The sequence below is a fragment of the Paenisporosarcina sp. P4_D4 genome (genome assembly GCF_056401835.1).
Genome location: NZ_JBFUIO010000013.1, coordinates 1 through 49,242 on the forward strand (window position 1 = coordinate 1; position 49,242 = coordinate 49,242).

Consider the following 49,242-nt stretch of genomic DNA (forward strand, 5'->3'; position numbering starts at 1 on the left):
GAAATACGTAGTGGAAGAAATACGGGGCAATCGTGATGTGATTGTCTCAACGGGATTAAAGAATATCCCTGCTGCTACTCTTTATGAAAAGTTGGGGTTCCAGCAAGAATGTTTACTGGATATTGCTCCTAATTTGCAGATTGTAAAAATGCGATACCGTACATTTAAATAGGAGAATATCTTTTCTGAAAGAAACCGGTTCATGTACGTTCACTATTGAAAAATACCCATTATGAATCCCTTTCTTATGATGGACAATTATTCCAAATTTTTCAGTTTGTTGTTAGCAATAACGTAACTAAAAAGAGTARCCTAAWTWAWTTAGGYTACTCTTTTTCCTTCTATTAAGTACCAATTATTTAATAATTATCTGACTAAATTCACTATCAATTGAGTTCATTACGCAATATAAACTTTAAAATTAGCATTCATTGCAGGTTCACCCTTCAGGAGCACTATTTACAATTTCGTCTATTGCTTTACTAAAAATATCCACGAAATATTCATGTTCTTCTCCGGGCGAAAGATCAACTAGCCTGATTTGATGTTCATTTAATTCTCTCTTATTTTTTTTTCCTCGTCCTGGGTAAACTGGCCATACTTCAAATACTGGTCTAATTTGCCTTAATTGTCTTTCATTCATTCTTCCCTTATATAGCCAACTACTCCTGCACATTGAACTATAATTATTTAATTGTTTCATAACATCTGAAGGATTACTTTTACTCATAAGCGAGTCTTTCCATATATTATGTAAAGGTCTATATTTGAAGTCTAAAATCATACTCCCAATATGTCCATTAGCATCATATACATCAATTCTACAATCAGGACGGTTATGATTTGAGCTAGTATATAGAGGCTTTCTTAAAGATGTTTTGTCTGAAGAAGAAGGTAATACTTCATCATAAGTTATTATGATTTCTATTTCTTCTTTTTTAAATATTACATATGAGCCTTGTGATAATTCTGGTACTTCCACATTTGTACTACTAGAATTAATTTTTAATAGCCATCCTTCAACAGCTTTATATCCCATTTTTTCTGATAACAATGTTTCAATCACTTTAATAAATCCCCATATTTCGTATAGCTTATCAGTTCTCTTCCAATGAAATTTAAAAGATTCATCAAGTGAAATTGAATATTTTTGTTCCATCATTTCTCTATATATTTGATTAATAAAATTATATCTATTGTCAAACAACATCGCTAATGGTACTTGATCTTGATTACTCTCTTCTAATTCCTTAATCCATTTAATTAAAAGAAATTTATTCCAAGATTTTTCTATTTTTTGAATGTCATTTTTCATTTTTTGTAAATCATTTATAATTTTATTCTGCAATCTTAAATTAGATTTGTTTGATTCACCCCAATAAGAACTCTCTTTAATTTCTATAATTACTTTTTGTTCCGAATTAAGAAGAAATTCCTTTAAATTTTTGGTGATCACATTCAATTTCATTACAATGTGTTTTAACATAATATTTTCTTTTAATTTATAATAATAAACAGGCTTAGGCTCTTTTAATAAATTTTTTAGGTTAGGGTGTTCAGCTTTAAACTTAATAGTATGTTCATCAATCCTTCGAACCCGAGAATCTTGTACAAGATGATATTCTTTTTTTAATTCATATCGAGGATTAGATATTATATCTTCAATTGTCGAAATTAAACGGCTCTTATTTTCATTTAATATAATGAATTGTCTCATCAAAGAAAATGGTATTGGATAAGTATTATCAATATTAATATTCGTGTTTTTCCTCATCAAATCTTGTGCAAGGCCATTAAGTTTCATCTCAACTTCGTCTCTCATTATTTCCCACTGTTCAATTTCCATTTCCTTTGTTTCAACTTTTATTAAAGAATAATATTTAATTTCATTAGAGACAATCATTACCCGATAATAACCAGGAATTAATGGATAGTATTCATTACCATATTTAAATATGATTTGCTCTTCTGAATGAGGAGATAAATAAACTTCCCCTTTCTCATCGATACTTACTTGTGATTCCGGTAGAGTTTCTAATCCATCCATATATAATTTACTATTTCCCGAATTAATAAATATAATTGACAGATCTATATTTTCAGTTACTTTAACAATATCATTTTCACTTAAATCTTTAATCTCTTCTTGCGTTGTAGTAAATTTTTGGATTCTTTTTTTTGTATATCCATTAATAATGTATAATTCAAATGGTAAATCCATTACGGTTAATCTCCTTAGACTTTTGTATAATTTCAAGTCTAGTTTTAGTGAAATCAGATAATGTATTATACCTATCAAATATCTCAAATAAGATACTATTAGTTACCGTGTCTTGCTGCTCAATATAATCACCTATAAGAGGTTTTAAAACATCTTCAGATCCTCTAATTTTTGTCATTATCCGCTGAACAATTTGTACATCCAAAGCTTCTTGTCTACTAAATGGACAATCACTAGGAATGTTTTTTAAATATTTGTCAATTTGCTTAATGACTCTTAAACCGATTCCTAATTTTTCGCTAGTATTTTTTAATGCATTATGAATATCCCACAATAAATTCAATTCTTCATATTCTAAACTGATTTTTTTATCTTTATTTCTATAACTTGAATATTCTTTTGCTGTAACCACTCGTTCTCGCGGTTTACTTTTTTTCACTTCTATATCTAAAAGATTTGCGTAGTTTAATACTTCGAGTTTAATAACATTTGCTCTATCAAGAACTTTATCACTAAAATTATGTGTCGTTTCATCTATATTAACTGTACCCACAAACATAACATTATCTTTTATTACAAGACTTGATCTATATTGTTCACCATTGTAAAAACGATATTGCAAATCTTCATTATATAATTTTAATATTCTTGTGTCAGTTTCAAGAACTGATAGAAATTGAGCAAAGTAATGCTCAACTCGGGCTAAATTCATTTCATCAAAACATACAATATAAAGATTTTCTGATTCTTCATCTGCTTCCGCCTTTATTAATGTATTTACTAACCCGGAATCGCCTGGTCTATATACATTATTTAGTGTATCTGGATATCCAATTAAATCTGAGTCATCTGTCCAAGAAGGTCTAACAGATATAAAATTCAGATGTGATTGGGCAAGCCCTAATGCCTTGGAATACGCTGAAACTAATTGAGATTTACCTGTCCCGCTCATCCCAGACAATATAACCAAGGACTGTGTTTTCATTGCAATATGAAAATTATATAAATCAACATCAGAATATACTAAACCTAATTCCTTTGTTTTTTCTTTAAAATATGTCATAAATTCTATTTCAGAATTTTTCTCTTCCTCTTCTTTATTTTCTTTATCAGGATTTTCTGTTTCTGGCGGAATATTTGAGATAACATCACCTTGTTTTAACCTATTATAAATTTCTTGATGTAAACTATAGGGAATGAAAAATAACTTATCCTCATAAGTATGTATTTCTTGAATAAGTTCTTGATCAAGTTCTATTCTTTTTAATTCTTGTTCCGACAGATATAAGAATCCTCCATGTGCATATCTATGACTGTCAAACTCTCCATAAGTTATAAAGCCCTTATCTTCATCTTTCCAAACAACAAAACTTGGCGTATCTTCATCTTCTTTTGAGACTGAATTGTTATGTCCAACATATTTGTTTGTTAAAAGTCTCTTTTCGAATTCATCCTTGTCAACTTCTTCAGAAGAAGTGAAAATTGGAATTGGGATAAATGTCATATTTGTACTATAAGAATCTTTCTTGGGTGTTATTGTAATATTTGTTGCTATAAAATATTCTCTAAAGTCTGAAATTCTTTTTTCAACTTGAAAAATCAATAATGAATCTCTTAGGAATTCTTTTATTCTCTCAATTCTCTCGTATTCACTAAGTGTAGAATCGTCATCAAAACCCCACTGGCTGATTGAATCAGAATAACAAGTAACAATTTTCACATCTATCGGAAAATCACTTGGCGATTCGGAAATTATTTTTATGTAAAATTGTAATGTATTATTAGTATTTACAAATACGGTTTGATTATCTATTTCACTATTTCCAACTAATCTTCCTAATAGTCTTGCATCCCATCTCTTTGCTTTCATTTTTACACAACCCTTTTATATTTTAATAATTCTTTTTTCAAATCCAAAAAGTTCTCTACTTTTTTTATTTTATGATTACTTTTACTTAGTTTTAAATAGAATGTTTCATCTACTCTGTAAGAAAGAAAGATTATTTCTTCATAAATATTTAAGTTGGTACTTTCTATTTCAAATTTCTCTATAAAATCAACTTCTATTTCTATGTCTTGGAAAATTTTTTCATTAAATGGATTTCCAATTAACAATATTTTTTTAGATGAATCTTCTGGAACCTCTTTTAAATTGTTTCCATTATGCCTATTAGAAAGCTTCACATTTTTCAATTGTTCTTCAAGTTCTTCCACATTACCCTTTAAAAAATTATTCTCATTCTTCAATTCTTCCACTTTTTTACTACTTTCCTTGAAAATATTAATCTTCTCTTTTTCATGTAATATTAGTTCTTCATCTTTTTTTTCTTTTTCTTTTTGTAGAACTATTAATTGTTGATTCAATTTATGATTTTCTATAGACAATAATTTTATTTGTTCCTTGGTTTTTAATTTATATGTAGAAAGTTCTTCTTGTAACTTATTATATAACTTACTAGTTTTATTTAGTTTCAACTCCATTTTCAACATTTTTTTTTCATCTTTTTTTTCTTCATTATTTATTTTTTCATTACTTCTTTTTTCCAATTCATTCATAAAATTGTTAATATAATTGTTAATTCTCTTTTGCTCTAATACTTCTAGTTCATCATCAGTATTTCTCTTTCTCATAATTTCAAATAATTCTTCTGCCTCAGGCTTTTTGTCATTGGTTATTAAATAACTTAATATTATTCCGAAGGGTATGTCATCAATGTCTAAGAAGTCTGTAACGGACATTTCCTTAAAATTATATCTTTCGGTGATTTTACTCTGTGGTTCATATTTAAGTGCGTCAAGTTTTTTTATGTTAACATTATTTGTGACTGTAGATGCTACAAGTTTTTTTGAGTTTTTCGGAATTGTTCCTGGCCTAAAACCAGATATTTTTATTCCGGCTTTTTTCACTAACTCTTCCATTTCTTTATCATTCTTTTGTAAAAAGATCCATGTCCAAATTTCTTTTAGTGCGCTCATTTGAAAACTCCTTTCATTCGTAAATCTTTTCTACTATTTTAACACTTAAAAAATTAGAAGTTGAGAAATATTGAAAATTTTAGAAATTTCATAACCGACTATTAAATTCATTAATTATTTCTTCATGTTAACAAGCAACATTAATAGGATGCCAGTGTACAATACACCCTCAGCATCCTATTTTTGCTCTTTTCGTTCCTGCAGTGACGGCTTTATGAGAAGTTGGGGTTTGAGCGGGAGGAGTTAATTCCAATTTCAGAAGAAGTGAATATACTAAAGTTACCTGTTCGTGGTAAATGACCTCTTTAGTTGAATGGCTAAAGAGGTTTTTTGTGCTCTTTAAGGGTTAGGCCAGGACAAAGACGCCGACGAGTTCGTCGAGGGGCAGTTGGTGGATGCCGTAAGGGTCTTCGTATCGTAGGCACTGATTGTTGGCTTCTTTGATGATGCCGCGGTGATAGTGGATTTTGCCGCTCTTCCACGAAGTGAGGCGGGTTTCCATTCGGCTGATGAGTGCGCGTTCGATTTCTTCCTGCATCGTATCGTAATCGAACGCGTCGAGTTCGGGCTTTTTGACCAACTCGTGTTCTTGTTGCCATTCGCGGAGTTGCGCGACGTGCTCTGGCAGCATCATGGCCGTCCATTTGATTTTGCCGCGATCTTTGAGGTCGCCTTGCATTTTTAATCCGCGGTTAATTTTCATCAGATCACGTCCTCTCGTTCTTTTCGAATGACGGGGACGGCTGCTAAGACATTGTCAAAGTAAAAAGTACGCTTTGCTTGCTTCGTAAAACAGTACGCCTGAAACGTGTCATGGTAGGCTTTGATAATTTTCACACGACGTTTGGTGATATTTCCATCCTTCGCTAAATAGACCATTTCCAAAATACCGTGCCGCTTCATGATTTTTACGATGTTGTCTTTCATTCAAGCCGCCTCCTTTTTTCTCATTATATGCGAACATTTGTTCTTTTATCAATGGTAATTAGAGGAGTTTTTACATAAAACGGTCCAATCATTTTAAAAGTATGTTCCAATTCAATAAAAATAACCCTTCAACTTGGAGTCGAAGGGTTATCGTATATCGTTATTCACCTATATAAAACAGCTTGAACATTATTTCACGTTGCGGCACTTGAAGGAGTTCGAATTTCTCCAAGAATGCTTCTTTGTCATAGAACGCTTGATGTATGCCAGGTTCATTCCCTTGAATGTCTGTGATAATCGCTAGTTTCATCTGTATCAATCCTTTGATCATTTTTCCTGTCTTTATTTTACCTCTTTTTCAGCTACATCTTGCTTCCAGGTTTATGAGCACAAGTTAAATCTACTTTTCGTGTAAAATGAAGGCAGTTAGCCGATGATGATATACGTACGGATTTACCATTCAAGGAAAGTGAGTGTGGAATATGCAAAAACGGATTCTTATGATGGGACTTATGAGTTTGATGCTAGCAGCCTGTTCATCAAATGAAAAGACCGAACACAATGAACACAAAGTAGAGAAATCAACTCAGGAGAGTTCTTCCTCTCCATCTGGAGATTTTTATAAGGAAACAACGGACGTTGAAGTATCTCATATTCATGGGCTTGGCTACCCTGGTTCAGGTGATGCCCTAATGCTTGCCAGCCACCACGGTCCTGTTTTGTATGAAGAAGGAAAATGGAAAGAAACAACGGGTGAGAAGCATGATTACATGGGCTTCCAAGCTGTGGCGGACGGCTTTGTTTCCAGTGGTCATCCTGAGCCTGGTTCGAAATATAAAAATCCGCTTGGTCTGCTCAAAAGTACAAATGCAGGCGAGTCGTTTGAGCAATATGCATTCGAAGGTGAAATTGACTTTCACTATTTAGCAGCTGGTTACAATACGGATCGCATCTACGTTTTTAATGAAACGCCAACTGAAAAGTTAGGAAACGGCTTTTATTATTCGGATGATTTAGGTAAGTCGTGGACTACCATGGATATGGGTGGATTTGAAGCTAACATGATGTCCAATATATCTGCACATCCAGATGAACCTGAAACCGTTGCGATTGGTACAGACCGTGGGTTGTACGTATCTAAAGATGCGGGCAAGACATTTTCCCTTGCTACGAAAGACAAGACAATCACTTATGCTTTGTTAAACGAACGACAGGCATATGTTGCGGAAATAGTAGATAGCAAAGTTCAATTGAATCAAATCGACCTTGCGACAAAAGAGGAAAAAGCCATGGCCATTCCAGAACTGAAGAAGGATAATGCGATTATTTACATTGCTGTGCATCCTACTGATGACAATGAAATATCCATCGCAACATTGAAAAATGATGTGTACCAAACAACTGATGGCGGAGCTAATTGGAAACAAATTTTAGCTGCCGGTAGCGTTTCTAAATAAAAGCGATTCACTGTAAAAGCACTTTTCACTAAGCACTAATTGTCTGAAAGGCGTTTAGTCTAGTGTCTGTAGGGAACGATATGGATAACTACTGGATGAAGGTGAGGAGTAAAAAGTGAATAGCTGGACAGTATCTTGTCTTGTCTTCGTGTTGGCATTCGCTTTACTTTTGCATGTATGGAAAAAATCCAATAATTCTCAGAGACGATTGGCTTCATTGCATATATTAACTATATTAACCATATAATATTTATACTATGAAGAATCTTGCTTGAACAACAAACTACGAGGTTCGTAGACTTGGTCCTTTGCCTGGAAACATAGATTTATTTATATTACCCAAGACATTGCCCCATATGCAGACCGTTGTATTACGTATAATACAACATCTCATTATGAAAGGCGGTGTTATCTATGGGATATAACAACTGCGGATCTTCTTTCGCTTTACTTGTGGTACTTTTCATTTTGTTGATTATTGTCGGAGCTGCTTTTCTTTACTAATTAAAATAATCGCAAGGAAAAGAAAACCACTCTCACAAGCACTCCGAGAGCGCTTTGTATGCGCTCTCCCCTATTATTTTTGGACAAGCCCCGTTTCTGAGAATTAAAAGAATAAGTAACACCTTAGCTGTTGTTTTCATTCGAGTGCACGAGGGAACATTATGATTAGAGGTGATTGGATGGGAACATTTAAGAGTAATGGAACGAGTCTAACATATGAAGAATATGGATCCGGTGAGCCTCTATTGTTACTGCATGGGTTAACCGGCAATCGCCATATGTTTGATGCGGAAGTAAAAGTATTCAAGAAGTATTTTCGAACAATCGTACTAGATGCACGTGGGCACGGGGACTCCGAGAAACCATCATCGTATACGTTAGATGATCATATCGGCGATGTACTTCGATTGCTTGAACATTTAGGGATTGAAGAAACTTATTTGCTAGGTGTCTCAATGGGCAGCTATATTGCGCAAGGTGTAGCAATTGCTTCACCGGAACGTGTGAAGAAACTGATTTTAGTGGCAACGAAATCCCAAGGGAAAACATCTTCAATGGAAGCCTTGTTTGCCAAACATGCAAAAGAACTTGAAGGAATGGACTTTTCAGAGAAAGTAGCCAAAGTCTCTCCATATATTTTTCATGACCTCAAAGCTGTCGGCAAGTGGAGTCACTATGCTGCTGAAAAGGGTTCACCATTGACCGCTAACGAGATTGAAGCTGCAAATGAAGCGTTAGAGGGCTTTGATTTCCGTGAGGATTTGTATCGTATAACAGCTGAATCATTGGTCATCAGTGGTGATCATGATGGATTGAATCCGCCTGAAGTAGGACGTGAAACAGCGAAATTGATTCCGAATGCCACGTTTGTGGAGTTCAATCAGTCAGGACATGCGCCTAATGTGGAACAACCCTTGCTGTTCTTGGATTTCGTACTCGAATTTTTAGATCAAAAATAAAACCCAGCTCACACTTTGTGAACTGGGTTAGTCTCTTTAGTTAGAGGGTTTCCGTTTTTTTCGAACAAGTTTGAACAAGTAGTATAACAATATAGCACTCACTAAAATGACCCAAATCATGGCTTCATCAATTTCCTTTGAGACTAGACCAGCGGGAATCAGTGCCAGGATGAAAAAATAAATAAAATTCCCGATGGTCGTGGCAAGAATAAACGGCCAAAACCGAACCGTGCTCAATCCTCCCAATATATTGACCAAACTAGTCGGGACTAAAGGGAAAATCCGCGCTTGGAATACATAAGCAAATCCATTCGCTTCTATTTGTACAAGTAAACCTGGTTTGAATTTTTCAATCAATCTTTCTTGAAACAAGAAGCGGACGGCACAGAAGACGAAGACTGCGGCGATTACACTGGAAATCCAGCTCCATAAAAAACCATCAAAAAATCCAAACAGCGTAATGTTGATGGTAATTACTAATAGTAAAGGAAACACCGTAAACGAATTTTGGAGAATCATGATGACCAGCATAAATATATATGCATAAAGCAGATTATCATCCAAAAAATCTTGAATGCCTTCGACGTCACGATTTACGAGAAGAGTAATGATCTGACGATTTAATAGTAAAAAAATGAGCAGCAACAATAAGCCAGCCCAAACCAACCAGTTTTTATGCGTGAATTTGTTGATCGCTTCTTTCATTCGTCACCCACTTGTATCTTCCTATGGAAATAATTTTATTGTGCAATAAATTAATTTTCTTCTATCATACCATGTTTCTTAAAATTGATAGAAATGGGAACTGTAAACATTTCCAGCTAACGCCGTTTTTTATAACAATGAGGCCTCACCAATACTCTCCAGAAAACCAGAACAAATGCTTCTGTGGTATGATGGGGAAAAATTCTAAAGTAGAGGTGATATCTTGAAAGGCTATCAATTTCTTGTCACGCTAAATTATGTAAAACCGAAAGTATGGCGTCGCATTATCGTACCTGAGACGCTCGATTTTTATGATTTACATTCGATTATCCAAACCTCAGTCGGATGGACAAATAGTCACTTATTTAATTTCTCCATCGACGATTCCAAGAACAATAAAACGATTCAATTAGTCGGCGATGAAGAATCGGTTTCAGAAAACTTCGGCATGGCCCAATACTATATGAAAAACCCGCCAGAAGAAGGATCGTATGAATTCAGAATGTATCAACGGTTTATCCGTACTCAGCTATTACTCGCACGCGATGTGGATTTGACCAAATACGTCCATGACTCCCCCGTATTTCGCTACATGTATGACTTTGGAGACAGCTGGGACCACGAAGTGGTGCTCGAACAAGTAGTGGATGATTACGCGTATAATTATCCGCAACTGCTCGAAGGCAAAGGTACTTGCCCACCTGAAGATGTGGGAGGTCCGCCTGGATATGACGAATTCAAGCGTGTCATGAAAGACAAAGATGACCCTGAACACGCGGGGATGAAAGCATGGGCAGAAGGTCAAGGGTATCAAAAGTTCAACTTAGCCAAAGTAAATGCCGTCTTGAAAGAAGAATGGTGTGGCCAAATAAAATAAAGTGAAGCAAGAAACAATCTTGTGTAATGAACCGTGATTTTTTCCCGAGTCAGTGCCAAAGATGTGCATATGCTAAAGCATCCTTTCTAAAAAGGTGGTGTAAAGCATGGGATACGAATGCTGCAATACTAGCGGTTCTACGTTCACGTTGATTGTTGTTCTCTTCATCTTGTTAATTATTGTCGGTGCGAGTTGTCTATACTAATTTATAGAAATTAACCCTCACATTCGACTATGACGCACGACTCTTTCTTCCCCCATCGTGTGTAATAAGTACAAAAAACCTGACTCCTTACGGGATGTCAGGTTTTATTGTGTGTCTGGAAAGGATGATTTTTTCCGTGTCTAGGCGAATGGACGAAAAGCGGCTACGAATGGTCAAAAACTTGGGCTGACTGGATGAAAATCAATCTTGACTGGTCAAAGACCTTTATCAAGTGGTCAAAAAGTAATCAACCTTTAATTAAGCGACTGTTTCCTTCTCGTAAATCGGTACCCAGCCTTCTGTCGTGACAAAGATGCGTACTGCTACAACTTTACGGTCTTCCATCAGCGTAAAGTAGTGCCGAACATTTTCAGGTACAGAGATTAAGTCTCCCGGTTGCAACTCGACATCAAAGAACTCTCCGTCTTCCGATTGAATGACGAAAATGCCATGACCGCTGACGATGAAACGCACTTCATCGTCTTCATGATGGTGCTCCTGTTGGAAATTTTTCAACAGTTGTTCCAAGTTAGGCGTTGATTCAGAGAGTGAAATCACATCCGCTTGCTGGTAGTTGCGTCGCTCGGAAATGTCAGCAATTTCGATTCCGAATGCGGATAGAATCTGATGTTTTTCTTCATCTGTTAAATTGAATTTTTCACGAAGATTGGTTGGAAGCTTCTCGATGTCCCATTTTTCATAAATAACTTCATTGCTGTTCAAAAAGGCGATGACTGCTTGCTCTTCTTCAATGCGTTCGTTGTTTGCGTGTTTGCGAATGTATGCCATTTTTAATAACTCCCCACTACATGTTTTATAGTTGCTATTTTCACTTGGTACGAGAATAAAAATTCCCATGCTTCCAAATATTTTTTCGCTTCAAAAGCGTCTTTGCCCCACACCGTGATGCCGTGATTTTTAATCAGGATTGCTCCCGTGTCCCCTGTTACATAACGATCAAATTGTTCAGCAAGTGTCGGGATATGCGCGACATTTGGAATGATCGGAATGCTGACTTTGGCATCTTGTTCCCAGGAACCGAGTGCTTTAATAATTTCATTTCCGGTGAAATCGATATGTGTATCATGTTTATACAGTTCTGTGATGACATTGTTGTCAATCGTGTGCACATGAAGGACACAACCGGCATTTGTTTTGTTATAAATCTTAGCGTGGAGCAAAGTTTCAGCCGATGGCTTTGACATCGTTTCCTCCAACTTTTCACCAGCTGCATCAACCAGTAAAAAGTCATGATCCGTGAATTTCCTTTTGTCCTTACCGGATGCTGTAACGAGGAATGTAACCGGTTCATTCGTTACCTTAATCGATAAATTACCACTCGTTCCGTAGAACCAATCGCGGTCTGCGAGTTCTTTTTTTATGGCCGCAAGCTCGTTCCAACGGGAAAAGTAATTGCTCATGTGCGTACCTCCAATTGCTTTAAAATGTGAATCACGTCTGTAAATGTTTCAAATGGCTCAAAAGGAATATCGAGTTCTTCGCATTTTTCGATGAGGAAGTCCCGCGCTATGACTTTGTCTGCCAGTTTGGCCGCTTGCAAATCGGTAATGGAATCACCGATGACGATTTTGTAAGTGTTGTCGTCACTCAGTTTGCGGATAATGGATGGTTTACAACAACCACAGCCATTCGAGCAATGTTCATCGCATGTATGAGGCCAGTTGATTGTGATGGTTTCTCCAGAAAAATCTGCCACATTGCAGTAAATACGGTCGTCTTCTATATGTTCCTTCACGAGTGGCTTAACAAAGAAATCAATGCCTCCAGATACAATAAAGAGTGGAATCTTCTGTGCTTTCGTATAGGCCACAAAATCCTCAAATCCTTCTCGAATTTGTGCCTGTTCCAATACAAATTGGGTAATTTCATCTTTTTGGTCGGTTGATAGCAAGTTGAAAAGTTGTGTCACGCCTTGTTGAATGGTTATTTGTTGGCCGAGAATCTGATCTTTAATCGGCTCCCACTCGGGGGGTGCGAATTTTTTCATGATGGCCATAATGTTATCTTTCGTGGTAATCGTGCCATCAAAATCACAAAATATAACGGGTTGTGTCATCGTACTTTGTCACCCCACAATTCCAGTGCTTGTTGCAGTTCTGCATTTGTTTGCGCAGCCTCTGATAAGGTCTTCCTTGAAAGCGTTGCATCAACCGCTTGCCTGAATGCTTTGCCCCCTGCCGCAGAACCTGCTGGATGTCCGTGCACCCCGCCACCTGCATTGATGACGGAATCAATACCAAAGTCTTCAATCAGTTGCGGCACCATGCCCGGATGAATTCCGGCTGAAGGCACTGGCAAAGAGGTCTTTATCAAACCAGGAACATGGAGTGCATCTGCAATTTGTAGTGTTTCTGATTTTTCCAAGGCCACACTGCCATATGGTGAAGGAAATAACGAGAAATCCGCCCCGGCAAGTCGCAATAATTTACCCAGTGCGAGGTGGTTTGAGAGACCATACTTTTGGGATGGAGTGAATGCTCCCGAAACGGCTGGGTGTGCCATAATCGGAATCGCAATTTCTGGATCTTCAGCTAAACTTTGCAGTGTATCCAATCCGTATGCATAAACATTAAACAGCAACATATCTGCCCCTAGCTCTGTCGCGTGTCTTGCTTTGTCTTTTAAGTCGAATGTACGTCCTGTCAAATTCACTGCGTAACGTGTGCGGTGACCTGTCTCCGAGAAAACATGCTCGAGTACTTCACGTCCTTTTACAATCCGTTGTTCAAAAGGCGTCGACTCGTTTTCGAATAAAATTTCATCATCTTTCACAAAATCCACACCACCGCGTGCTTGGTGTTCGAGTTGTGTTAGTAAAAAGCCCAAATCTTTCCCGAGTATGCCTTTAAAGATACTCATGACAAATGGTCGTTCTTGCACGCCTGTCAATTGTCGGATTCCTTCTGTGCCGAATTTCGGCCCTGGAAAGTGGCCCGTTAATTCCGGACTGAACTCCAAATCAATTAATTTGATTTCCCCGTCCAGTGATAACTTGCCAAAAGTCGTCGTTAAAATGGCTGGCAAATCAGGACTGAAATTCGCCATGGGGTATGCAATGCGAATAATTCCTTTCGTTCGGCTTTCTAATTGACTATTTTCTTTTTGGACAGATACAACGCGTCCCTTATGTTTCTTCAGTTGCTGTTGTTCCAGTTGCGGTAAGTCGGTCCATGATCCGACCGTCAAGCCAAGTGCGATGCCTTCTGCTTTTTTTTCTAAATTTTCTTCTATGCTATGGACTAAATAAGTCGCGATTACTTCACTCAATGTCTCCACCTCTTTAGGGAAAATAAAAAACCTCTTCACAAAAAAGAAGAGGTTAGTAGTTGAACTAACATCCTCTTATCTGTCAGCTACTGCTGCAAGAATTAGCACCGTGCCTACTCGCGTAAGTCGGTTGCCGGGTTTCATAGGGCTAGTCCCTCCACCTGCTCTTGATAAGAAAAATGTAGATATGATATTTTTTAAAATCTAAATTGGATTATGACAGGGTGCAAAATACTTGTCAACATAATTTTCTAACAAATTAAAATATACTGCTTTTTATGTGTGTGATAAAGTTATGCTATGTTTGCCGGGAAATAGATATGACCGTCCTAAGAAATAAATTTCAAACCGACAGCCGCTCCTAACACCATGGCAATAAACAGCATGCGCAACCATGTTTTAGGCTCCCCGTATAAAATCATGCCTAAAATCGCTCCACCTGAAGCACCAATACCTGTCCACACTGCGTATGCCGTACCCATCGGAAGGGTTTCCATGGCGAGTGCAAGGAACAGGAAGCTTGCCAAAAAGCTTGCGAACAATCCGCTAATGGACTTCCAATTGCGACTTTTATGCACTTGACTGATCATCGCCACACCTGTCATTTCAAACAATCCAGCAATGATTAAGAATATCCACGCCATTAGGATTCCACCTCTTCCTGTTCTTTTGTCACCAGCTTAAGCCCGACAACCCCAATTAACAGAAGTGCAATCAAGGCAATTTTTGCGATACTAAATGATTCCCCGAAAAAGAGGATATCCGCAATCACTGTACCAGCTGTACCAAGTCCGACAAACACTGCATACACGGTTCCAACAGGAAGTGTTTTCCCTGCCATAATCATTAAATAGAAACTCACTGAAATCGCAATTGCCGTGCCCAACCATGTCCAAATATCATCCGCATGCTTGAGACCAATTACCCAAAACACTTCAAAAAATGCTGCTATGAAGACTTTCATCCATTCTTTATTCATGAAAACATACTCCTTTTCCAAATCAAAATAAGCCCGAGAGATAAACGTATCATACGTCATCTCCCAGGCTTTTATCCTTCCGTGTATCTTTGCATGTGTGCAAAGCGTTTTCTCTTGGACCAGACCAAACCGGTTGTTTGCGGAACCCTAGAAAACTTGGCCGCCATTGTGAAAATGGCGCTTTATGAATTTATTAATTCCATGGCTAGAATAAACTATATTTTACAGAGAGTCAAACGATGCGCTCGCTTTAAAGAAACAGTTGTAACAATTGGAAGTAAATGTAATACTTAATGGTACTATATTTGGTTGTTGCGGAAGGAGAATCACAATGAAAACCTTCAAAAATAAGATGATTATTCTAATCATGTCCATCGTCATTTTCGTCATTTATTTTCAGATACTTGGATTTTTTGCAGGTAATCTACTTCCTATCTCTCCACTTGGTACGATGATTGGATTGATCATTCTTTTTCTTCTCATCCCGATTTCGTATCTGTCAGCGTATGGAGTGGTAAAAGTTATTAAAGATATGTAAATTCCCGTATGAAGGAGTTTTTAAACAAGAAAAAACTCTCCATAAGAAATGAGAGTAGTAAAGTGAATCAATTTATTTATTTATGATTGCGTTTAGTTAATTCCAAGGTGTCTGTGATGAATTTAATTGAGAAAATCTCTTTTCTTGTGCTCTTTGAGTGGACTTACTTATGAAGTCCATAAATCGCGTCAAAGATATTTTTTTCCAAGGTCTTCGTTGAATTTCCACGTTAATGACTCTCCTTTAAATCGCATTTTTTATTTTTCCTTTATCTAGCTTTTAGAGGTATTCGTTGTCGTTTATGAAATGGAAATGTGGCAATGGTTCCCGCGACTCCACTGATGGCTAAAAACGAAAGGATTGCGATAGGTAAAGCTTTCTTTTTCAAACGTGTTTGACTCATGTAGGACCTCCTTGGATTTGAGCTTGCACCTTTAGTGTAATAGATGAATATGAAGAGGATGTGAATAACTTGTTAAGACATTATTTAGAAAATGAACTTTTAATGTGAAGTTATAAGAAATCGACTGGTAACTTCTCCTTTTTCAAACGAATTTTGTTGGCTTCAATACAAGCACATCGAACTTTCGTGGTAAACTACTACTAGCATTTACAGTGTGAAACGAGGTTTTACTTATGATTCGAACATTTGGAGTTACCGTTGATAGCCAATTAGAAATGGACTTTCCTTTAGAAGATCTACATAAAAAGTCATTCGACTGGTACTGGATTGATTTTGACAAACCATCAGCCACTGAATGGGCTTTGCTTGATTCGTTCTTTCATTTCCATCCACTGGCGATTGAAGATTGTTTACACCGCTTGCAGCGCCCGAAAGTCGATTACCACGATGGATATCATTTCTTTGTCGTCCATACGCTGAATGAAGAGACACTCGAAGCAGAAGAATTGGATTTATTCGTTGGAAAGAATTTTGTTGTTACTTTTCATCATAATACCGTTCAAGAATTGGACTTGGTTCGAGAAAAATTGCAACGCGATGCCTCCTTCTGGGAACGTGGAGCGATTTATGCGATGTATCAAATTCTCGACAAAGTGGTTGATTCCTACTTTCCACTTGTGTACAAGATTGAGGACCATTTGAACGAAATTGAAGATCAGATGACGTTTGATATGAAGCATTTTTCGATGGATACTGTCTTTGAAATGCGCAGTGACTTGTTATGGTTGCGCCGAACGATTTTGCCGATGCGTGATTTGATGTACCGAGTTTTAAACTCGAGTAGTTTTAACCTTCAACAGCACGAACATTCCTACTTTGCGGATATTTCTGATCACCTCGTCAAACTGACAGAAATTGTGGAGTCAAACCGAGAACTTACAGCGGATATACGAGATAGCTATATGGCAATGAACTCCAATCGAATGAACCGAATCATGATGATTTTAACGATTGTATCCTCCATTTTCATTCCACTAACATTTGTAGCAGGGGTATATGGCATGAACTTTGAAAACATGCCGGAACTCGAGACGAAATACGGCTACTTTTTCGCTTTAGGCGGAATGGCACTTATCGGATTGTTAATGTTCGCCTGGTTTAAATACAAAGGCTGGCTGAATTTATTCAAATCATAATGAAAACCATCTCCCGAAAAAAAGGAGATGGTTTTTTATTTGATCGGTTTCCAGTTCATAAGTTCAAACAGGATTTCCCCATTGTAGTATCGAAAATAGAAATAGGATGAAGAACTCAATTTTAGAAAATTTTTGGGGAGGATTATAAGATGAAGGAAAAGTTACTAAGAGTAGGAACTACATATTTACCTGTTACCGACGTAGAGCTATCTTCGGAATGGTATGTACACAAATTAGGTGCTGAATTAAGCTATAAAGACAACGATAAAGCTATTCTTAATTTAGCCAACCAAAGTATATTCCTTGTTAAGTCTAGAGATAATCAAAGCTCGAACTTCTATGACATTAATGGGAATGAACATTTCTCTATTACCTTTGAAGTGAACGGATTATCTGCTTTAGAAAGTATACACAAGGATTTCAATGAAAAAGAAATAAGAATTGGCGATATCGAAAACCGCGGGCATGCAGGAAAAAACTTTGTTTTTTATGATTTAGATGGGAATAAATTTGACGTTTGGAGTGAATTAAGCAACATATTTAAAGAGAAATTCTTAACTGCTAAAAAGCTATAGAGTGATGGTGTTACAAGGCTTAACCCATTAACTTCACTTATTGTCCATAAAAAAAAGGAGCTTTACGCTCCTTAAATCGGCTGAATTATTCTTCGCCTTCTTCAGTGTTTTTGTTTTCAGAATCTACTTCGTCCTTCTGGTCACCATCATTGACACCATTATCCTGGTCAACTCCGTCACCACAACCTGCTAAACCACCCAAAACGATTCCACCTACTAGACTACTTGCTAATAATGTTTTTTTCCAATCTGCCATGTTAGTTTCCTCCTCATATTTTGTGTTAGTTGAATGTTTCTAATGTTCTAATTCAAATTTACCCCTATACAAAACATATAAACCTCATCCGTAAATGTTAATCGAAACAGTCATTTTTTCTTTCTTTATTAGACGAACAATAAAACAGCTCAGCAGATTCCTGCTGAGCTGTTTCTTTTATGCTTTTCCATCCGTCAGAAAAGGTTCATACATGGTAATGGCATGGTTTTCAGTAATGAACTCGTCATCGATTCGTTCTCCGAAACGGTTGAGTACTTCACGGTATATCGTGTTGTGACGTACGTACCCGCCCCATTGTTCTAATGTGAACCAATGCTCTTTTTCATAAACATTGTAGGTCGTCAAAGAAGGTTGTGTCGATCGCCATTCGCCTACCAAAGATTGATCGGTTACGTAAATGATTAGTTGGTAAGGTTCATTCGTTTCATTTTTAATCTGCAGGTCCAAATAGTTATATGCACAAGTTGCCCCGCTTCCAAAAGGTTGGCTGCGCTTGGAATCCGGAAATACATCGTAACTGTGACGGTAGCGTTCTGTTACAGTAAGTGGAGTATGCAAAGTCATCCAGTAAATCAGGTTGGATAATTGGCAAAGGCCACCGCCTGGACCAGATCGCACTTTCCCATAATGCAAAATCATGCCGTCAAGATAACCTTTCCGTCTCGTTGTTTTCCCAATTGTCTTCCAGTAGGAAAACGTTTCACCTGGCTGAACGACGATTCCACTTACTTTTTTAGCCGCAATCTTTAAATTCACGACTTTATTATATTGCAGTTGCATGTCCACGTCTTTTAACTGACGCAGCAACGGTGTCTTGTGTTTGAAAACTCGATATTCCAGTGATTCATTTCGCTTATTTTTTGCGTACTTTTTTTCATCCAGTACCCATTCAGCATATCGTTTCAGTCGATAAGCTTTAGTTCCCATCCATATACGGGAAGCACTTCTCTTTTTCGGTTTAAGAGATTGCAATTTAGTGCGCTCCTTTCAATTAGAAAATTAACCATCGTCATTAAATGCATATGAAAAGAACTTTCAATGTAGACACCTCAAAAATTGCAAATCATGACAACGTTCCCATCTGGATCTTGGATATTAAACCAAGCTTCTCTTCCACCTTTCGAGTCATTGAATCTTTATATCATTCTCCATAAACTAGGAGAATCCTTTTTATTATTACGATATGATGTTAATGAAGGTAAGGAGGATGAAACGAATGCAAGCACCCAAAGAGATATTGGCTGTATGGGGAAAATTTGACGACAAGCCTATGGATACGCTGATGAAACTATGGTGGTCCAAGCAATCAGGTGGTGGAGCACAGCGTCCTGTTTCTTTGATTAAGGAGCATTTCGAGCATTTCGGTGTCGCTGGGAATTGTGTAGACTTGTCGCTATGGTTAATTGAAGAATTCCGTGCTGCAGGTATTGAAGCTTATGGAATTACGAATGATGTCGATGCAGAACGGGCACATGTTGCTGTAATTGCGATAGATGGTGAAGGACATTGCTATTTGTGCGATCTCGGTGATCAATGGATTCAGCCAATCGCTGTGGATGCAGAACGGGTTAACCACCAAGACTATGTCAAAGGATTTTTTCCTGCTGCAAAAGTAAAACTCCGGACAGAACGATACAAGACCACCATTTCATATCAAAGGCCGAATGGGAAAGTATCAACTTCAGAATACGATATGACGCCACTCGATGATCATTTGTTGTGGGCCATTTCAGAGCGTGTGCAAAAAGTTTTCCGAAAGAAGCCGCTAGTTGAAATCAGGCTTCCTTTGGAAGAAGAGATCGTTCACTGGGAATTTGATGACTGGAGAAGTTTTTTAAGTACTTCACAGAAATTGCATGCGGAAGATTCCGATTTAAACTTGGAGGAATGGATTCAACGAATTAACTCGCGGACAGGCATGAAAGAAGAGTTTTTAAGGGATGCTTTGGGGTACTACAAAGCAATGGAGAGAGATTAAAAATCACACTTTGAGGAACCGTCATCTCAGGGACAAGTTAACTTGACTCTGAGACCTTTCTGAGCGATAAATGGTTCAGTTTGAGCGATAAACATCGCTGTTTGAGCGTTAATTTTTTCACAAACTTTCACATTACACAAAAAAGCTCACCCTCAGTCTGAGTGTGAGCTTTGCATTTATTAAAATTCAATGGTTTCAGGTGGTTTTCCACTTTTGTTCATAAGACGAATGCTTTCTGGTTTTACAACCAATATCACTAAGTTCGGGTCTTCTGGACCTTCGAACCAATTTTTCATATGGTCATTCCAAATTTTTTCTTTCAAACTTTCGTCTTTACTTTCACTTACTTTGCCTTCAATCTCTAGGAATGCATCCCCGAAGCCTTCTCCGTCATAGCCAATCAAAATATGTGTATATGGATTGGCTTCAATGTCTTCAACTTTATGCGTGTTTTTATTGGTTGGCGTATATAAAGTGAATTCTTCATTGAAGAAAGTCATGTATCTTGAGTGTGGTTTATTATTTTTAATCGTTGCCATCGTGCCGGTGCGACTTTCTTTTAAAATATTCAATGCTTGTTGTTTACTCACTCTTAATCAGCTCCTTTCCTGAAAGTATTCCTTTCAGTTCAGCCAATTAAACATGACAATGTGCTGTTATTCCGCTAAATATTGGTAAAGCATATCGTCATCAACATTCGCTTTTCCACGTCCATCTCGATTGTTTGAGACGAAGTACAACTCATCACCATTTGAAAATACATCTCTTATTCGTCCATAGCCCGTAATTTTATCCTCTAATTCACCAGATTCGGGATTAATGACGAGAATACCTTCTCCTCGCAAAGCTGCAACATACAATTTCCCTTTATGAAACGTCATGCCAGAAGGTGCCCATGTGATATTCGCACCTGAATGAAGCAATGGAGTCACATATCCTTCTCGCTCTTCACTTCCTTCAGTTAATGGCCAACCATAGTTACTACCTGGTTCGATTTTGTTTATTTCATCATTGGCAGATTGCCCATGTTCAGAAGCAAATAACACACCATCATCTGACCAAGCAAGGCCTTGAGGATTGCGATGACCTAAACTAATGGTTTCCCATTGATTGTTTGCATTTAAACGGAGGATTTTCCCGTTTTTAGAATCGGGCTCTTGGGCGAGTTGTGGATTTGACGCATCCCCAATCGTTGCATACAACAACTGATCAGGACCGATTTCAAGTCGACCTCCATGATGGACATTGCCGGTTGAGATTCCGTCTAAGTGTATGGCGTTTTCTTTCCAGACGTCACCTTCTAATTTCAATGTCACTATACGATTGAATGGACCGTTTCCCGCATCGTAATTGTAATAGGCAAATGCAGTTTTTGTTTCTTCGAACGATGGTTTCAGGACAAATCCAAGCAAACCCGCTTCCGAAACTGTCGCTAAAGGCGTGGAAAACTCTACTTTTTGATGTTCGACAGTGCCATCCGCTTGGATATAGGCAATCGTGCCGACCCGTTCTGATATGTAAAAGTCCTTCCCAGATTGGTTGATGGACCAAGGGACTTGAAGATTTGTAGCTACTTCTTTAATTAACTCTGGTTCTTCAGAGTTGTTTTGTTCAAATATTCCACACCCACTTAACAGAAGAAGGCATGAGGTGAAGATTACCCATCGCTTCATGACCAATCACCTCTTTACTCTTTCTTCACATTATACTGAAAATTTAGCCTTTTTATCTAGAGATTGGTTACGACAATTTGTATAATCAACGCTATCGTTACAATGCGTAATAAAGGTTTCACATATTCTTTTTTCAATTTACGAGCTAGATGCACCCCGATTTGCGCACCACTTACCGAGCCCAACAATAGTGCAATGGTTACCGCCCACATAATTTTCCCCGTCGCTATGTACGTTAATGCCGCACCGAAACAACTTGAAAAAATCGCAATACGGGCTAGTCCAACAGCCCGAATATAAGAAATGCCTAGATGAGATAGCACGTACATCATCAATGTGCCAGATCCCGGTCCAAACACCCCATCGTATAGACCGATGCCAAATAGACCGACCCCACTTTTCTTACTAACGACAAGCGGACGATTTCCTTCAAAATCACTCGATCCCATAAATGAAGTAAGCAATGCGAAACTCAGGAGGACAACGGCGATTATTGTCAACGTGCTTTCTGTTAGAAAGGACGCGATTAATCCTCCTGATATTCCCCCACCAAGACATAGCGGAACGATGATCAACGCTTCTTTGACGGTAACTTCTTTATACTTATAGATTACGATGAAACTAGATAAGGAGCTGACTGTATTCGAGACCTTGTTTGCGCCAATGGCTGAGTGTACCGGTATTCCCATTATTAACATGGCCGGTAAACTAATTAAGCCACCGCCTCCAGCCAAAGTACCCAGCACATTCGCAATCAAACCTATTAAAAATAACCAAATGTAATCCATGAGCTACCTCTTTATCAAGTTAGTATGTTTATGCGAGTTGGAGAAGGGTATTTTCATATAGTAATGAACTAGAAATTGTAAATAACAACAAAAAAGTTGCTCTCATTACTCGAGGGCAACTATTTTTATTTTAATAATGAATGAAATGTCTTCAAGAGCAATACTTGAAAACCATGTATCAACTAAACGAGAGCACCCAAAAATCTAAAATTTTCTTTTAATCTAATGCTCTTTTTAATCGTAAAGAAGTGTGAGAACTTGTCAATTCGGAATCATTTGCAGGCTCTTCTTTAACGAAAATGAATCCTTTTGCTTTATAAAATGGGATTCCTTTGTCATTTTTCTTTTCCACCGAAACCCACTGTTCCGTGGCATTATACTCTTCTTGTTGTAGTCGGGTATAAGCTTCCAGTAATTGTGATCCAATTTTCTTGTTCCGCTTCTCTGGATGCAAATAAAGAACGTAAATTTCTGCTATTTTGGAGTTGGTCATGCCCCCACCGATTGCCCCAACAATTTCCCCTTCAACCTCAGCCACATAGTAACCATTCCATTTTTTCGACAAATCACTGATTTCCTTCAAGATTCGTTTAGGAGTATAGTATCTATCAATGATATGTTCAATCTCTTGCTTCGTATATATATCCCCATATGTAAACCATTGACCTTTCGTACAGACCTTGGTAATTCCATCCTCATCCCCGGGCCTTGCTCGGCGTATGATTGTATCTGGTACATATAGATGCAGCGCATATTGCTGACCTTTTGAACCTATGTAACGACGTCCCTCATCTTTGAAACCAGCCTTTAAATAAACATGTCTAGCAGCTTCGTTGCGTTCATTGACCCCAAGTACCACTTCGTCGAATTGCGGAAAATGCCGATGAATAAAAGTTGGAAGAGCATGTATCGTTTTCACTGCAATTCCTTGACCTTGGGATTCCGGATGAATGGAAAATCCCCTTAATAAAATAGAATTCGGGTTGTCAGTATAAAAGAAACGGTCATTTCCGGTATCCAGGACAAAGAACCCAACGATATGATTCCCTTCCAAGATGGTGACGGGAGTTCTGGAATAATTGTCGTTTTTCAGCAGCTCTAATGGATGTGCCGTAAACTCAAGCTGGTCGGGAGGTAACGGGTAAAATTGGAATGCTTGTTGATGATCTGGATTATAAGGTACAAGCGTAATGCTTTGTGGCATGATGAAAATCTCTCCTTCTTAAGTTGTCGATCGAGTTATTTTATTGAACTCGATTTTAACGTAACCACGACTATTTCAGGCAAGTTAAACAGGCGTATCGGAATGACGCTATTTCCAAGTCCTCGACTGACAATCAATTTAGATGACCCACCTTCATGAATGCCTGCTGTATATTTTGGAAAGTAACCTTGACCAGGTGCAACAAGGCCACCAACGAATGGGATACGGAACTGACCGCCATGTGCATGTCCGGAAAACGTTATATCCATTCCTGCATCTATATAAGATTGAAAATCTTCTGGGCGATGGGCAAGGAGAATTGAAAAAGCGTCATTCGGAACATTGGAAGAATCAATCATTTGTGAAGCTGTCGCACCATTTAATGGGTCTTCTATCCCTGTTAAGGATATCGACATTCCGTCACGTGTTATGTTCACGGTTTCATTGGATAACACGTGCACGCCACGAGTGGTGAGTTCCTCTTTTATATGTTCCACATCATTCGTTGCCACTTCATGATTTCCTGTCACGTAGTACACGTTTGTTAATTCCACAATTTCCTCGATGAGCGCAAGACTGTTGGGTAAATCATAGCGATTGCTATCAATCAAATCCCCAGTAATGACAATCATATTTGGCCTTGCCTGTTTAATTTTATTCACTAACCGCTGTTGATTTTCACCAAAAGTAGCATCATGTAAATCTGAAATTTGCACAATCCGATATCCATCAAAAGATGAAGGAATCTCAGAAGATTCTACGGTATGATTCGTAACGCTGAGCCAGTTGTTATTCACATATAAGAAGCCAATCAGACAAGCGACGGCAATGATACCTTTCAATAGTTTTCGAAACATGTAAAACTCCTTTTAATAAGCAAGACCCACTCGAACGTTTATAAACTGAGGATCCAGCAATTCTTTGTAAGCGAACTCAGCAGTGTCCCCTACAGATATTTCAACGCCATCTTCAGGTAAAAAGTTCCGTTTGGTTCTCCACTGACCCGTCGCCTTTCCATCCGGTAAATAGGTTGGGCAGACAACTGTCCATTCCAGATTCGTTGCAGCAAGCTGTTCATAAGCCTTTGCATGCTCTTCTGCCGCAAAGGTTAAGCGACGTTTTGATTCAGTTGACTGAAAGCGGTACGCTTCAGGGTTGGTACGACTTTGCAAAATCCCTGCCGTGCCGATTGTGACGATGCGTTTTATTTCTTCTTTTTGCATGGCTTCAATAATAAGCGGGATCGCATCTGTCAGTGTTGTAGTTTTATCAGTACCAATTGCACTGAACACGGCATCCGCCCCTTTTATCGCTTCACTCACCAATTGTTGTTCTCGGATATCGCCTTCTAGAATCGTTAAATTTTCATGAGGCGTTAGTTTGGATGGTGTGCGTACAAGGACCCTCACAAGATGACCGTCTTCGAGAGCACGTTGTAAGATTTCATTTCCTACACGACCTGTCGCACCAAATATCGTAATGTTCATGGAGATTCCCCCAACTATCGTTTTCTTTTAGCATAAAGGAATGCGAATGGTCTGGCTAATGATTCAACCAAGGTAGTCTCTAACACTGTATACGGAAGCCCAGCGTTTTATAACGTGGTACAACTCAGGCTTTTTCCGAAGGTCTAAATTTTCGTAATCCAGGTCTTAATCAAACGGCATGGCAGAATCACTACTTTTCTACCTGATACCCGTTATTTAGGCGCTACAATCTCTAATTTTATCCGGTCCGGATCTTCAAAAAATACAGCGTACGTATGATTGCCTCCTGCAAAGGGATGACGATCTTTATATAGAATGTTTACGCCACGGTTTATCAATTCTTCCGTCAGAGCATCAACTTGCGCACGGGACTCCCCATGAAATGCGAGGTGGTTTAAGCCTGTACAACCTCGGTGGAATGACGCATCCGCATGCTTCTCCTCTGTTTGTACAAAAACTAGATATGTATGATTGACCTTATAACTAAATCCTTTATCCCATTGTTGATAGAGTTCATAGCCTAGCATCGGCAATAGAAAGTCATAAAAGGCGCGGGATTGCTGTAAATTGGAGACATTCATTTCTACGTGATGTAACATGCTTATCCTCCTTTTTCGAGGGCGTATTCGTTCGATTAACAAAAGCTATAACGCCTCGTTCATTTCTTCTGACCATTGAATCCACCATTGATGAGGCAATTCTACTTTAGTGAGGTCCAAGTCCTGCAATATCTTAGACGAATAAGTATGAATTAAAAACAAATCCCATTGGGCTTCAATGTCTGTCGCAACCCACGCAGCGAGGGTTTCAAATTCATTCAACTCTTCTCGTTCGTCATCATCAAAAAACATAGTTAAGTTATCACACCACTTACTAAAATCAAATTGTGAAAAACTGTTTTCTTTATTACATACCTTATTTAGTAAGTCCTTTAAATTTGCAGGTGTATAAGCCAAAGTGATGCTCGTTTCATTCCAATTCCAATTCACTTCTTCACCCCCTGATTTTGAATTCATCCTTTATTATCAAACTTTCGAGTCTTTCCTAAAGAATACCACAGCAGGATTTCCACTCGTTCTGTCGAATTGAAAAAGGAGGGATTGGAGGAATTACATATGAAAAATTTATCGATTGAGTCCATTGGTCAAATTGCTGTCAATGTAAAAGACGTGTCTCGAGCTGTCGCTTTTTACAGAGATGTAATCGGCTTGCCGTTACTGTTCGAAACAGATGGACTGGCGTTTTTCCAATGTGGAGAAACACGTTTGTTATTGAGTTTGCCGGAGAAGAAAGAGTTTGACCACCCAAGCTCCGTGCTGTACTTCAAAGTGAAAGAATTGAATTCAACAGTGAGCACCATGAAAGAAGCGGGAGCAGATTTTATTGATGAACCCCACATGGTTGGAAAAATGGGCGATATTGAAATCTGGATGGCTTTCTTCAAAGATGGCGAAGGCAATACACATGCTGTTATGAGTGAAATTTAAGCAACGAACCCTTCCAAAGCTTCAGCGTGGAAGGGTTTTTCTTTTCAAGAGGAGGCGTAGCCTTCTCCCATTTAAGGTTTTGTCCATTCAATATGAGTTTTCGTCCAATCGGAGCAGGTTTAATGAGATGTCCATTGTATAATTGCTCTAACAATTGAGAACAAAAAACTCAATCACGCTTCAATTTTCATCAGATCCAACGGCGTGACAATACCGACCAGCCCATCTTTGTCCGTAATCAGCAATGCTTCGAGTCTTTTTCCTTTTGCCATTGCCTCTTTAAAAAGTTCTTCCGCTTCAAAAATCGACATCTCTCGTGAGACGAAAAGATGATTTTCTTTMTTTTTTTCATGTTGAAGAGTGGATTCGATAGTCATTTCCCAGGAAATATCCTCTTTTTCGACATGGTTTGCAAGCCAGAAGGTAATTCCCACCGCAGTTAATAGGCCTACAAAAACATTACCTTCATATATGGGTATTTGGGTAAATTGTTTATCTCTTATCATGACTAAGGCATCAAGTAACGTGTCTTTCGCTTGGAGTGTGCTTACTTTTCGTGCAAACATTTCCCCTACGGTAACTGGTTTTGCCAGTGCTTCATCAATTGCTTCAAGAGCTTGTACAATTTCATCATGGGGTTCAGCAATGGCATACTCTGTTGAGGTTTGATGATGGACGATGGCATTTCGCAGTGTGGCATATTCTTTTAAATCCTCTTCAAATCTTCGGACAACGGCATTCTTCCGTTTCGAAAGCTCAACTAATTTATAAAATGACAGATGATCATTGGTGCCAATAATGTCTTTCATCGATTGTTCAATGCGATGAAAAGCCGTCAAAAAGCGATTGGAATTTCGAATTGATTGCTCAGCCTTTTGTGTTTTATCCATTTTTCATTCCTCCCGTTCGCAACTCTTTCTACATAGTTTGCTTATTTTCCTGTCGTTCTATTACAATTACTGTAAGAAGAGGTGTTGAAATTGGAAAACCTATTAAATTGTCCTTATTGCAATCCGCAAAAGGATTCTGAACAGCGTATTGTGTTTGAAAATGAATATTGCCAGTACTTACAACATCCCAAACACCAAACCATTTTAGAAGGCAGTGGACTAATCGTTCCAAAAATCCATCGACAAACGGTTTTTGATTTAACACAGGAAGAATGGAACGCTACATATGAATTGATGCAACAAGTGAAGTCCTATGCGGACGAGAACTACTCACCAGACGGATACACACTAGGCTGGAATGTTGGAGACGCTTCAAACCAATCTATTCCGCATGCGCATTTTCATATTTTGCCTCGTTTTGCAGACGAACCTTATGCTGGAAAAGGCATTCGTGCATGGTTCAAATCGGAAGAAAATCGCAGACCCGGAAAATAACATGTATATCGAAATTTTCTCGAATGGTCAGGTTGGAAATTAATAAATGGTCAAAATCCCCTTCGAGTCAGAAACCACTTCACACTCGACAAAAACCGTTACACGACTGATAAAATACAAAACCCATTTTATTAAAATACATATTTCACTCCTGTATGAGCAACCTAAGCTGAAAACAAAAATCAGGTGAAACAGGAGGTAAAAGTTTGTATATGAAATCTATATTATTAGTCGTTCTGGCTATGTTTATGCTTGCTGGTTGTGGAACGGATAAAGGTACTTCCATCGGTACTCAACAGGGGCCAAGTGATCAAGATAAAGACTTCGTACCTGGAGAGAATAAAACAGATGGTGAAGAACCAACGATGGACAAATCAGATATACCAGATGCTGATGGTGCAGCTGACAATAACGACCAAAAATAAGCCTACAAAAAAATCCCTCTCCATTTTAATTTGGAGAGGGATAACTTTTACACTTTTGTTTTTGATGCGTTGCGTTTTGACATCCATACACCAAATATCATCAAAGCGATAATAGCAACAATCGTGATCACCATGCTCCACCAGAAATCGCCTGAGTCTGGTGAACCTGTCAACCACTGCGTTGCATAAATAGACAGCTTCCAAGGCGATATGGTCCAGTACGCTCCAAGTAAAGAGTCTACAATCTGAACAAGTAAGACCAGCAATAATGATACACCTGCAGCGCCACCTGTAGGTAACCACGCACTCATAGCCAAAACGATTGTCACGACAAATAAAATCCATACACTATAAGTGCCTGCAAAAGCTAAGAAATCAGCTGCTTCGATTTTGCCGAATAACAACCCTGTGTAATACCAGCTCGTCAACAATCCTAGCCATACGCTCACTAGCGCAATGAAGCCTACAACTTTCCATTTGCTCAAAAAGTAATTTATATAAGAAATCGGTCGTACGTAAATAAGCGTTCCTGTTCCATTTTTACGCTCGCGGGAAATGGTACCCATGAATGCCAATACTAATACGAGCATGCCGATGAATTGGTATTGCCCCATTGTCGCCATGATGACTTGAGCGGGCGTGAAATCCGGCATTGGGAAGACGGAGCCTTCAGGCATATTCCCTACCGCGTCAAGTATTTGCGGCAAATAGTAACTTGTCAGCGGCTCGGACAATCCGAAGAAAATAAAGACTAGAGGTACCCATAAAAATTTATAGTTGCGTGTATTTTCACGCCACTCTTTTTGAAAAAGTACGATTAATTCCCTCATGCCTGCCCCGCCACCTTCATAAAGATTTCTTCTAAGTTCGCTGTTTGTCGCTCCGCTTTCTGGACATCCAGTCCACTTTCCGCCAACGACTTCAACACTTCCGCCATTGTCGGCAAACCTTGAGTTATGTGAATGGTACCGCAAGTGCCTTCTACTTGTACTTTCCATGGAGCACTTTCTGAATAAATGAGGGCATCTTCTGCTCGGCCAAATTCCAAGCGGTATCTTGGTTGATCATATTTTGCACGCACATCGCCAATCGAACCTTGTTCGACCAATTGTCCTTTTCGTAAAAACAACAATTGATCCGTCATTTCTTCCGCATCATTTAAAATGTGTGTCGAGTACAAAATGGTCATGTCTTGTTGCAAGCTTTTCAATAGATTCATAATCTCGCGTCTTCCAACGGGATCCAGCGCAGATACGGGTTCATCCAATAATAAGAGCTTTGGTTTATGAACAATGGCCTGTGCTAATCCAAGACGTTGTTTCATTCCGCCAGAGAAAGTGCCCGTTTTTTTCCGTAGTGCGTCTCCAAGTCCTACGAACTCCAGTGTTTTTTGTGCTTCAAGCTTGGCAGACCGTGAGTCCATCCCACTTAATTTCGCCGCCATTTCAGTAAATTCCAGTGCTGTCAGCCACGAAAAGAATTGTGGATATTGAGGCAGGAAACCAATATGTTTTCTTACGTCCGCATGTTTTTCCCCATTCAGTGAAATGGTACCGGATGTTGGTTGTAATAACCCACCAAGCATGGATAAAGTCGTCGTTTTACCGGCTCCATTTGGTCCGATTAATGCCGTAGATGTGCCTTCTCCCAGCGCAAAAGTCACATCATTTACAGCTCGCTCTGAGCCGTATATTTTCATTAAATGGTTAGCTTCTAAGATTGTCGTCATGCTTGTTTTCTCCCTGCAATAAAGTATGTAATAGGTCCAAAAATACTAATGAAAATAATAACCAGTACCCAGACCCATTTAGGTCCGTTTGTTTGATGTATTTTTGCTAAATCGATGAGTGCAACTACCAGTAAAATAAATTGAATGATAAATATCGGTGTGATAATACCCCAAGGCACCCCTTGTAATTCCTCCATTTTCTCCCACTCCTCTTTATTGCAATGTTAAAACGAACACGATACTTCCTATTAGTAATAGTAAGGAAATCCAACTGGTTTTGTGACCGAAATTGATGGTCCAGCCAATCCCAAAACGTTTTTCCACCATTATGCTCGGATCGTTCTTATTCACATAAAACATTCCGAATTTCCAGTATCGATCGTCATCTTGATCGATTACCCCTTCTAGACTTTCATCCGGGTGTGATACGACTATTCTGGTGCCACTTTGCCCTACTTTAATAGCGTAAAATAGGACGGAACCTAAAATAATGACCAAGAAAGCGATGGTGGAAGCAAGTGTTACTGAAGTTGACATGGTTTCAGGAAAAATAATGGTCAGCTGTAAGTACCCCATCAACAACGTCATCGAAATGGTCACGACAAACAATAACCAACTTGTATATTTACGGAAAGCGAGTTGTTGTTCTCGGGAACGTTTTTTATTTTTTACCTGAATTTTTGCGCCTGATTGCTTCATGGCCCCATTGAAAAAAAGCAACATGCCTTGAAGCACGAGTGTCAGGAATGGCAACGAACTAACTGAAAGCCAACTTTTTTCAGTAAATGCATCCGCTTCCCCATTCGGACCCCAGTGCGTCGGAAGCTGGTCAGGTATCAAATCATATTGGGTTAATCCATAAACACTTAGACTGACGGTCAAAAGCATCGGCAAGATAAAATACATGTTGGGCAACAGTTTCAGTTGCTCACGAAACTGCAGGTCTACCACTTTCCGCTCAACTTGACCTGCTGTCCATTTTTCATCTTTCTTCCAGTTAGCTAATGCAATATGATTTTTTGCATATAACCCCATCGGCAGAACCAATGCACCTATTTGTGCAGCTAATCCCCAAAATACAATTTGTTGCTCCTGTGGACGGACGATTAACACCCCGCCAATGAATAGGACTAGAACAACCACACCACATAGCAAAACCAATTGTGTGTAGCGATTTTTCATCTTCATAAGACGCGGGTCTTTTAAGTGCGTATCCGGGATATACACGCCAAACGCTTCACTTTCCTTCAGAAACTTCGGTAAAAAGGCTTGAATGGCAATGTTGAACATTAATAGGACGATAAAAATGATTGCTGACATTACTTAACCTCCTTCAAATCCAAAATAATTTCTTTCACCAGTAACTCAATGTCCTCTTTAGACAACTGAAGACAAAGTGCTTCTGCTATGATTGGGCGTAATTCTTTACTCAGTCGTTGGCGATCGGAAGCTGATGCTTTCCGTACACCTTTTTCATGAATGAATACACCTTTCTTCGGTACAATCTGAATAAATTCCTTCTCTTCCAAGTAGTGATAAGCTTTATTTACCGTATGCATGTTCATGCCGAGATCAGCTGCAAATGAGCGTACAGATGGCAAGGAATCTCCAGGTTTCAAAGACCCCTTTGCTACCCCTTCAATAATTTGCTGAGCCAATTGCAAGTAAATCGGTACGGTCGATTCCGGTTCAATCTCAATAAACATATGCGACCTCCCTTTGTTCTATTCTTAGTAGAACAGTCTTGTTATATACAATATAGAACAGAATTTGCTGATTGGCAAGTATTGATATTCACTTTATTTACAATCCTTTTTTCATGCGTTACAATGAAGCCGTTCTTGAATATATAAAACTGCATACGAATTTGCACTAGGGGTGCTATAGTTTGGCTGAGATGAGAGCATTTGCTCCGATCCCTTAACACTCGATCCAGGTAATACTGGCGTGAGGAAGTGCGGTGACCTTTGCCCAACTTTTTTTCTTTTTGCGCAAACCAGCTGCATTCCAAGTCGAATGCAGCTTTTTTATGTTCAATAATAGGTGCCTGGCACTAAAAAAGGAGGAAAAAGAGATGTCGAATGAGTTTAGTTGTGGGATTAGTCCAATCGTTGGCTTACGGTTTTCGATTCACCCGATGGCGGACAATTTTATTGAAATTATTAAAGGGGCTTTGCGTGAAGCAGATACCTCAAATGTATGGATGCATACCGACGACGTCAGTACGGTGATGCGTGGGAAGCAAATGCATGTATTCGATACAGCGAGAGCCATCGTATTGTATGCAGCAAAAACGGGTGCCCATGTCGCCTTTAACGGAACCTTTTCGATTGGCTGCCCAGGGGATTCTGCAGGCGATGTTTATCTGGAAAAAGATGATGTTCTGTTAAACCATCCTCAAATTCGYGAAATCAAACAATATGTATCATCACAATTTGCTCTGTATCCGATGAATAACCCCGATTATATGTCGGTTATTTATCAGGAAGTGGCACGTGCAAAAGAATATGGGGTGTTCAATGATTCCATGCATTATGCAAGTGGACTTCATGGGGATATTCACGATGTATTTGCATTCCTTGAAGATTCTTTTACACACGCTCGATCGGAACAACATAAACATTTGGTCATGACTGTTAACATGAGCATCAACAGCCCTTCTCACAAAGGAGATGCGTAATATGTTGAAGTCCTGGAAACTGAAAGAAGTTGTGTTGCTATCCGTTTTTGCAGTTGTCTTTGCCGTCGTTTATTTGCTGTTTGTTCAAGTAGGAAACATTTGGGCTGGAGTGATTGGACCTATTGCATACGAGTGGATCTTTGGGATTTGGTTTATTGTGTCGATCATTTGTGCATACATCATCCGCAAACCGGGTGCCGCTCTTTTGTCTGAAACCATGGCAGCGACTATTGAAGTGATGATCGGTAATGCGGTGGGACCACGTTTGATTTTATCTGGACTAGTCCAGGGGCTTGGTGCAGAAGCTGCTTTTGCCGCGACAGGTTACAAACGCTATGACTGGTGGGTGCTTTGTTTAGCGGGGATTGGTTCTGCAGTCTTCAGTTTTGCCTATGGCTTCTTTGTATCTGGTTACGCAGCGCTTGACCCTTCACTGCTTCTCTTGATGTTCACACTTCGAGTGATGAGTGGTGCCATCATCGCTGGTTTAGGCGGAAAGTATGTATCCGATGGTTTACTGGCAACAGGGGCTCTCCGTGGATATTCGATTTCTCGCAATACATCAAAGAAACACAAGCTGAAGGGTGAGTCCATTGGGTAAAGCTTTCACGAATGAATCACCAAGTGGCATCTCACAAGTGATTGACTTCAGAGGAGTCACGTTTCAATTTCCAGAAGATGACTCGCCAGTTTTTACAAACATTTCATTTTCGATAGATGCTGGCGAACGTGTCGTCTTATATGGTCCGAGTGGCTGCGGGAAAAGTAGTTTACTGTATTTAATGAACCGTTTGTACCCTGCCAATTGTGACGGAGAGCTAAGTGGTTCGGTTGTCCTCTTTAATAAAGACACCAGTAGTTATGTCGCTGGGGAAATTAATCGGAGAATCGCTACCGTCTTCCAAGATCCGGATACACAATTTTGTATGCCTACAGTTGAACAAGAAATGGCTTTTACGTTAGAAAATCTGTACGTCAATCGGGCAGAAATGGAACAGCGAATCACATCAACACTTACCCTAACCGGTCTTTCTGAAATCCGGCATGCAATGATTCAAACGCTTTCCGGAGGAATGAAACAACGACTTGCAACCGCTTGTGCATTGTTAATAGAACCGCAAGTGCTGTTGCTCGACGAGCCGCTTGCTCATTTAGACCCTCTGACCGCACAACAATATGTGGAGTGGTTGGATGCATTGCAATTATCCAATGGATTCACGATCGTGGCGGTTGAACACCGTCTCGATTTGTGGGGTTCATTTTTCGACCGTGCCCTTCTCGTCACATCATCCGGGGATTTCCATGTCGAAAAGCATCCGACGAGATTTCCAATTCGTTTTCCTTCACGTACTTCGACTATTCAAGAAGGTATAACGTTGGAAGCGAGAAATGTCAGTGTGAACATTTATGAAAAACGTTTATTACATGACGTTTCCCTCCGTTTGCAAAAAGGTGAAATCGCCGTCCTTGCAGGTCCGAATGGCAGTGGAAAATCCACTTTCCTGAAAACCATATGTGGTATTTTGAAAAAATCGGCAGGGTACATCGAAAGTGGAAAAACGTTTCCAGGGTACGTTCCACAATCGCCAGAGCATTTATTTGTTACTCAACAAGTAGGACAGGAGATTTCCTTTTCAAATTACTCTACCAGCGATGAAATTGAGGATATTATGCAACGGTTACGACTAGCCGAAATTCACGATGCCCACCCTTTTGCAATCAGTCATGGACAAAAACGACGTGTGGCAATTGGAGCTCTGCTAGCAGATAAGCGACCGGTTCTATTATTAGATGAACCTACATCTGGACAGGATTCAGATGCTCTTATCGAATTGTTTCATTTACTCGATGCTCGTGCCAAAGAAGGGTTCAGCGTATTGATTGTGACACATGATATGGCGTTTGCTGAAGCCATCGCGGACACCGTTTTCTTATTAAATAACGGTGAATTAACGGGGCGTTATGAAATTGACCAATTGTGGCAGCAATCCGAATTATTAAAACGTCATCAATTACTTTCTCCGATAGGAGCGGGTTCATATGTCTAGTCGTACTTGGTTACATGAAATGAATCCTGCTTTGAAGTTTATGTTAGTCATTGTCTCTATGTTGACTTTGGCGTGGTTTTTCAATCCATGGACGCCTTTTCTATTATTTATCGGTGTTATTTTTGTTCAAATATCGTTCAGTCGAGTAAATTGGAAAGTTTGGATTTTATTCATGATTCCAATAGGCTTTACTGCTCTCGGATATTTATGGACGACAGTGCTCTTTGCGGCTGATACAAGTGGTGACGTCATTTGGGCATGGCATGGATTTGAAGTGACGGATAAACAGTGGCATACAGCGTTATCATTGGCGTTTCGTGTTTTCGCTTTATCCTCACTGTCTTTGTTGTTTGCATTAACAACAGATCCAGTTAAATTTGTGATGAGTTTAATGCAACAATTAAGACTGTCACCAAAACTTGCATACGGTGTGATGGTTGGATATCAGTTTTTGCCTGTCGTGAAGGATGAGTTCATTCAGATTCGACATGCACATCGATTGCGAGGAATTGGTCAGGAAAAACATGCTTGGCAACGCCTCTTAAGCATGAAAAGGCTATTGATTCCACTGCTTGCGAGCGCTGTTCGTCGAGCGGAACGGACGGCATTCGCCATGGAAGCAAGAGGCTTTACAGGTGAGCAGCGTTCCGTTTATTACGAACCAATCACCATCGCTGGCCGTGATTGGTTACTGGCTATCATTATGATTGGTATATTAATAGGCAGTAGTGTCACTGGCTTCCTTTTGAGCTGAACCAAAAAATCTCCCTTTGACAAACGTTGTCATGGGCGATTTTTTATTATATTTGCAATTCACTGAGTCGTGGCATTGCAGTCAATGCACCAGCTTTTGTAGCAGCTAGGGCTCCAAGATGATTGGCAAAAGCCGTACATTCAATAAGGGATTCCATCGTTGTCGGCAAACCATTGAGATGGACATAGCGCAATACGCCTGCCATAAAGGCATCTCCAGCTCCGGTCGTATCGACAGGTACCACTGGTTCTACCGGAACATGCTGGAGTTCTCCATCCAAAACGGCATAAGTCCCTTCCGCACCGGCTGTTATTAAAATGATGGGGATATTCAGCTTGGCGATTGCTGCAAGTCCTTCTTCCATGGTAGTCGTTTCAGTTAAGAACGTTAACTCTTCTTCCGTGAACTTCAACAAATCTGCGTCTTTGAAAAATGAAGAGATTGTTTCGCGGCATTCGGTTTCACTATTCCAGCGTAGCGGGCGGATATTGGCATCAAAAGACAATAAAGCTCCGTGCTTTTTCGCGTATTCTACTGCTTTGCGGGATGTCTCCAATGCCTTCGGTTGAAACAATGTACCAGAACATAAATTTAAAACAGATGCTTTTTCAAATGCCTCTTCTTTCAAATCCTCATCGCCGACTTGAATATGTGGTGCATCGTCAATATATTGATGAAAAATTCGATCATGGTCTTCCGTTAAATGCACATACACTCCACTCACCCGTTTTTCAGGTTCTACTTTGGCAAAGTCCATGATGACTTCTTCAACTTCAAGTTCACCTCGTACAAACTCAGACGTTGCATCATCACCTGTAATGGTAATAAATGCTGAAGGTACGCCAAGCCTAGCAACACCTACTGCTACATTAACGGTAGCCCCTCCCAAAAACATTGAAAATGATGTGTTCGTTGAATCGGTTGCAATATAGTCTACAAAAGCATCCCCGTAAGTGAGGACGTGCGATTTATGTGATTGAGTCATCATCCATCCTCCTTCTATTTAGTAGTATTAGATTACCATGAACGGCGTTGTAGAGGGAACATGTACATTTTGGTATAGTTGAAGGAAGGAGTTGAGTTTCATGACCATACATATTCGAAAAGCAAGACCTGAAGATGCTGAAAAAGCCGTTCCACTCATCATCGATGCGATTGGCGACATTGCCGAGCAAATGACTGGCGAAAAGGATGCCGAAGCAGTGACAGAACAGTTAATCCACTTATTTCAGCAAGAAGACAATCGACATTCCTATTTAAATACGGTAATTGCCGAACAACAAGATGGGATTACTGGAGTGATGGTTCTATATTCAGGAACCGACGCCATTGAAATGGATGCGAATTTAGTAACATGGTTACGCACGAAAACAGGAGAACCAATCGTTATTCCACCAGAGGCACGTAAAGACGAATTTTATATTGATACCGTTTGTGTAAACCCCGATTTCCGTGGGCAGGGCATCGGCAGTATCTTATTGAAGCACGCAGAAGAAGTCGCACGAAAAGAAGGTTTCTCTAAAGCCGCACTTAATGTGGAGTTGGAAAAGGAAGCAGCCATTCGGCTATATGAAAGAATCGGTTATCATATTGCTGAACCGTGGGAAATCTATGGCGGTGCCTTTCATCACATGGTGAAACCTCTTTAGGACAAACCATTCTCTAAAAAAACGCCCGGCCTTTTGTAGGCTGGGCGTGATTTTGTTACTGGGCTTTTGAATGAGTGCAATGATTTCATAATAATAAGAAGAAACTCTATTTTTATAGAATATTTTCTTTCCACTTTATCCGATACTTAAACAAAAGCAGTGTAACATATAAATTCCCAGTTCTGTCACAGCTGTATAAGCTTTTTTTTGCTACAATGACATCAACGAAACGAAATGAGGCGTATGACAAATGAAACGATTTTTAGCAATTGGATCAATGCTCGCTGTTCTTACTCTTAGTGCTTGTGGAACAAATGACGAACATGAAGGACATAACGCAGCAAAGACAGATGAAGTTCCAGAAATAGTTGAAGTCGATTTAATCGTACCTGAAACAGTTACTGCCGGTGAAAAGGTAGTAATCGCTGCTGCAGTCACACAAGACGGAGAAATTGTGGAAGATGCGAATGAAGTAAAGATTGAGGTCTTGAATTTAACTTCTGGCGAAAAAGAAATGATTGTTGCAACATTAAATGAAGACAAACAGTATGCAATTGACTATACATTTAAGACAAATGGGACGTATGATATTACATCGCATGTAACAGCTCGTGATATGCACATTATGCCTACAAAACAAACAACGGTGACCGGTGGCGAAGAAACGTCAAGCAAAGCGACCGACACTTCGACTGAAGGAAAAGCTCATGGCGGCGATAGCCATCATAGTCACGGTGCAACGATTGATTTCGCAGACGGTTCTGCGACTGTTGGTGAAGCGGTAATGTTAATTGCCAATGTTTCTCTATCGGATGCGCCTCTTGAAGGAGCACGCGTACGATATGAAATTTCACGTAGTGATGACGACCACCACACTTGGCTCGAAGCCCCTGAAAAAGGCGCAGGCGTGTACCAGACAGAATTCACCTTTACAGAGTCTGGAACTTACGAAATTCAAGTTCATGTAACTAAAGGCGACGATGTGCACGACCATGTGGTAAAAACGTATACAGTGAAATAAGATAGACGCAATCCTGTAAATGGATTGCGTTTTTTTTTACAATGAGGCTATCTTAAAGAAATTTATCTCGCTTTATTCAACTAAAGAAAGCTTTTCTTGAATATCAGCGAGACACTATCATGGCTCTATTTTCTTTTTGAACAATAACTGAGCCAACAAAAAAGAGGAGCGCCAATCTGGCCTCCTCTTTCCTTCTTTCTCTAAGGACTGCATGGAACGCCCTTTTGTGATAGAAGAGCTTGATGTTTTCGGTCTACTATTTCTTAGCTGGTTTAATGGCGAATGTAACCGCTACAAACAACGCAAAGCTTAAGAGTAATGTACTTCCACCCACAATGTAGAAAATCAATGAGAATGTTTCAGGTATTCCAAGAGGTTGCATAAATTGAAGCCACATTCCTACTGTTAATCCGATAGCTCCTAAAATGGCTGACCATGCATGAACGACGACCAATTTCGGATATTTCACTTCAAACAACTTGTAGAATACACCCCAACTAAATACGGATAACCAACCCACCAGCAAAATATGTGCATGAATCGGCTTGAATGCGTACGACCCCGCTCCCGCCATATGCGAGCCGATATAGGCGCCAATAATCCCAAAAATTGCGGCAATCCGGATTAAACGAATACTCCATTTTTCTTGCATATTATTTCTACCTTTCTTCTTTTAAGATGAGTTCATCTTACCACACGAAGATGAACATAACGTGAACTTGGTATTACAGTTTTGGAAGAATGATTTGAATGGTGGTTCCTTTATCAATCTCACTATTGATTGACACTGCTCCTTTGTGACGTTTCACGACCTCACTGACAATTGCCAGTCCAAGCCCTGTACCTTCCTTAGCTCGAGTCCGGGAGAGATCGGCTCGGTAAAACCGGTCAAAAGCTTTTTCTGCTTGTTCATCGGTCAATCCAATCCCTGAATCTTCTATTGTAATAGCAACTTCCTTCTCCAACTCAAATCCTTTAATGTGAATGAATCCATTTAAACGGTTGTATTTTACTGCATTGGTGATGATGTTTTCCCATACTTGCATCAATAATTCCGGATTTCCGTGTGTAAGCAGGGGTGGCATATCTATCCGAACATCCAGCTCCAACTCTTCAAAACGCCATTCATTTTGACGAATGGACCTTTCAATTTGCTCTTTAATAGAAACCCTCTTATAAGTGGGTTGATACGATTGATGATCTAGTGAAGTTAAATACAACAGCTGCTTTGTTAATGCTGACAATCTCCTACTCTCTAACTCCACGATTTCAGCATATTGAAGTCGTTCATCTTTCGGACAAGATGGATTTGCAAGTAACTGCGCATATCCTTGGATGTTCTGTAAGGGTGACTGGAAATCATGTGAGACATGACTTATAAAATCTTTTCGTACTTGATCATTCTCTTTCAAACGAGTGGCCATGATTTGAAAACTTGCAGCCAGCTGTCCGATTTCATCCCTACTTGAAACAGCAATGGGCTCATCAAAGCGTTCATTCGCTATTTTATTCGTTGCTTCTGTTAACAAGGTGATGGGTTGAATCATCTTTCTCGCGACAATTATCATCGCAAGTAAACTAAACACGGTCATGGATGTAGCCAGCCCACCCAGCAGAAGGTGTACTTCCGTAAATAACATTTTGATATTTGGGCGAATAAACAGTGCATGATTCTCCCCTTCATAAACAAATGGAACGCCGACTGTATTGGTCAATTGATTTGAAAAGAAGCCGGTAACAAATGTTTCTTTCGGAAAATCTCTCATGCCGTGATAAATTTCGCCTTCAAGTACCCCTTCTTTTACTTTTGCAGGCAAAGTTGATTCACGAAATGGACCACCATGAAAATCAGCTTCACCCGCTTCATTTACAACGTACAATTGGTATCCGACATCACCAAATACCTCGATTGATTCAGTTAAAGGGACGCTTGGATTGCGTTCAATGAAAGCTGCCATGTCTTGTGCAATCCCAACATTTTTGGCGTCATTTTGTTCTTTTAATTGTTGATGGTAATACGTATTGACCAATAAAAACCCAAGGGTGGCACTTCCAACCATGATGGCGACTGTCACAAGGAGAAACTTGCTATACAAAGATCTCATGTTTGAGCCTCCAACTTATAGCCAACCCCACGTACTGTGCCAATCTTCACATCTGAGACAAATCCCTCCAAGCGTTGCCGTAATCGTTTTATATGTACACTCAATGTCTGTTCATCACCTTCATAATCGTATCCCCAAACTTGCTCCATCAGTACACTTCGTGTAAATACAGTGCCTGGATTGGATGCGAGCAAAGCAAGCAATTCAAATTCTTTTAAGGGCAGCCACTTTGTTTCAACTCCATTTGAAATATCGAGTCGCTTTCGATTAATCACAAGTGACCCAACCTGCATGCGTATTTCATTTGGCTTGGCGCTCCTTCTTAACACAGCCCCTATGCGGAAAAGGAGTTCCTGCGGTTCAAACGGTTTAACGACGTAGTCATCAGAACCTGCAAGAAATCCTTTTTCTTTATCTTCAAGCAAATTTTTGGCTGTTACCAATATAACGGGAATATCAAATTCATCCCGAATCTTTTTTGTTAACGCGAAACCATCCATGCCGGGCATCATCACGTCAACGACAACCACATGTGGCCACACTCGTGGAATTAACGTAAGTGCACTCTCTGCATCCAGTGCTTTTTCTACTTTATATCTCGCTTTGCTTAAATGGATACTCATAAGCGCTAAAATATTTGGATCATCATCTACCAATAATATGGTTCGCATTTACTCAACCCCTTCATCGCTTCCCAATCGAAGCTTTCGTACTTCTGCAATCAGCAGCCCTGACAATAAAATCACGACGGTGGTCAAGTAGAACCAAAGCACCAGCACGATAATCCCTGACAGTTGACCATACAGTCGCTTGTAATTGACATTCGCCACGTAGTCGGCAAAAAGAATCGAAACGACTTGCCAACCAACTGCCGACAATAAAGCACCAGGCCATACATCACGGAAAGTGAGTCTTTTGTTTGGTACGATTTTATAGAAAAGCAGGAAAAACAGGAACAAAAATACAGACCCAAGCCCCCACTTAACTGCTGGCCAAATATAAATCCACCCTTGCCAGTGATCGATTGTACCCGCTTTTGATACCACCCAGTGCAATCCACTTTCGATGAATGGTAAAAACAATGATAACGGTATAAGTGTCATAAACAAAAGGGTTATGCCAAGATCTCGAAGCAGTCCTTTCCAATAAGGAAGTGTACTTTTAATTCCATTCGCTTCATTCAATGCACGGGCAAGCGCCTGCACAGCCATAGATGAAACCCAGAACGCAGCCAGCAAACTGAGGGACAGTACGCGTCCTTTGTCTGCAGCCAGGATATTTGTCACATTGTCTTCTATTAAATTGAACGATTCACCAGGAGCAAACGGTCTCAAGAAATTTAAAATCTGTTGCTCATCTACCGGAAAGAAGCTAATTAATGACAGGATAAATAGTAAGAAAGGAAATACCGATAAAAGCAGATAATAAGCGGTTTGCGCAGCTTCATCGAAAAATCGCTCCGAAAAAAACCGCATAAATATACGTGTAACGAGCTTCATCTATGGTTCCTCCAAGCTTGTTCTACTGTCATTGTGACCGAAACATATGGATTTAAGCAAGAAAAAACCCCATACAAAGTGTAAGGGGATAAAATGTACGTTTTGACGGACCATTTTATATAAATGACCATGACCCTTTAAGTATAATCTTCTACACAACAAAAAAGACCGACAGCTTAATGTCGGTCTTTCAAATTGATAATCATCGATGATCGCAAAATTCACGGGTTCGTCTTTACTTCAATCATAATCGGACTTTTCACGAGTTGGAATGACTCTAAGTCACGCATGACTTGTGACACTTCAGTAACTGTAATCTTTTCACTCCGCATGTTATGTATCGACTCTTCTTCACGTGTGGAGTGCACAGCAATTTCGTCAATCCATGTATCAGAAATATTTAATTCTCGAAGTGAAGTAGGCAAGCCCAGTTTATGATAAAACGGCAGTAATCGCTCCACTTCGCTTTCTTTTTGTTCAAGAAGCAGTTGAACCAAAATGCCGTATGCTACTTTATTTCCATGAAGCGCCTCGTGTGACTCCGGTGCAATGGTCATTCCGTTATGAATGGAGTGGGCACCCGCAATACGACCAAATTTGTCACCAAATCCACCAACCATGCCGCCTAACATAATAATGGATTCAACTACTTTTTTAAATGACTCTGACACTTGGGCTTCTTTCGCGTCAGCAATGGCTTCTTCTGCATGAGCAAACATTTCTTCAGCACACAGCCGAGCTGTATGATGAGCGACTTTCAGCGCAACCGGGGGATGGGTTAATCGCCGAATTTGTACGTCTGCCTCATACCACTTGGCTAGCGTGTCGCCGATACCTGCAATCAAAAGTGGAGCTGGGGCTTTCACTAAAATTCGCGGCTCGACGAGAAGAATGTCAACACTCATGGGGTACACATCGTAATGTGTCATAACCCCTTCATCCGAATAAATAACGCTTAGTGGTGTCCACGGTGCGCAGTTTGAAGCAAGCGTTGGAATTAACACTGACTTCGTTCTACTAGCGCTAGCAGCCGCTTTCACCACGTCCAATACTTTTCCGCCGCCTACTCCAATAATGGCATCCACACCATCAGTTTGTGCCAACGTAGACACTCTATTAATTTCAGTGAGTGAACACTCGCCTTTATAGAAGGTATGTGATACCTGAATGCTTTTTAGATTTGGAAAGTAATAGCGCGCTGCATTCCATGATTTCACACCTGAAACAATAAGTACTCGCTGAATGCTTCTTAGCTGTAACTTCTCTTCTAATTCATTCAGTACACCACTTTTACAAACATATTCAGCTGGTGCACCCCGCACTATGATGTCTTCCACAAAAACCCTTCTCTCTTAACGGTTTTTCATCCACTCTGGCTTGCCGAAACCTACGAATTCCGCATCGATGATTTCCTCGAATTCTGGTGCTTCCACGACTTCAATTAAATCTTTCGCTAATTGTGAGTCTTTGTTTGCTGTCGTTACAGTAACTAAGTTGCGGTATCGGTCCGGCATGTTCTCAAGCAAAATCGCATCCAGCAGGTTCATTTCCGCTGCCAAAGCAAAGTTACCAGGTACAGCTGCTAAGTCCGCACTGTCCACTGCACGTGGAAGTTGGCCAGCTTCAATTGGTTGGAACACCAAGTTCTTCGAATTTGATTTAATGTCCTTTTCAGACGCCTTCAATGGTTCTGCATTAGGGTCTAATTCAATTAATCCATGGTCTTGCAAGATTAATAATGTACGAGCTGCATTCACCGGGTCATTCGGAATGGCAATGGTTGCTCCATCCTTGATCTCTTCAACAGATTTGAACTTGTTGGAGTAAATACCCATTGGTGCTGTCGGCACTGCAATTAAGCCTGTCAATTCCATATCATTTTCTTTTGAGAAGTTTTCCAAGTAAATCGAGTGTTGGAAAAGATTTGCGTCAATATCTCCATTGTCCAACGCAATATTCGGTTGAATATAGTCACTGAATTCAACGATTTTCACTTTGTATCCTTTCTCTTCAAGAGCGGGTTTGATTGCCTTATTGAGCATGTCGCTATATGGACCTGCTGATCCGCCTAATGTCACTGATTTGTCATTGTCCGCATTACCTTTTGACTCTTTGTCGCTTCCTCCACATGCAGCAAGTGCTGCTGTCATTAAGACTAGAATGAACATAAATAAAACTTTTTTCATCTCTATTTCTCTCCCTTTTTATCGTTTATCTATTGCTTTTGACGTCCAGTCACCCAGCTGCTGAATGACTTGAACGAGAACAATTAAAATGACAACTGTCACCATCATGATTGTTTCATCGTAACGGTAATATCCGAAGCGAATGGCTAAGTCTCCAATACCGCCGCCTCCAACCACACCCGCCATGGCGGAGTATGCTACTAAACTAATGATGGTCATCGTAATGCCTTGCACGATGCTGGTTTTTGCTTCAGGCAATAATACATCCTTGATGATCATCCAAGGTGTCGCGCCAACTGCAATGGCTGCTTCAATCACCCCTTTATCAATTTCACGAAGAGACGTTTCCACAATTCTGGCGAAGAAAGGAATTGCGGCAACTGACAATGATACACTTGCAGCTGCTGGACCAATCGTTGAGTCTACCAGTAATTTGGTTAAAGGAATAAGAGCTACCAACAAAATGATAAATGGAATGGAACGCACCATATTGACAATAAAACCGAGTGTTCCTTTAACAAATCGATTTTCTAAAAATAAACCTCGGTCTGTAACAAAAAGCACAATCCCCAATGGTAAGCCAATAATGATTGCGACTGTTAATGAAACCCCAATCATATACATCGATTGCCCGAATGCATTCAGGATGTCTGGCCACATTTCAATTACATGCGGTATATCAATTCCCATTACGTACCACCTCCACTTGCGCCCCACGTCCTTCCATATACGTGATGGCTCTTGTTATATTTTCTGGTTGTCCCTGAATTTCCATCAAAAACAAACCGAGTGGTATTTCCTGAATGTATTCAATCGCGCCATGCAAGAAATTTCCTCGTACATCAAAATTCTGAATCATATCCGAGATGACACCTTCTCCCGCCACATTGCCTTTAAATAGCACTTTCACAATACGCCCAGTGACTTGATCCAAAATGGATTGGGGTACTTCGAATGAGACGACGCTACTGATGAACTCTTTCGTCAATTCTGCTTTTGGATTGGAGAAAATATCGTAGACCGTTCCCTCTTCAACCACCCGTCCATCTTGCATGATGGCCATGCGATCACATATTTCTTTTACCACATTCATTTCGTGTGTGATCAACACAATGGTGATGTTCAATTCGCGATTGATTTTTTTGAGCAAGCGCAGAATAGATAAGGTCGTATTCGGGTCAAGCGCTGAAGTTGCTTCGTCACACAGCAGGACGGAAGGATTGTTTGCCAGTGCACGAGCAATTCCGACACGCTGCTTCTGTCCACCGCTTAATTGGGCCGGATAAACATCTTTCTTATCTGTCAAACCAACCATTTCTAGTAACTCCAAAACGCGGGTCTCCATTTTTTCACTTGGTGTATTAGCTGCCTTTAATGCGAAGGCAATATTCTGAGCAACTGTTTTTTGACTGATTAAGTAAAAGTGTTGAAAGATCATGCCGATTTTCAAGCGGGCTTTACGTAATTTTTCTCCTTTTAATTTTGTGAGGTCCAGTCCATTCACTTCAATTTGTCCGCTTGTTGGCCGTTCAAGTAGATTGATGCACCGCAATAATGAGCTTTTGCCTGCACCTGAGTATCCGACAATACCGAACACTTCCCCTTCATTGATGGTGAGATTTACGCGATCAACACCTATAACCGTTCCTTTTTTCGTTATGTACTCTTTAGATAAATCATTAATTTTTATCATCACAAGCTCCTTTTTGCCAAATAAAAAATGCCCCTTTCATCATGAAAGAGGCACCGAAAAATGGATTTTTGGTTATCTTTCAGAATGAAATCATTCTGTAGGAATTGGCACCTTCCCAGCTCGTGCTGGGGGTTGCCGGACGTCATAGGGCCTATCCCTCGGTCTCTCTTGATAAATTTCCATATGTAGTTGTTTGGTTGTTTTGTTGCTGAAGTAAATCTTACGATGTTTTTATACACGTGTCAAACACTTTTTGAAAATTATTTTCATTTTTCAAACAAAGGTTCATATAGCGAAGGTCTGCGATCCTCGTATACCGGTATGCGAGTACGTACCTCTTCAACTTCTGAAAAATCAACATCAATGATTGCGTACTCTTCATCATCAGCTCCAGTCCATAACACTTTCCCCCAAGGTGCAATGATCATGGATTGGCCATTGAACTGATTGTTCGGATCGTTCCCAGTTCGATTGACGGCGATGACAAAACATTGATTTTCGATTGCACGGGCTTGAAGCAAGATTCTCCAATGATCAATACGAGTTTCAGGCCATTGTGCTGGTAAGAAGAGCACTTTCGCTCCGGCTAATGCATGTGACCTTAACCATTCAGGAAACCTTAGGTCATAACATATGACCCCTCCTGCTTGAATAGAACCTAATGAAAATACATTTGATTGATTTCCTGCTTTTAAGTATAGATGTTCATCCATGAGACGGAACAAATGCGCTTTATCATATTCGGACACTAGGTTACCCTCATTCGAATAGATGTACATTGTGTTGTAGAAGCTGTCTCCTTTTTTCGTAGAAACCGACCCTCCTACGATATGGACATGATATGTACGGGCCAGCTCGGAAAGAAATTCTTTTGTTCGTTGCCCTTCGACGTCTGCAAGATGTTCTAACTCCGTTAATGCATAAGCAGTATTCCACATTTCAGGTAATACAACGAGCTCTGCACCCTCACTTGCGACCTTTTTTATGTACTTTTGAACGTTGTAAAAATTTTTTTCAGGCTCGGCAAACGCTACGTCGAGCTGAATGCATGCGATTTTCATGGGTACACCCCCTGTAGACAAGATACACAAAAGATTATAAGATTTGGCTGATGATTGCAACTATTTCAGAAAATGAGGAAAAACCATGGAACTTTCTAAGAAGCTTCAACAATTACCACCACAATTCTTTGCTTCACTTGTTCAAAAAGTAGGAGCTGCAGTAGCACAGGGTCGCGATGTGATCAATTTAGGTCAAGGAAATCCTGACCAACCAACACCTCCACACATCGTAAAAGCCTTACAAGAAGCTGCAGAAAATCCCCTTACACATAAATATTCGCCATTTCGTGGAATTGGCGAATTGAAGGAAGCTGCAGCAGACTTTTATAAAAGAGAATACAATGTTGAGATTGACCCAACTACAGAAGTTGCGGTTTTATTCGGAACGAAGATTGGACTTGTGGAGTTGCCGATTGCTGTACTGAATCCTGGAGATTTGATGTTACTGCCTGACCCAGGTTATCCGGATTATTTATCTGGAGTCGTCATGGCTGACGTTCAATATGAAACATTGCCACTAGTCGCCGAAAACAACTTTTTACCTGATTACAATATGCTTTCTCAAGACACGAAAGAACGCGCAAAACTCATGTATCTTAACTATCCAAATAATCCAACTGGAGCAACGGCAGACCTTGAATTCTTCAACCAAACCGTCGAGTTCGCAAAAGAAAATGGAATTGCTGTATCACACGATTTCGCCTATGGAGCCATTGGATTTGACGGTGTTAAACCGGTAAGTTTCCTACAAGCTGAAGGAGCTAAGGAAATAGGAATTGAGATGTATACGTTATCTAAAACCTACAACATGGCAGGATGGCGTGTCGGTTTTGCAGTTGGTAACAAAGAGATGATTGAAGCCCTGAACCTGATTCAAGACCATTTATTCGTCAGCCTTTTCCCTGCAATACAGCATGCTGCAGTCGCTGCTTTGAATGAAAATCAATTATGCGTTTCCTCATTGGTCGAGCGCTACGAAAACCGTCGCAATACCTTTATCAACGCATGTAAACGGATTGGTTGGGAAGTAGAAGCCCCTACAGGCTCATTCTTTGCTTGGTTACCCGTTCCAAAAGGATATACCAGCCAAGAATTTACAGACAAACTTTTAAATGAAGCAGACGTAGCCGTAGCCCCAGGAAATGGCTTCGGTGAATTTGGAGAAGGCTATATTCGGGTTGGGTTATTAGTTGATGAGCCACGATTGGAAGAAGCGGTAGATCGGATCGGTAAGCTGGCTATCTTTTGAGAAAGTGGTGACAATGAATGAGTGAATCTATTAATTTCAAGAGCTTGACCCCTTTAAGCCCAGCGAAAGATATCGAAACCGCCATAACTTTCTATGAACAAAAGCTGGGTTTCACTCCAAACGGCTATGGCGGTGTCTACCGTGGAAATATTGAAATTCTTTTTTACCAAACGGATGATACTCATTTAGGCGAATGGACAAGCTTCCGCATCCAAGTCGATGCAATTGAATCTCAGTATCGTGAATATGAAAAACAACAGGTAATTCATCAAAATGGATCTTTAGAAGTCAAGCCTTGGGGGACTAAGGAGTTCTCCATTATTGATCCAGATGGTGTGTGCATTACTTTTTTTGAACGCTTTTAAAACATTTGGAAAGAACAGACGAATTAAATTACTATCGTGAACACCTTTCATTTGATGATGGGTGTTTTCGTTGTTCTTTTGCAAAGTGTTTAATTTAAGCATTTGGAAATTCTTCGCTCCTCGTACACCTTCGTACTAAGCTTAAAAAACAACACAAAAAAACCGATACCTCGGAAGGTATCGGTTTCTTATTTTGCCTAGTGACGTCCTACTCTCACAGGGGGCGCCCCCAACTACCATCGGCGCTAGGCTGCGAAAGACGATGAACGGCAGATTTCTTCGTCAACCGCAGGTCTTCGAGTCTCGCGTATATTATACGCTCCGAGTCTCATCCCTTTGTTTCCTCGAACTCTTTGTTCCTCCTCTTTCTCACACACCTTCGTACTAATCTTAAAATACAATACAAAAAAACCGATACCTCGGAAGGTATCGGTTTCTTATTTGCCTAGCGACGTCCTACTCTCACAGGGGGAAACCCCCAACTACCATCGGCGCTAAAGAGCTTAACTTCCGTGTTCGGTATGGGAACGGGTGTGACCTCTTTGCCATTATCACTAGACTATTTGAGTGTTTGTTCACTCAAAACTGGATAAACGGGTCATTGAAAACCATTCAAATTCATTTTGGTTAAGTCCTCGATCGATTAGTATTCGTCAGCTGCACACGTCACCGCGCTTCCACCTCGAACC

The 49,242-nt window shown here is 39.8% G+C and carries 60 protein-coding genes, 1 rRNA gene and 4 riboswitches; of the genes, 20 read left to right on the plus strand and 41 right to left on the minus strand.

The genetic code is table 11. The annotated features are described in order from the left end of the window. Positions 1 to 439: 439 nt before the first annotated feature. The 6 genes from AC1DSL_RS05565 to AC1DSL_RS05590 all read right to left on the minus strand — a co-directional run bounded on the left by AC1DSL_RS05565 (position 440) and on the right by AC1DSL_RS05590 (position 6,434). Positions 440 to 2,221 carry a nuclease domain-containing protein gene (locus AC1DSL_RS05565; protein ID WP_477531474.1) on the minus strand — a complete coding sequence of 594 codons (1,782 nt, stop codon included), beginning with the start codon at positions 2,219 to 2,221 and terminating at the stop codon, positions 440 to 442. Further along, positions 2,205 to 4,091, minus strand: a complete 1,887-nt coding sequence (locus AC1DSL_RS05570; RefSeq protein WP_477531475.1) for an McrB family protein — start codon at positions 4,089 to 4,091, stop codon at positions 2,205 to 2,207. Before AC1DSL_RS05570 ends, AC1DSL_RS05565 begins: the two co-directional genes overlap by 17 nt. Before the next feature lie 2 nt (positions 4,092 to 4,093). Further along, a complete protein-coding gene (locus AC1DSL_RS05575; RefSeq protein ID WP_477531476.1) occupies positions 4,094 to 5,197 on the minus strand; it encodes a hypothetical protein in 1,104 nt (367 codons plus the stop codon). A gap of 346 nt (positions 5,198 to 5,543) precedes the next feature. After that, positions 5,544 to 5,900, minus strand: coding sequence for a YolD-like family protein (locus tag AC1DSL_RS05580; RefSeq protein ID WP_477531477.1), 357 nt, complete (start codon positions 5,898 to 5,900; stop codon positions 5,544 to 5,546). Continuing rightward, the gene (locus tag AC1DSL_RS05585; RefSeq protein WP_477531478.1) at positions 5,900 to 6,124 is read right to left on the minus strand and encodes a transcriptional regulator; all 225 of its coding nucleotides are present in this window, start codon (positions 6,122 to 6,124) and stop codon (positions 5,900 to 5,902) included. Before AC1DSL_RS05585 ends, AC1DSL_RS05580 begins: the two co-directional genes overlap by 1 nt. A 160-nt stretch (positions 6,125 to 6,284) precedes the next feature. Next, entirely contained in the window at positions 6,285 to 6,434 is a 150-nt protein-coding gene (locus AC1DSL_RS05590; protein ID WP_477531479.1) for a hypothetical protein, read from the minus strand. 172 nt (positions 6,435 to 6,606) lie between these two features. Between AC1DSL_RS05590 and AC1DSL_RS05595 the strand changes: the two genes are divergently transcribed. The 3 genes from AC1DSL_RS05595 (at position 6,607) to AC1DSL_RS05605 (ending at position 9,044) form a co-directional block, all read left to right on the plus strand. Next, a complete protein-coding gene (locus tag AC1DSL_RS05595; protein ID WP_477531480.1) occupies positions 6,607 to 7,581 on the plus strand; it encodes a F510_1955 family glycosylhydrolase in 975 nt (324 codons plus the stop codon). A gap of 414 nt (positions 7,582 to 7,995) precedes the next feature. Continuing rightward, the gene (locus AC1DSL_RS05600; protein WP_477531481.1) at positions 7,996 to 8,085 is read left to right on the plus strand and encodes a YjcZ family sporulation protein; all 90 of its coding nucleotides are present in this window, start codon (positions 7,996 to 7,998) and stop codon (positions 8,083 to 8,085) included. 161 nt (positions 8,086 to 8,246) lie between these two features. Next, the gene (locus AC1DSL_RS05605) at positions 8,247 to 9,044 is read left to right on the plus strand and encodes an alpha/beta fold hydrolase (protein WP_477531482.1); all 798 of its coding nucleotides are present in this window, start codon (positions 8,247 to 8,249) and stop codon (positions 9,042 to 9,044) included. A 36-nt stretch (positions 9,045 to 9,080) separates the two neighbouring features. Here the strand turns inward: AC1DSL_RS05605 and AC1DSL_RS05610 are convergent, their stop codons facing one another. Continuing rightward, on the minus strand, positions 9,081 to 9,749 hold the full coding sequence (locus AC1DSL_RS05610) for a TVP38/TMEM64 family protein (RefSeq protein WP_016429817.1): 669 nt from the start codon (positions 9,747 to 9,749) through the stop codon (positions 9,081 to 9,083). A gap of 223 nt (positions 9,750 to 9,972) precedes the next feature. On the opposite strand from AC1DSL_RS05610, the gene AC1DSL_RS05615 reads away from it, so the two are divergent. Both AC1DSL_RS05615 and AC1DSL_RS05620 read left to right on the plus strand, forming a co-directional pair. After that, positions 9,973 to 10,626, plus strand: coding sequence for a plasmid pRiA4b ORF-3 family protein (locus AC1DSL_RS05615; protein ID WP_477531483.1), 654 nt, complete (start codon positions 9,973 to 9,975; stop codon positions 10,624 to 10,626). Positions 10,627 to 10,732: 106 nt separating this feature from the next. After that, positions 10,733 to 10,831, plus strand: coding sequence for a YjcZ family sporulation protein (locus AC1DSL_RS05620; protein ID WP_081637846.1), 99 nt, complete (start codon positions 10,733 to 10,735; stop codon positions 10,829 to 10,831). A gap of 258 nt (positions 10,832 to 11,089) precedes the next feature. Here AC1DSL_RS05620 and AC1DSL_RS05625 read toward each other — a convergent pair whose 3' ends face one another. From AC1DSL_RS05625 to AC1DSL_RS05650, 6 genes are all read right to left on the minus strand, one after another. Further along, complete coding sequence (locus AC1DSL_RS05625) at positions 11,090 to 11,620, minus strand: cupin domain-containing protein (protein WP_477531484.1); 531 nt, start codon at positions 11,618 to 11,620, stop codon at positions 11,090 to 11,092. A 2-nt stretch (positions 11,621 to 11,622) separates the two neighbouring features. Further along, a complete protein-coding gene (locus tag AC1DSL_RS05630; protein WP_477531485.1) occupies positions 11,623 to 12,252 on the minus strand; it encodes a methylthioribulose 1-phosphate dehydratase in 630 nt (209 codons plus the stop codon). Next, positions 12,249 to 12,908, minus strand: coding sequence for a 2-hydroxy-3-keto-5-methylthiopentenyl-1-phosphate phosphatase (locus AC1DSL_RS05635; protein ID WP_477531486.1), 660 nt, complete (start codon positions 12,906 to 12,908; stop codon positions 12,249 to 12,251). Before AC1DSL_RS05635 ends, AC1DSL_RS05630 begins: the two co-directional genes overlap by 4 nt. Then, the gene (locus AC1DSL_RS05640; protein WP_477531487.1) at positions 12,905 to 14,119 is read right to left on the minus strand and encodes a 2,3-diketo-5-methylthiopentyl-1-phosphate enolase; all 1,215 of its coding nucleotides are present in this window, start codon (positions 14,117 to 14,119) and stop codon (positions 12,905 to 12,907) included. The genes AC1DSL_RS05635 and AC1DSL_RS05640 overlap by 4 nt, the downstream gene beginning before the upstream one ends. A gap of 72 nt (positions 14,120 to 14,191) precedes the next feature. Beyond that, positions 14,192 to 14,296: riboswitch (SAM riboswitch) on the minus strand. Between the two features lie 152 nt (positions 14,297 to 14,448). Further along, positions 14,449 to 14,763: a DMT family transporter gene (locus tag AC1DSL_RS05645; protein WP_477531488.1), complete on the minus strand. Its 315-nt coding sequence runs from the start codon at positions 14,761 to 14,763 to the stop codon at positions 14,449 to 14,451. Next, on the minus strand, positions 14,763 to 15,098 hold the full coding sequence (locus AC1DSL_RS05650; protein WP_342542659.1) for a DMT family transporter: 336 nt from the start codon (positions 15,096 to 15,098) through the stop codon (positions 14,763 to 14,765). Before AC1DSL_RS05650 ends, AC1DSL_RS05645 begins: the two co-directional genes overlap by 1 nt. A gap of 58 nt (positions 15,099 to 15,156) precedes the next feature. Further along, a riboswitch (guanidine-I (ykkC/yxkD leader) is annotated at positions 15,157 to 15,260 on the minus strand. Between the two features lie 169 nt (positions 15,261 to 15,429). Here AC1DSL_RS05650 and AC1DSL_RS05655 point away from each other — a divergent pair. Further along, positions 15,430 to 15,636, plus strand: a complete 207-nt coding sequence (locus AC1DSL_RS05655; RefSeq protein ID WP_477531489.1) for a hypothetical protein — start codon at positions 15,430 to 15,432, stop codon at positions 15,634 to 15,636. Positions 15,637 to 15,904: 268 nt separating this feature from the next. On the opposite strand, the gene AC1DSL_RS05660 is transcribed toward AC1DSL_RS05655, so the two are convergent. Continuing rightward, a complete protein-coding gene (locus AC1DSL_RS05660; protein ID WP_016429808.1) occupies positions 15,905 to 16,039 on the minus strand; it encodes a hypothetical protein in 135 nt (44 codons plus the stop codon). A 233-nt stretch (positions 16,040 to 16,272) separates the two neighbouring features. Here AC1DSL_RS05660 and corA point away from each other — a divergent pair, with 233 nt between their 5' ends. Further along, positions 16,273 to 17,235 (plus strand): magnesium/cobalt transporter CorA, encoded by a 963-nt coding sequence (gene corA / locus AC1DSL_RS05665; RefSeq protein ID WP_477531490.1) that lies wholly within the window; start codon positions 16,273 to 16,275, stop codon positions 17,233 to 17,235. A 149-nt stretch (positions 17,236 to 17,384) separates the two neighbouring features. Beyond that, positions 17,385 to 17,810: a VOC family protein gene (locus AC1DSL_RS05670; protein WP_477531491.1), complete on the plus strand. Its 426-nt coding sequence runs from the start codon at positions 17,385 to 17,387 to the stop codon at positions 17,808 to 17,810. 85 nt (positions 17,811 to 17,895) lie between these two features. Here the strand turns inward: AC1DSL_RS05670 and AC1DSL_RS05675 are convergent, their stop codons facing one another. Then, complete coding sequence (locus AC1DSL_RS05675) at positions 17,896 to 18,066, minus strand: hypothetical protein (RefSeq protein ID WP_016429805.1); 171 nt, start codon at positions 18,064 to 18,066, stop codon at positions 17,896 to 17,898. A gap of 177 nt (positions 18,067 to 18,243) precedes the next feature. Next, a complete protein-coding gene (locus tag AC1DSL_RS05680) occupies positions 18,244 to 19,014 on the minus strand; it encodes a VanW family protein (RefSeq protein WP_477531518.1) in 771 nt (256 codons plus the stop codon). Positions 19,015 to 19,303: 289 nt separating this feature from the next. On the opposite strand from AC1DSL_RS05680, the gene AC1DSL_RS05685 reads away from it, so the two are divergent. Continuing rightward, positions 19,304 to 20,065: a hypothetical protein gene (locus tag AC1DSL_RS05685; protein WP_477531492.1), complete on the plus strand. Its 762-nt coding sequence runs from the start codon at positions 19,304 to 19,306 to the stop codon at positions 20,063 to 20,065. A 179-nt stretch (positions 20,066 to 20,244) separates the two neighbouring features. On the opposite strand, the gene AC1DSL_RS05690 is transcribed toward AC1DSL_RS05685, so the two are convergent. From AC1DSL_RS05690 to AC1DSL_RS05725, 8 genes are all read right to left on the minus strand, one after another. Next, complete coding sequence (locus tag AC1DSL_RS05690) at positions 20,245 to 20,655, minus strand: pyridoxamine 5'-phosphate oxidase family protein (RefSeq protein WP_477531493.1); 411 nt, start codon at positions 20,653 to 20,655, stop codon at positions 20,245 to 20,247. 66 nt (positions 20,656 to 20,721) lie between these two features. After that, positions 20,722 to 21,738 carry a PQQ-dependent sugar dehydrogenase gene (locus AC1DSL_RS05695; RefSeq protein ID WP_477531494.1) on the minus strand — a complete coding sequence of 339 codons (1,017 nt, stop codon included), beginning with the start codon at positions 21,736 to 21,738 and terminating at the stop codon, positions 20,722 to 20,724. A 56-nt stretch (positions 21,739 to 21,794) separates the two neighbouring features. After that, positions 21,795 to 22,526, minus strand: coding sequence for a sulfite exporter TauE/SafE family protein (locus AC1DSL_RS05700; protein WP_477531495.1), 732 nt, complete (start codon positions 22,524 to 22,526; stop codon positions 21,795 to 21,797). 217 nt (positions 22,527 to 22,743) lie between these two features. Beyond that, entirely contained in the window at positions 22,744 to 23,730 is a 987-nt protein-coding gene (locus AC1DSL_RS05705; protein ID WP_016429800.1) for a GNAT family N-acetyltransferase, read from the minus strand. A 35-nt stretch (positions 23,731 to 23,765) separates the two neighbouring features. Beyond that, complete coding sequence (locus AC1DSL_RS05710; protein WP_016429799.1) at positions 23,766 to 24,587, minus strand: metallophosphoesterase; 822 nt, start codon at positions 24,585 to 24,587, stop codon at positions 23,766 to 23,768. A gap of 12 nt (positions 24,588 to 24,599) precedes the next feature. Next, the gene (locus tag AC1DSL_RS05715; protein ID WP_477531496.1) at positions 24,600 to 25,217 is read right to left on the minus strand and encodes an NAD(P)-dependent oxidoreductase; all 618 of its coding nucleotides are present in this window, start codon (positions 25,215 to 25,217) and stop codon (positions 24,600 to 24,602) included. Positions 25,218 to 25,429: 212 nt separating this feature from the next. Next, complete coding sequence (locus tag AC1DSL_RS05720; protein WP_477531497.1) at positions 25,430 to 25,816, minus strand: VOC family protein; 387 nt, start codon at positions 25,814 to 25,816, stop codon at positions 25,430 to 25,432. Positions 25,817 to 25,861: 45 nt separating this feature from the next. Continuing rightward, positions 25,862 to 26,206, minus strand: coding sequence for a hypothetical protein (locus AC1DSL_RS05725; RefSeq protein ID WP_477531498.1), 345 nt, complete (start codon positions 26,204 to 26,206; stop codon positions 25,862 to 25,864). A 126-nt stretch (positions 26,207 to 26,332) separates the two neighbouring features. Here AC1DSL_RS05725 and AC1DSL_RS05730 point away from each other — a divergent pair, with 126 nt between their 5' ends. Then, on the plus strand, positions 26,333 to 26,704 hold the full coding sequence (locus AC1DSL_RS05730; protein WP_016429796.1) for a VOC family protein: 372 nt from the start codon (positions 26,333 to 26,335) through the stop codon (positions 26,702 to 26,704). A 173-nt stretch (positions 26,705 to 26,877) separates the two neighbouring features. Here the strand turns inward: AC1DSL_RS05730 and AC1DSL_RS05735 are convergent, their stop codons facing one another. Further along, complete coding sequence (locus AC1DSL_RS05735; RefSeq protein WP_477531499.1) at positions 26,878 to 27,594, minus strand: CBS domain-containing protein; 717 nt, start codon at positions 27,592 to 27,594, stop codon at positions 26,878 to 26,880. A gap of 90 nt (positions 27,595 to 27,684) precedes the next feature. Here AC1DSL_RS05735 and AC1DSL_RS05740 point away from each other — a divergent pair, with 90 nt between their 5' ends. Together AC1DSL_RS05740 and AC1DSL_RS05745 are read left to right on the plus strand one after the other, a co-directional pair. Next, on the plus strand, positions 27,685 to 28,089 hold the full coding sequence (locus AC1DSL_RS05740; protein WP_477531500.1) for an HIT family protein: 405 nt from the start codon (positions 27,685 to 27,687) through the stop codon (positions 28,087 to 28,089). 212 nt (positions 28,090 to 28,301) lie between these two features. Next, complete coding sequence (locus AC1DSL_RS05745; protein WP_477531519.1) at positions 28,302 to 28,514, plus strand: hypothetical protein; 213 nt, start codon at positions 28,302 to 28,304, stop codon at positions 28,512 to 28,514. 47 nt (positions 28,515 to 28,561) lie between these two features. On the opposite strand, the gene AC1DSL_RS05750 is transcribed toward AC1DSL_RS05745, so the two are convergent. From AC1DSL_RS05750 to AC1DSL_RS05770, 5 genes are read right to left on the minus strand one after another with little or no spacing between them, the layout of a single operon-like run. After that, positions 28,562 to 29,344: an ABC transporter permease gene (locus tag AC1DSL_RS05750; RefSeq protein WP_477531501.1), complete on the minus strand. Its 783-nt coding sequence runs from the start codon at positions 29,342 to 29,344 to the stop codon at positions 28,562 to 28,564. Next, entirely contained in the window at positions 29,341 to 30,243 is a 903-nt protein-coding gene (locus tag AC1DSL_RS05755; protein WP_477531502.1) for an ABC transporter ATP-binding protein, read from the minus strand. Before AC1DSL_RS05755 ends, AC1DSL_RS05750 begins: the two co-directional genes overlap by 4 nt. Then, positions 30,240 to 30,440: a PLD nuclease N-terminal domain-containing protein gene (locus AC1DSL_RS05760; RefSeq protein WP_016429790.1), complete on the minus strand. Its 201-nt coding sequence runs from the start codon at positions 30,438 to 30,440 to the stop codon at positions 30,240 to 30,242. The genes AC1DSL_RS05755 and AC1DSL_RS05760 overlap by 4 nt, the downstream gene beginning before the upstream one ends. 16 nt (positions 30,441 to 30,456) lie before the next feature. Then, entirely contained in the window at positions 30,457 to 31,563 is a 1,107-nt protein-coding gene (locus AC1DSL_RS05765; protein ID WP_477531503.1) for a DUF1648 domain-containing protein, read from the minus strand. Further along, a complete protein-coding gene (locus tag AC1DSL_RS05770) occupies positions 31,563 to 31,949 on the minus strand; it encodes a GntR family transcriptional regulator (protein WP_477531504.1) in 387 nt (128 codons plus the stop codon). The genes AC1DSL_RS05765 and AC1DSL_RS05770 overlap by 1 nt, the downstream gene beginning before the upstream one ends. Positions 31,950 to 32,107: 158 nt before the next feature. Beyond that, a riboswitch (TPP riboswitch) is annotated at positions 32,108 to 32,214 on the plus strand. A gap of 103 nt (positions 32,215 to 32,317) precedes the next feature. Between AC1DSL_RS05770 and AC1DSL_RS05775 the strand changes: the two genes are divergently transcribed. The 4 genes from AC1DSL_RS05775 to AC1DSL_RS05790 are packed head-to-tail and all read left to right on the plus strand — an operon-like array spanning position 32,318 to position 35,725. Next, positions 32,318 to 32,923, plus strand: coding sequence for a YkoF family thiamine/hydroxymethylpyrimidine-binding protein (locus AC1DSL_RS05775; protein WP_477531505.1), 606 nt, complete (start codon positions 32,318 to 32,320; stop codon positions 32,921 to 32,923). Between the two features lies 1 nt (position 32,924). Next, the gene (locus AC1DSL_RS05780; protein WP_016429786.1) at positions 32,925 to 33,524 is read left to right on the plus strand and encodes an ECF transporter S component; all 600 of its coding nucleotides are present in this window, start codon (positions 32,925 to 32,927) and stop codon (positions 33,522 to 33,524) included. Next, the gene (locus AC1DSL_RS05785) at positions 33,508 to 34,971 is read left to right on the plus strand and encodes an ABC transporter ATP-binding protein (RefSeq protein WP_477531506.1); all 1,464 of its coding nucleotides are present in this window, start codon (positions 33,508 to 33,510) and stop codon (positions 34,969 to 34,971) included. The genes AC1DSL_RS05780 and AC1DSL_RS05785 overlap by 17 nt, the downstream gene beginning before the upstream one ends. Beyond that, entirely contained in the window at positions 34,964 to 35,725 is a 762-nt protein-coding gene (locus AC1DSL_RS05790) for an energy-coupling factor transporter transmembrane component T family protein (RefSeq protein ID WP_477531507.1), read from the plus strand. Before AC1DSL_RS05785 ends, AC1DSL_RS05790 begins: the two co-directional genes overlap by 8 nt. Before the next feature lie 46 nt (positions 35,726 to 35,771). Here AC1DSL_RS05790 and AC1DSL_RS05795 read toward each other — a convergent pair whose 3' ends face one another. After that, entirely contained in the window at positions 35,772 to 36,710 is a 939-nt protein-coding gene (locus tag AC1DSL_RS05795; protein ID WP_477531520.1) for a carbohydrate kinase family protein, read from the minus strand. Between the two features lie 100 nt (positions 36,711 to 36,810). Between AC1DSL_RS05795 and AC1DSL_RS05800 the strand changes: the two genes are divergently transcribed. Further along, positions 36,811 to 37,374, plus strand: a complete 564-nt coding sequence (locus AC1DSL_RS05800; protein WP_477531508.1) for a GNAT family N-acetyltransferase — start codon at positions 36,811 to 36,813, stop codon at positions 37,372 to 37,374. A 250-nt stretch (positions 37,375 to 37,624) separates the two neighbouring features. Further along, positions 37,625 to 38,395, plus strand: coding sequence for a FixH family protein (locus tag AC1DSL_RS05805; RefSeq protein WP_477531509.1), 771 nt, complete (start codon positions 37,625 to 37,627; stop codon positions 38,393 to 38,395). 256 nt (positions 38,396 to 38,651) lie between these two features. Here AC1DSL_RS05805 and AC1DSL_RS05810 read toward each other — a convergent pair whose 3' ends face one another. The 9 genes from AC1DSL_RS05810 to AC1DSL_RS05850 form a co-directional block, all read right to left on the minus strand. Further along, positions 38,652 to 39,047 carry a hypothetical protein gene (locus tag AC1DSL_RS05810; RefSeq protein ID WP_342542638.1) on the minus strand — a complete coding sequence of 132 codons (396 nt, stop codon included), beginning with the start codon at positions 39,045 to 39,047 and terminating at the stop codon, positions 38,652 to 38,654. Between the two features lie 73 nt (positions 39,048 to 39,120). Continuing rightward, on the minus strand, positions 39,121 to 40,500 hold the full coding sequence (locus AC1DSL_RS05815) for a sensor histidine kinase (RefSeq protein ID WP_477531510.1): 1,380 nt from the start codon (positions 40,498 to 40,500) through the stop codon (positions 39,121 to 39,123). Then, entirely contained in the window at positions 40,497 to 41,171 is a 675-nt protein-coding gene (locus AC1DSL_RS05820; protein ID WP_016429778.1) for a response regulator transcription factor, read from the minus strand. Before AC1DSL_RS05820 ends, AC1DSL_RS05815 begins: the two co-directional genes overlap by 4 nt. Next, a complete protein-coding gene (locus AC1DSL_RS05825; protein WP_016429777.1) occupies positions 41,172 to 41,999 on the minus strand; it encodes a YihY/virulence factor BrkB family protein in 828 nt (275 codons plus the stop codon). It lies immediately after the preceding gene. Between the two features lie 221 nt (positions 42,000 to 42,220). Further along, on the minus strand, positions 42,221 to 43,336 hold the full coding sequence (locus AC1DSL_RS05830) for an iron-containing alcohol dehydrogenase family protein (RefSeq protein WP_477531511.1): 1,116 nt from the start codon (positions 43,334 to 43,336) through the stop codon (positions 42,221 to 42,223). Positions 43,337 to 43,351: 15 nt separating this feature from the next. Then, positions 43,352 to 44,185: a MetQ/NlpA family ABC transporter substrate-binding protein gene (locus AC1DSL_RS05835; protein ID WP_477531512.1), complete on the minus strand. Its 834-nt coding sequence runs from the start codon at positions 44,183 to 44,185 to the stop codon at positions 43,352 to 43,354. A gap of 18 nt (positions 44,186 to 44,203) precedes the next feature. Then, positions 44,204 to 44,875 (minus strand): methionine ABC transporter permease, encoded by a 672-nt coding sequence (locus tag AC1DSL_RS05840; RefSeq protein ID WP_477531513.1) that lies wholly within the window; start codon positions 44,873 to 44,875, stop codon positions 44,204 to 44,206. Further along, the gene (locus AC1DSL_RS05845) at positions 44,865 to 45,878 is read right to left on the minus strand and encodes a methionine ABC transporter ATP-binding protein (protein ID WP_477531514.1); all 1,014 of its coding nucleotides are present in this window, start codon (positions 45,876 to 45,878) and stop codon (positions 44,865 to 44,867) included. Before AC1DSL_RS05845 ends, AC1DSL_RS05840 begins: the two co-directional genes overlap by 11 nt. Before the next feature lie 69 nt (positions 45,879 to 45,947). After that, positions 45,948 to 46,056, minus strand: a riboswitch (SAM riboswitch). An 88-nt stretch (positions 46,057 to 46,144) separates the two neighbouring features. Continuing rightward, on the minus strand, positions 46,145 to 46,939 hold the full coding sequence (locus AC1DSL_RS05850; protein ID WP_477531515.1) for a carbon-nitrogen family hydrolase: 795 nt from the start codon (positions 46,937 to 46,939) through the stop codon (positions 46,145 to 46,147). A gap of 85 nt (positions 46,940 to 47,024) precedes the next feature. Between AC1DSL_RS05850 and AC1DSL_RS05855 the strand changes: the two genes are divergently transcribed. Together AC1DSL_RS05855 and AC1DSL_RS05860 are read left to right on the plus strand one after the other, a co-directional pair. Continuing rightward, positions 47,025 to 48,188 (plus strand): aminotransferase class I/II-fold pyridoxal phosphate-dependent enzyme, encoded by a 1,164-nt coding sequence (locus tag AC1DSL_RS05855; RefSeq protein ID WP_477531516.1) that lies wholly within the window; start codon positions 47,025 to 47,027, stop codon positions 48,186 to 48,188. Positions 48,189 to 48,205: 17 nt separating this feature from the next. Then, positions 48,206 to 48,553 (plus strand): VOC family protein, encoded by a 348-nt coding sequence (locus AC1DSL_RS05860; RefSeq protein ID WP_477531517.1) that lies wholly within the window; start codon positions 48,206 to 48,208, stop codon positions 48,551 to 48,553. A 443-nt stretch (positions 48,554 to 48,996) separates the two neighbouring features. On the opposite strand, the gene rrf is transcribed toward AC1DSL_RS05860, so the two are convergent. Further along, positions 48,997 to 49,112 (minus strand): 5S ribosomal RNA (gene rrf, locus AC1DSL_RS05865). Positions 49,113 to 49,242: the final 130 nt, after the last annotated feature.

Bases quoted from the DNA above. Each gene is read 5' to 3' on its own strand.
- AC1DSL_RS05605 (WP_477531482.1), top strand. From the start codon at position 8,247: ATGATTAGAGGTGATTGGATGGGAACATTTAAGAGTAATGGAACGAGT.
- AC1DSL_RS05680 (WP_477531518.1), bottom strand. From the start codon at position 19,014: ATGGGAACTAAAGCTTATCGACTGAAACGATATGCTGAATGGGTACTG.
- AC1DSL_RS05710 (WP_016429799.1), bottom strand. From the start codon at position 24,587: ATGTTTCGAAAACTATTGAAAGGTATCATTGCCGTCGCTTGTCTGATT.
- corA (WP_477531490.1), top strand. From the start codon at position 16,273: ATGATTCGAACATTTGGAGTTACCGTTGATAGCCAATTAGAAATGGAC.
- AC1DSL_RS05860 (WP_477531517.1), top strand. From the start codon at position 48,206: ATGAGTGAATCTATTAATTTCAAGAGCTTGACCCCTTTAAGCCCAGCG.
- AC1DSL_RS05565 (WP_477531474.1), bottom strand. From the start codon at position 2,221: ATGGATTTACCATTTGAATTATACATTATTAATGGATATACAAAAAAA.
- AC1DSL_RS05820 (WP_016429778.1), bottom strand. From the start codon at position 41,171: ATGCGAACCATATTATTGGTAGATGATGATCCAAATATTTTAGCGCTT.
- AC1DSL_RS05750 (WP_477531501.1), bottom strand. From the start codon at position 29,344: ATGAGGGAATTAATCGTACTTTTTCAAAAAGAGTGGCGTGAAAATACA.
- AC1DSL_RS05575 (WP_477531476.1), bottom strand. From the start codon at position 5,197: ATGAGCGCACTAAAAGAAATTTGGACATGGATCTTTTTACAAAAGAAT.
- AC1DSL_RS05630 (WP_477531485.1), bottom strand. From the start codon at position 12,252: ATGAGCAATTACTTTTCCCGTTGGAACGAGCTTGCGGCCATAAAAAAA.
- AC1DSL_RS05815 (WP_477531510.1), bottom strand. From the start codon at position 40,500: ATGAGATCTTTGTATAGCAAGTTTCTCCTTGTGACAGTCGCCATCATG.
- AC1DSL_RS05570 (WP_477531475.1), bottom strand. From the start codon at position 4,091: ATGAAAGCAAAGAGATGGGATGCAAGACTATTAGGAAGATTAGTTGGA.
- AC1DSL_RS05590 (WP_477531479.1), bottom strand. From the start codon at position 6,434: ATGAAACTAGCGATTATCACAGACATTCAAGGGAATGAACCTGGCATA.
- AC1DSL_RS05585 (WP_477531478.1), bottom strand. From the start codon at position 6,124: ATGAAAGACAACATCGTAAAAATCATGAAGCGGCACGGTATTTTGGAA.
- AC1DSL_RS05655 (WP_477531489.1), top strand. From the start codon at position 15,430: ATGAAAACCTTCAAAAATAAGATGATTATTCTAATCATGTCCATCGTC.
- AC1DSL_RS05660 (WP_016429808.1), bottom strand. From the start codon at position 16,039: ATGAGTCAAACACGTTTGAAAAAGAAAGCTTTACCTATCGCAATCCTT.
- AC1DSL_RS05810 (WP_342542638.1), bottom strand. From the start codon at position 39,047: ATGCAAGAAAAATGGAGTATTCGTTTAATCCGGATTGCCGCAATTTTT.
- AC1DSL_RS05790 (WP_477531507.1), top strand. From the start codon at position 34,964: ATGTCTAGTCGTACTTGGTTACATGAAATGAATCCTGCTTTGAAGTTT.
- AC1DSL_RS05580 (WP_477531477.1), bottom strand. From the start codon at position 5,900: ATGAAAATTAACCGCGGATTAAAAATGCAAGGCGACCTCAAAGATCGC.
- AC1DSL_RS05755 (WP_477531502.1), bottom strand. From the start codon at position 30,243: ATGACGACAATCTTAGAAGCTAACCATTTAATGAAAATATACGGCTCA.
- AC1DSL_RS05635 (WP_477531486.1), bottom strand. From the start codon at position 12,908: ATGACACAACCCGTTATATTTTGTGATTTTGATGGCACGATTACCACG.
- AC1DSL_RS05625 (WP_477531484.1), bottom strand. From the start codon at position 11,620: ATGGCATACATTCGCAAACACGCAAACAACGAACGCATTGAAGAAGAG.
- AC1DSL_RS05805 (WP_477531509.1), top strand. From the start codon at position 37,625: ATGAAACGATTTTTAGCAATTGGATCAATGCTCGCTGTTCTTACTCTT.
- AC1DSL_RS05765 (WP_477531503.1), bottom strand. From the start codon at position 31,563: ATGTCAGCAATCATTTTTATCGTCCTATTAATGTTCAACATTGCCATT.
- AC1DSL_RS05675 (WP_016429805.1), bottom strand. From the start codon at position 18,066: ATGGCAGATTGGAAAAAAACATTATTAGCAAGTAGTCTAGTAGGTGGA.
- AC1DSL_RS05715 (WP_477531496.1), bottom strand. From the start codon at position 25,217: ATGAACATTACGATATTTGGTGCGACAGGTCGTGTAGGAAATGAAATC.
- AC1DSL_RS05760 (WP_016429790.1), bottom strand. From the start codon at position 30,440: ATGGAGGAATTACAAGGGGTGCCTTGGGGTATTATCACACCGATATTT.
- AC1DSL_RS05700 (WP_477531495.1), bottom strand. From the start codon at position 22,526: ATGGATTACATTTGGTTATTTTTAATAGGTTTGATTGCGAATGTGCTG.
- AC1DSL_RS05825 (WP_016429777.1), bottom strand. From the start codon at position 41,999: ATGAAGCTCGTTACACGTATATTTATGCGGTTTTTTTCGGAGCGATTT.
- AC1DSL_RS05840 (WP_477531513.1), bottom strand. From the start codon at position 44,875: ATGGGAATTGATATACCGCATGTAATTGAAATGTGGCCAGACATCCTG.
- AC1DSL_RS05770 (WP_477531504.1), bottom strand. From the start codon at position 31,949: ATGTTTATTGAGATTGAACCGGAATCGACCGTACCGATTTACTTGCAA.
- AC1DSL_RS05595 (WP_477531480.1), top strand. From the start codon at position 6,607: ATGCAAAAACGGATTCTTATGATGGGACTTATGAGTTTGATGCTAGCA.
- AC1DSL_RS05780 (WP_016429786.1), top strand. From the start codon at position 32,925: ATGTTGAAGTCCTGGAAACTGAAAGAAGTTGTGTTGCTATCCGTTTTT.
- AC1DSL_RS05685 (WP_477531492.1), top strand. From the start codon at position 19,304: ATGCAAGCACCCAAAGAGATATTGGCTGTATGGGGAAAATTTGACGAC.
- AC1DSL_RS05835 (WP_477531512.1), bottom strand. From the start codon at position 44,185: ATGAAAAAAGTTTTATTTATGTTCATTCTAGTCTTAATGACAGCAGCA.
- AC1DSL_RS05600 (WP_477531481.1), top strand. From the start codon at position 7,996: ATGGGATATAACAACTGCGGATCTTCTTTCGCTTTACTTGTGGTACTT.
- AC1DSL_RS05845 (WP_477531514.1), bottom strand. From the start codon at position 45,878: ATGATAAAAATTAATGATTTATCTAAAGAGTACATAACGAAAAAAGGA.
- AC1DSL_RS05730 (WP_016429796.1), top strand. From the start codon at position 26,333: ATGAAAAATTTATCGATTGAGTCCATTGGTCAAATTGCTGTCAATGTA.
- AC1DSL_RS05670 (WP_477531491.1), top strand. From the start codon at position 17,385: ATGAAGGAAAAGTTACTAAGAGTAGGAACTACATATTTACCTGTTACC.
- AC1DSL_RS05720 (WP_477531497.1), bottom strand. From the start codon at position 25,816: ATGTTACATCACGTAGAAATGAATGTCTCCAATTTACAGCAATCCCGC.
- AC1DSL_RS05745 (WP_477531519.1), top strand. From the start codon at position 28,302: ATGAAATCTATATTATTAGTCGTTCTGGCTATGTTTATGCTTGCTGGT.
- AC1DSL_RS05620 (WP_081637846.1), top strand. From the start codon at position 10,733: ATGGGATACGAATGCTGCAATACTAGCGGTTCTACGTTCACGTTGATT.
- AC1DSL_RS05645 (WP_477531488.1), bottom strand. From the start codon at position 14,763: ATGGCGTGGATATTCTTAATCATTGCTGGATTGTTTGAAATGACAGGT.
- AC1DSL_RS05610 (WP_016429817.1), bottom strand. From the start codon at position 9,749: ATGAAAGAAGCGATCAACAAATTCACGCATAAAAACTGGTTGGTTTGG.
- AC1DSL_RS05695 (WP_477531494.1), bottom strand. From the start codon at position 21,738: ATGAAGCGATGGGTAATCTTCACCTCATGCCTTCTTCTGTTAAGTGGG.
- AC1DSL_RS05800 (WP_477531508.1), top strand. From the start codon at position 36,811: ATGACCATACATATTCGAAAAGCAAGACCTGAAGATGCTGAAAAAGCC.
- AC1DSL_RS05650 (WP_342542659.1), bottom strand. From the start codon at position 15,098: ATGAATAAAGAATGGATGAAAGTCTTCATAGCAGCATTTTTTGAAGTG.
- AC1DSL_RS05705 (WP_016429800.1), bottom strand. From the start codon at position 23,730: ATGCCACAAAGCATTACGCTTGTACCTTATAATCCAGATCATCAACAA.
- AC1DSL_RS05850 (WP_477531515.1), bottom strand. From the start codon at position 46,939: ATGAAAATCGCATGCATTCAGCTCGACGTAGCGTTTGCCGAGCCTGAA.
- AC1DSL_RS05855 (WP_477531516.1), top strand. From the start codon at position 47,025: ATGGAACTTTCTAAGAAGCTTCAACAATTACCACCACAATTCTTTGCT.
- AC1DSL_RS05795 (WP_477531520.1), bottom strand. From the start codon at position 36,710: ATGACTCAATCACATAAATCGCACGTCCTCACTTACGGGGATGCTTTT.